Below are 57671 nucleotides of genomic sequence, written 5' to 3' on the forward strand. Positions count from 1 at the left end.
AAATGAAGCAAAGGTGCAGTGCTTATCCGAGATTTTTGAGCGGGCGGTTAAAAAGCAAATTATTGAAGAAGAAATCGTTCTGCCTGATGTACCGTCTTCTGTACTGGCCAAGTACCCTCATATCCTTGAAGGGATTAAAGGATTAGAAGACAACGGCTTCCCGGTCGTTGTCAAAGATGCCTCGTTGGGCGGTCAGTTTCCGGTGATGTGCGTGACGCTGATGAATCCGCGAACGGGCGGAGTATTTGCGTCATTTGGTGCGCACCCTAGCTTTGAGGTCGCGCTAGAGCGCAGTTTAACCGAGTTGCTACAAGGGCGTAGTTTTGAAGGCTTAAATGATGTGCCAGCCCCGACATTCAATAGTTTGGAAGTCAGCGAACCCAATAACTTCGTTGAACACTTTATCGACTCAACAGGGGTTATCTCGTGGAAGTTCTTTAGCGCTAAACATGATTATGAGTTTTGCGAGTGGGATTTCTCAGGAACCACAGAAGAGGAAAACGCTCGGTTGATGAGCATACTCCATGATATGGGCAAAGAAGTGTACATCGCTGTGTTTGATGAGCTAGGCGCTGCGGCGTGCCGTATCTTGGTACCTGGTTATTCTGAGGTGTATCCTGTTGAGGACCTGATTTGGGATAACACCAATAAATCGCTGTATTTCCGTGAAGATATACTCAACATCCACACTTTAGATGACGAGGCTTTGCAAGATCTAGTCGAGCGTTTAGAAGAAAGTGAGCTGGATAATTATTCAGATATTCGCACACTGATCGGCATCGAATTTGACGAAAATACCCCGTGGGGCCAATTAGATATTGGCGAGCTAAAGTTGCTGATTTATCTAGCGCTGCAAAACTACGAAGAAGCGAAAGAGCGGGTATCGGCTTTTCTTAGCTATAACAACAACACCGTAGAACGGGGCTTGTTTTATCAGGCAGTGAATGCGGTTTTGGATATTATGCTGGACGATGAGCTTGTACTGGAAGACTACCTCCCTAACATGACGCGTATGTTTGGCGCTGAGCGCATGGAGAATGTGGTCGGTACGGTGAACGGCGATGTGAAGTTCTATGGGTTAACTCCTACCAACATGCAGTTGGAAGGGCTAGATCGCCACTTGCGGTTAATTGAAAGCTATAAAAAGCTGCATGCTTTTAGAGCGGCAAAAGCGAGTGCTTAAGCGATCGTAGGTTAATGGGATGCTAAATACATTATCAATACGCTCGTATACTCGCCAACGCGCAGGGCACGCTCATAATTACCATCAATTGGTTTTGCCTTTATACGGTGTCATTTATATTGAATTAGATACCGTTAGCACGAGAGTGGGGCCTGGCGAGTGTGTTGTGATTAGATCGGGCGATACGCATTATTTCACGGCACAAGAAGAGTCGCGCTTCGTGGTCGCTGATATGAGCGAATTGCCTGAAAACCTGTGTGATATGTCCAGCTCGGTGTTCTCGGTATCGGAGCCTCTGCGGTGCTATCTAAGTTTTATTGAGTCGCAGCTTGAACACCAAGTGAATACGCATCTCGAAGCGTCGATGTATCATCTGTTTTGTAAACTTTTAGCTGAACAAAACACGCTCAGGCATATCGATACTCGCGTATTATCTGCGCAGACGTATATAGCTGATCATCTATCATCGAGGTTGTCGATAGACCACTTAGCTTCAATTGCCTGCCTAAGCCAGACACAATTTAAAAAAGTCTTTAAAGAACACGTAGGCTTCAGTGTTATGCAATACATCACACACGTGCGTATGGAAAAGGCTAAGGCATTGTTAGCTCACACGGATTACCCCGTTCAACTAGTCGCTGAAAAGGTAGGCTATACAGATGTGTCTTCGTTTAGTCGACGGTTCACCGCTCATTTTGGTTTGACCCCCCGTGAAATAACCCACTGATGCAGAAACGGCTTACAAGCCTATAAAAGCGTCCGATCTGCACAATAGTTATAGCGCAAAGCATTACACTAATGCTTTCTAATAACCGCTAAACGTGTTGATCTTATGAACGAACTCAAAGGCCGCTTTGCCATATTGCTTTCATGTTTTTTGTGGGGAACGACAGGTGTAGCAGCAAGCTTTGCGCCGAACGTCAGCTCCTTAGCAATAGGGGCTTTTTCGATGGGTGTTGGTGGCTTATTGCTGATGCTAACGTCAATGCGGTCGCTCCAACAAGATTGGCATTTATTATGGCGTTGTCGCGTGCTGGTCGTGGTAGGTGCTTTGGCTGTTGTCGTGTACCCACTCGCTTTTTATTCATCCATGCGCTTAGCCGGTGTTGCCGTTGGTAATGTGGTTTCGTTAGCCAGCGCCCCGTTTTTCGCTATTGGGTTTGAGTGTCTGATCAGCAAAAAAAGACCGAGTTTCGCTTTGTTGCTTTCACTCGCTATCGGCTCAGCAGGCATCGTGTTGTTAGCGTTACAAAAAGGGGAGGTCTATGCGGATGCAGCCACCAATCATTTGCAAGGTATTGTGTTAGGTTTGTTCGCCGGTTTGAGCTACGGGCTTTATTCTTGGACAGCCAAACGAATGATTATGCAGGGGGTTAAATCACAGTCGGCTATGGGCAGTATGTTTGGGCTTGCTTCTATCGTATTAATTACCACGCTTTTTTTCACAGGCGAACAGATATTCGCTAGCCAAATGAGTACGGGAGTCGTGCTTTATATCGCACTAGTCCCTATGTTTATAGGCTACCTCGCGTTCGGATATGGTTTAGGCTTTGTACCTGTTAGCAGTGCAACACTCATGACGTTGTTTGAGCCAGTGGTCGCTACCGTATTAGCCATAGTCGTATTAGGGGAAGTGGTTACTGCGCTTGGTTGGTTAGGCATGGTGTTCATTTTAATATGCTTAGTCTTGCAATTAGCATTTAAAAGTAAATAACCCAACACAATTAGATGGTGTTGGATTGCTCCGCTGTTGTGCTGGGCTGCTCTTTTTTGGCGCGCTGCCGCAAAGGTTAACGCCACATTTACCGTTTTATAAGTTGAATTTCTAGTTAATAATAAAATTTTCACTCTTGGCGCTGTTTTTGCTTATTTCGTTAAGTAAGTACTTAATGAAAATAATTTGTGCATTAAATATCAGTGTTTTGAGGCTTTATTTTGTCTGATCAATTGATTGAATTAACGGTGAATGGCGAGCGCGTGAAAGTGTCCGCTGACCCTTCTACCCCTTTGCTGTATGTATTGCGCAATGATCGTCAACTTAATGGTCCTAAGTATGGGTGCGGCCTAGGTGAATGCGGTGCTTGCACGATTCATATAGATGGTAAAGCTGCTCGTTCGTGTATTGTGCCATTACGAGCAGGTGTTGGGCGTGAAATAACAACATTAGAAGGGCTTGGGGGAATTGGCACGTTGCATGTGGTCCAGCAAGCCTTTGTTGATGAACAGGCCGCACAATGTGGTTATTGTTTAAACGGCATGATTATGACCACAGCAGCTTTCTTATCTCATTGCACTGAGATACCCGATCAAGCCGCCATCAAAGACGCGTTAAAAGCTAACTTGTGCCGTTGCGGTACGCACGTCGAAATTATTAAAGCCGTTGAAACTGCGGCGGCGGTTCTCTTCTCTTCTACTTCTCATTTTCCTGATAAGGAAGTGTAAAATGTCTGACTCTTCCTCGCTAACGTCCCCGAGTGATGTATTTCTGGCTAAGCCTGAGGGCTTGTTTTTAATTCGGCCTAGTGCGCCACCATTAAGTCCTGCACAAAAGCCTGATGAACAAGCTAACGCCGTCGAAATGGAGCTGTTTTTAGTGATAGAGCCCAATGGTGCAATTACCGCATTAAATGGGCATGTTGATCTTGGAACCGGTATTCGTACCTCCTTGGCCCAAATTGTAGCTGAAGAGCTCGACGTCGACGTTCATAACGTTAAGATGGAACTAGGGGATACGCGCAAAGTGCCAAATCAGGGCGCCACCATTGCTAGTGCCACTATTCAAATTACAGCTGTACCGCTTAGACAGGCCGCCGCAACAGCTCGTCATCATTTGTTGTTAGCAGCGGCAGGCCATTTGAATTACCCGCCCGATACGCTCATGTTTAATAATGGTGTTATTTGCCTTAAAACAGACATGACGCAATGTGTTAGCTACGCAGAGCTTGTTGCGGGTAAGAAAACCGTGATTCAGGTTGATGAACACGCGACGCTAAAGCCAGTAAATGACTATAAGATTGTCGGGAAGTCGGCAAAAAGAACGGATATACCTGCTAAAGCAACGGGGGAGCTTACCTACGTCCACGATGTGAGAATTCCAGGCATGCTGCATGGCAGAGTTATTCGTCCGCCCTATGCGGGGCGCGATGGGGGGGAGTTTATCGGCCAAAGTTTACTGGAAGTCGAGCGAGATTCGATATCGCATATTCCGGGCGTTGTGGCTATCGAAGTCATTGGTGATTTTATTGGGGTGGTGGCAGAGCGCGAAGAGAATGCGATTCGTGCCATGAAAGAGCTAAAGGTCCATTGGAAACCTAACCCCGACCTCCCTGATCTAACAGATTTAGCGCATGCGGTACGGGCTAACCCGTCAACGCAGCGTACTTTATTAGATGAAGGAGATGTTGAAACGGCCATCGAAAACGCTGAGCAGCGGATGCAGCGCACTTATGTATGGCCTTATCAAATGCATGCTTCTATCGGTCCTTCTTGTGGTGTTGCCGATGTCAGTACCAATAAAGTAACTGTGTGGTCAGGGACGCAAAACCCTCATTTGCTGCGCGCAGACTTGGCTTTTTTGCTGAATATTGATGAGCGTATGATCGAAATCCTGCGCTATGAGGCTTCGGGATGCTACGGAAGGAACTGTGCCGATGATGTGTGTGGTGATGCAGTGTTATTATCCCGAGCGGTTGGGCGCCCTGTACGTGTTCAGTTAACACGTGAGCAGGAGCATCTTTGGGAGCCGAAAGGTGCGACTCAACTGATGGAAGTTGACGGGGGCATTAACACGGATGGAAGCCCTGCAGCCTATGATTTTACGACGTCGTACCCGTCCAATGGTGCGCCTATGATCGGCTTGCTACTGACGGGTGTTGTTGACCCCGTGCCTGCGGCACTGGAAATGGGGGACCGGACCAGCATCCCGCCTTACCATTTTGATCATATTCGAGTCCGTGTGAATGATATGGCGCCTATGGTCCGTGCGGCTTGGCTGCGTGGAGTGTCCGCTATGCCAAACACCTTTGCTCACGAGTCGTATATTGATGAATTGGCCGAGGCGGCAGGTGTCGATCCTATCGAGTACCGCTTACGTTATTTAAAAGATCCGCGTGCAGTTGAGTTGGTCGAGTCTGTTGTTAAACGTGCAAACTGGTCCCCACGAGAAGGGCATTGGTCACCACCTGCTCCTGTAGGCTCAATCGTAAAGGGGCGAGGTTTTGCCTACGCGCGTTACATACACAGTAAGTTTCCAGGTTTCGGTGCAGCGTGGGCGGCATGGGTGGCTGATGTCGAGGTAGATACGCAGTCGGGAGAAGTCAGTGTGACGCGTGTCGTCGTCGGTCACGATGCGGGATTAATGATTAATCCGGATGGTGTGCGGCATCAAATTCAAGGAAACGTGCTGCAATCAACGAGTCGCGTCATGAAAGAACAGGTGACGTTCAATGAAACGGCTGTTGATGCGAAAGAATGGGGCGCTTACCCGATACTCACTTTTGCGGAGATGCCGGATATTGAAGTGTGGATGGCGGATAAGCCAGAAGAGCCGCCTCAAGGCGCGGGAGAGTCGGCGTCCGTGCCCAGCGCCGCGGCGATTGCTAATGCCATTTTTGATGCGACGGGTGTACGTATGCGTCAGCCGCCTTTCACCGCAGATAAAGTAAAAGCGGCTTTGGCGGCACACGCTCAAGACAGCATGCCAAAGGCAAGTAAACCAAAAAAAGGGTTGGGTAAGTGGTTTGCTGGCGCTGCATCGGTGGTAGGCGCGTTGGCCGTGTTATCACCATGGCGTCCCGCCATCCCTCAGATTACTGCGCCGGCTACGTCCTTATATTCCCAAGCAACGATTGCGCAAGGCGAGAAGCTATTTGCGGCAGGGGACTGTGCTGTTTGTCATACAGCGCAAGGCGGGGTTCGCAACGCGGGAGGGCGACCTTTAGATACTCCCTTTGGTACCGTATATAGTACGAACTTAACGCCGGACCCTGAGACTGGGTTGGGGCGTTGGTCTTTTACCGCCTTTGATCGGGCTATGCGTCAAGGGATTAGTCAAGATGGGCGACACCTGTATCCTGTTTTTCCTTATACGGCTTATCAGAATATATCTGACAGCGATATGCAGGCGCTTTATGCCTACATTATGTCGCAGCCTGCGGTGAGTTATGAGCCTCCTAAGACATCATTAGGCTTTCCGTTTGGCGTACGTGCATTAATGGCGGGTTGGAATACGCTGTTTCTTGGCCGCGCTCAATTTCAAGAAAGACAAGATCAAAGCGAGTTATGGAATCGAGGGGCTTATTTGGTTAATGGATTAGGCCATTGCAGTGCTTGTCATTCGCCTCGTAATTTTATGGGTGCAGAGAAAACGGGCGCCGCGTTTTTAAGCGGAGGGGATGTCGATGGTTGGGAGGCTCCTGCATTGACGACATTGAGCAAGTCACCAACGCCGTGGACTCAAGAAGCGCTTTACGATTACTTGCGTACAGGCTATTCGGCTGAACACGGCCCAGCAGCTGGGCCGATGGGGCCTGTTGTAGAAGAGATGGGTAAGTTACCGGACTCTGATATACAAGCGATAGCGCACTATTTGTCCAATATCGAAGGAGCGGTGGTAACACCCCGCACAGAGCCAGCTATTCAGCCTAAAACGGCTCCTCAGGAGCAATTGGCAATTGTTGCATCTAACGAAGGGTTGAATTTGGCTGGTTCCGAAGGCGAGCGTCTATTTCAAGGAGCGTGTGCCGGGTGTCATACAGCGCGCAGTGCAAATGATTGGTTTGGCGTTAGCCCTCTGATGGCGACAAATACCAATGTTTTTAGCGACCGGCCTGATAACCTCATTCGGACTATCTTAAACGGCATTGAGCAACCAGCTAATGACAATTTAGGGTTTATGCCCGGTTTTTCGGAGACCTTCAGCGACGATCAAGTGGTAAAGCTGGTACAGTACATACGATTAAAGTACGCTGAAAATAAGCCTATGTGGGTAAACTTGTTAGATACAGTCGCGCGTATACGGGCAAACCCAGGTAATCACTGAAAATAAGCCGTGGCTTAGGCGTTTCTGGTTTTACTCACAATGGATTTTGTTATGGCATCAGATAATATCAGTGACTCTCCTCAAGTAGTGCGCACAGGCAAGCGTGCACAACAAGCACGAGAGACGCGAGAAAAAATTTTAAAAGCGGCCGTGAAGGTGTTCGCTGAAGACGGCTTTTCTGGGGGGCGTATTGATCGGATTTCGAAAGAGGCCGATTCGAACGACCGCATGATTTATTATTATTTTGGCAATAAAGAGAAACTCTTTCTTGAGGTATTAGAGTCTATTTATTTGGCTTTTAATGAAGCGGAAAGGCGTCTTGATTTAGATTTATCCGACCCCGTTGAAGCATTAAAAGGTATTGTACGTTTTACTTTTGCTTATTATTTAGCACACCCTGAGTTTGTCGCCATTCTGAATGACGAGAATTTGCACCGAGGCCGTCATTCTCGTCAGTCGAACAACATACAGAACATCTCAGGCGATATACAAAGTAATTTAAAGCCTGTGTTTGAAGAAGGTCAAAAAAGAGGGCTGTTTCGCCCAGATGTGTCCGTTCGTAATTTATACCTGACTATATCAGCCTTAACTTACTTCTATTGTTCTAACCAACATACCTTAACCATTTTTATGAATCAGGATTTCAAGAGTCCGGAATTTCAATCCCAATGGCTCAATCATATCATCGATGTAACCTTGAACTCGGTTATGATTAGAGGTGAGAGTTAAATGGAATTTGTGGTGTGTACGTTAATAAAAAATGATTTAGGTCTATATTTAGTGCTTTATTAGTGTGCGGTTTTTTGATGTATGCACTGTTTTGATTAGTTATTGGAAATAATCCTGGCAAAGTTAGAGGTTGATGTGAGAATCAGTGAATTACCGTTTGAAAAATGTGAGTCGTTAGATGAGCAGACTGATTATGTTTTTTCAGAGCAGGTTGGTCATTTGCTTCGTAAAGCTTACCAATGGCATATGTCTATTTTCCAAGACTTAAGCTGTGAGCCTAACTTAACAGCCCCTCAATTTGTTGCTTTGTGCACGATTCAAGAGATGGGAAGCTGTTCTATCACCGACATTGTTAAAGCTACAGCAGTAGACCAAGCAACCATGCGGGGTGTCGTGGAGCGTTTAAAATCAAAGGAATGGATCAATTTATCGGAAGATCCTAATGATCGGCGTAAAGTGGTTATTCAACTAAGTGAAAGTGGAGCCGATTTAGTCGCTCGCATGGTGCCTTGCGCGAAAGAGGTTACCGAAGCTACGCTTGGAAATCTGAACCCCGCCGAGCGGGTAGCGCTTATTTATCTGCTTAAGAAAATGGTACAAAGCTGATTTGGGAGTGGTTAAAAGAAGAGGCTATATGCCTCTTTTTTTATGGCGTACACGCTCAAATAATAGAAAAATCACTTTTTAGTGTGTTCTTCAACATCTTGGTCTAATCATTGCATTATTTCATGAAGTGCTTACTACATGAATATTTGATACGCACTCTGGTTGTTAATTTAACAAGCGGCAACCGGAATGCATAAATAGCAAGGTGAGGGTCATAATGAAAAAGGTCATTCAGAGCGTAATCAAAAGTGGTTTGGTCATCGGCTCCTTAATAGTGATGCCCACCTGGGCTGCTGACACTATCAAGTTGGGTGAAATTAATAGTTATAAGGCAATGCCTGCTTTTCTGGAGCCGTACAAAAAAGGTTGGGAAATGGCAGTAGAAGAAGTGAATGCCGCCGGTGGTGTATTAGGCAAGTCGTTGGAGGTAATCAGCCGCGATGATAATGCTAACCCTGGTGATGCTGTGCGTGTTGCCGAAGAACTGCGCTCTCGTGAGCGGGTTGATATGCTATTTGGCGGTTTTCTATCGCATACGGGTTTAGCGCTAACGGACTATGCTCGCCAACGAAAGATTGTGTATCTTGCTGCTGAGCCGCTAACCGACAAAATGGTATGGGAAGATGGCAATAAGTATACCTATCGTTTACGTCCATCGACTTATATGCAAGTGGCTATGCTGGTTCCTGAGGCGGCCAAGCTTAATAAAAAGCGCTGGGCTTTGGTTTATCCTAATTATGAGTTTGGGCAGTCAGCGGCTGCTACTTTCAAAAAGTTACTGTCTGAAGCGCAGCCTGGTGTTGAGTTTGTTGAAGAGCAAGCCTCTCCATTAGGAAAGATTGATGCAGGGTCGGTTACTCAAGCGTTAGCAGATTCAAAGGCAGATGGTGTCTTTAATGCACTGTTTGGTGCTGATTTAGGTAAGTTTGTTCGTGAAGGTAATACGCGTGGTTTGTTTAAAGATACTCAAGTCGTTTCATTGCTAACAGGTGAGCCAGAATACCTAGATCCTCTTGGATCAGAAACACCTGAAGGCTGGATAGTGACAGGCTACCCATGGAGCAGTATTACAACGCCAGATCACAATGCCTTTAAAAAAGCCTATGAAGATAAGTTCGGTGAGTATCCTCGTGCAGGCTCAGTCGTCGGTTATGCCGCAATCAAAAGTATCGCGGCTGCTATAGAGAAAGCAGGCTCAACCAACACGGACGACCTAGTTGCTGCATTTAGCGGTTTACAAGTTGGTACACCTCTAGGCGAAATTACTTATCGTACACAAGACAACCAATCTACGTTTGGTACGTTTGTTGGCACTACGGCGCTAGTCAACGGTAAAGGTGCTTTGCTGGATGCTTACTATGTGGATGGTGCGGATGTTCAACCCTCTGACGAAGAAGTAGCTAAGCTGCGTCCTGCTCAGTAATTATCGCATTAGGCGCGCTTCACACTGCTTTCTATGAAGTGCGCTGTTCTTTTCTTTTAGACTGTAAAGGATCACGCTCATGACTTTTTCAGGTTTGTTAGTACAACTACTGAATGGGTTAGCGGACGCGTCATCATTGTTTTTGGTGGCCGCGGGCTTATCACTCATTTTTGGAGTGACACGGATTGTTAACTTCGCACATGGCTCTTTCTATATGTTGGGCGTGTATCTCTCATATACCTTAGTGAGCCATATGGGCGGGACAGTGCCCGGTTTTTGGCTGGCCGTTATTGTGTCTGCAGCGGTTGTTGCGCTGGTGGGGGCATTAATAGAAGTCACTATTCTCCGTCGTATCTATCATGCTCCTGAGTTATTCCAGCTGCTAGCTACTTTCTCTTTAGCCTTGATTATTCAAGACGCTACATTATTTATCTGGGGGCCGGAGGATTTATTTGGTCCGCGTGCACCAGGGCTTGATGGCTCTATTGAAATTTTGGGACGACAGTTTCCCGAATATAACTTGTTATTAATTGCTATTGGCCCTGTGGTATTGGGTCTCTTGTGGCTGCTGTTAACGCGCACACGTTGGGGGACTTTAATCCGAGCAGCTACGCAAGATCGTGAGATGGTATCAGCTTTGGGTGTGAACCAAGCATGGTTGTTCACAGGTGTTTTTGCCTTAGGTTGTTTCTTGGCAGGGCTAGGCGGTGCGCTGCAAGAGCCTCGTTTACCGGCCAACTTAGCGCTGGATATGGAAGCGATTGGTACGGCCTTTGTGATTGTGGTTGTCGGTGGAATGGGGTCGATTCCTGGCGCATTCTTAGCCGCGTTGCTTATCTCCGAACTTAAAGCTTTGTGTATCGCTATTGGTACATTGCAATTGTTTGGTATCGACTTTTCATTCTCAAAGTTGACCTTAGTGGTCGAGTTTTTAGTGATGGCTATCATCTTGGTGATTCGACCATGGGGTTTGTTAGGGAAGCCACAAGCGCCTTCACGTAATAGTCATGCCGCTGAAGCCCCTCTTCGTGGAGCACAACCAAAGATGAAATGGGCTGCTGGCGTATTAGTGCTCGCTTTAGTTGCTGTTCCTTTCCTACGCGATAGCTTTCCTTACGCTGAGATAATTCTGGTTGAGATTTTTATTGCAGTTCTCTTTGCCGCAAGTCTCCATTTCATCATGGGACCAGGTGGTATGCACTCATTCGGACATGCTGCTTACTTTGGGTTAGGTGCTTATGGTGCTGCCATATTAGTAACCGCTTGGCATTTGCCCATGGAGTTAGCGTTAATATTTGGTCCGTTGTTGGCTGTGCTGGGGGCCCTACTTTTTGGTTGGTTCTCGGTTCGTTTAAGTGGTGTTTATTTAGCGATGCTGACTCTAGCTTTTGCACAAATCGTGTGGTCGATTGTTTATCAATGGGATGACGTCACTGGGGGTAGTAACGGCATATTTGGTGTGTGGCCTGCTGATTGGTTGTCATCGAGCAGTGCTTTCTATTACCTCGTATTGGGTATCACTTTAGTCGGTGTTTTAGTGTTGCGTCGTATCTTGTTTGCGCCCTTTGGTATGGCATTAAGAGCTGGCCGGGATTCTGACCTGCGAGCAGATGCGATTGGTATTGATGTTAAGCGTATTCAGTGGGCGGCGTTTGTTGTTGCAGGTTTATTTGGGGGGATTGCCGGAGCCGTATTTGCCTTTTCTAAAGGGGGGATCTCGCCGGAGGCTATTGGTGTGGGCCGCTCTATTGATGGTTTAGTGATGGTGTTGTTAGGGGGTGTTCAAACGTTAGTGGGGCCTATTGTAGGGGCATCTATCTTTACTTGGCTACATGACTCTATCGCCCGTGAGACCGAATATTGGAAGGCGGTGCTCGGCATGGTGATTTTGTTTTTAGTGCTTTTATTTCCGGCCGGAGTGGTTGGTTCATTAACGCATTTTTGGCATTGGATTGTTGCACGAAAGAAAGAGGGGCTTAACCCCGTTTCTATTAAAGCTAAGGAGGCATCATGAGCTTACTTAAAGTCGAGCATATAGCGAAATCATTCGGTGGTGTTAAAGCCATTAACGATGTGTCTTTCGAGCTGCCAAAAGGACAGTTATTAGCCCTGTTAGGCCCCAATGGCGCAGGGAAGTCGACATGCTTTAATATGCTGAATGGGCAGTTAAGGCCTGATAGTGGCTCTATTAAGTTAGAGGGTGTGGAATTGGTAGGCAAGCATCCTCGTCAAATCTGGCGGGCAGGTGTGGGGCGTACTTTTCAAATATCAGCAACCTTCGGCTCGCTAACGGTTTTAGAAAACTTACAGATGGTGCTGTTATCGCGTTACAAAAAACTGAACCGCTGGTGGAAACCTGTCACGCATTATTTTCAAGAAGAGGCGATGGTATTGCTAGATCAGGTAGGCATGGCTGATCAAGCTGATCGAGCGTGCAGTGTTTTAGCTTACGGTGATGTTAAGCGAGTAGAGCTTGCTATGGCGCTAGCACATGAGCCTACACTGTTGTTGATGGATGAGCCGACAGCCGGTATGGCACCGAGAGAGCGTAATCAACTGATCGCCTTGGTAAAGAAAATGGTCGTTGACCGTAACTTATCAGTGCTCTTCACAGAGCACAGCATGGATGTGGTTTTTGAACATGCAGACAGGATGATGGTGTTTGCACGGGGTGAGCTAATTGCGGATGGTGATAGCGATATGATTCGAAATGATGCCCGTGTTCGGGAAGTATATTTCGGTAGTGGTAAATCGTTTGAGGCAGCATAGGAGAGCGTTATGCAAGATACTATTTTAGATGTTAGTGGCTTAAATGCCTTTTATGGTCGGGCGCATATCCTCTTTGATGTAAACCTAAAGGTGGGACGTGGTGAGGTGGTTGCATTGATGGGGCGTAATGGCGCTGGTAAATCAACCACCATGAAAGCGGTTATGGGGCTGTTAAATCGTACTCAAGGCGAAATTGATTTTATGGGCGAGTCAATTAAAGCAGCGAAACCCCATGCAATCTCTCGTATGGGCATGGGCTTTGTTCCTGAAGATCGTCGTGTGTTTGCTGATTTAACTGTTATGGAAAATCTTGAGGTGGGAACTCAGCCCCAAAGAGATTTAGCACCCCATTGGACACCGGAAAAGCTCTTTCGCTTATTTCCTAACTTGGGTGAAATGCCTGATCGTCCTGGAGGGCAAATGAGTGGCGGCGAGCAACAGATGCTAACCGTATCGCGGACCCTGATGGGAAATCCGTACTTGGTTTTGTTGGATGAGCCGTCTGAAGGTGTAGCCCCTGTGATTGTTGAGCAAATGGCGAACATGATAATGGCGCTCAAGAGGGAAGGTTTATCAATTTTACTGTCAGAACAAAATCTGCAGTTTGCGAACCTTGTTTGTGATCGTGCATATGTGTTGGAAAATGGACATATTCGTTACCAAGGTAGCATGGACGATCTTGCGGCTAACGAAGAAGTGCGTCGAAACTATTTGTCGGTATAACAAGTCGCTTTTCTGATGTAAGTCGGCGTTACAAAAAAGCCCCAGTGTTATATGCATTGGGGCTTTTTTAGTGGGTGACTGTTAACCAATCGAGTCTGTGGGAGCGACCACTTTCCCTTCATTCACCACGGTAAGCTCGTCAACAATAACAGTGCAGTTGCGAAGTGGGATATCCATATGGCACGGCGTTTTGCGTGTTCCGCCTACTTCGGTATTAGGGCCTGTAGAGAATAGAAAATTGCCATCGAATGCGCGAGCATCCATGCACATACCATCATTTTTATCGTGTAATCCCATGGCTGTCCATTGTGCTCTTGGTTGCAGACCCCAGCCGACATGTGAAATACCGTACACTTCTGGATCATCAAAGTATTTCATATAGTCGCGCAGATATTCCGCCTCAAACCCGCCCTTAATTCCAGTAATAAAGCCGTTTTCGACCTCAAGCGTAATCGACTCACGGCAGTACATTTTAAATGGCAGCAAGATATCGCCCTTATCAATGACGAGTGTACCGTTTGCGCTCCCTTCATTTGGCCAGCTAAATAAGAAGCCGCTTGGCCAATGATCCCAGCGGCCGGGTTCATCGGCAAACCCGTACTCGGTAACGGTAGGAAATTGGCCTAAGTCCATTCTAAAGTCGCTTCCTGCGGCTGATGTGATATGCATGGATTTAGCGGTTTGTAATACTTTTTCGGCGGCTTGAACGCGGGCTTTGTCTTCGAGTGAGGGCAGCATTCTTGCTAGCACTTCAGGCGGCTCGACGGCTAGTAAAATACGCGTGCCTGTTTTGAGGATTTGTTCCTGCTCAGGAGAGTGCAACAACATCATTGTGTCAATGATAAGGTCAGCGGCCTCTAGTGCTCGCTGAGCAGCGGGATTACCTGTTAATGGGGTATCTCCGCAGTAAGCCGTTAAATCATTTCCCATTGCTTTAGGCGCATTAAACGCAGGCAGTTCTACTCCGTACACTTTGGCACCTAAGCGTTGTGCGGCATCAAAAGCGGCAGCGACGGTACGCTGATCTGAATAATGGCTTTTTAAAATAGCAACGCTTTCGTTGGGTGTCACTTTCGAGAGCGTTAAAACATGTTCAAACATTTGAGAGAGTTGGCTATTGCTAACTGGCATGGTTGTCTCCTAATTATTCAGTTGGCACAGACTGGGTGCGTTGACTAGGAAAAGCGAATCATTATAGTGCATACGCTTTAATTTTTTGTCGTTTAAAATAATCGCATTAATAAGGTATTGGTACTATTGATAGCCTAAATACGCCTATAATTCTTAATTATTAGGATTGATATAGCAATGTGTACGCCATTTTATGAGAATTTAAAAAATAAATTAAAAATTGGCATATATAGTGTATACATCATAAATATATAATTTTTTTATTATGAAATATGGTCAATGTTTGAGGTTTGTCATGAAGAGTGAAAAGCGTTTTGCAGTTATAGGGGCAGGTTTGGGAGGAGCAGCCGTTGCTGTTTTGTTAAAGCAGGCCGGTTATCAGGTGACTGTTTATGAGCAAGCTCCAGAATTTAGTCGCTTAGGGGCTGGAATTCATATTGGACCCAATGTGATGAAAATTTTTCGTCGAATGGGGATTGAGGAAAAAGTCAGCTTAATGTCTTCCCATCCGGATTTCTGGTTTAGCCGTGATGGTGAAACGGGTGAATACATGTCACGTATTCCTCTAGGTCAATATGCGTTAGACAACTATGGTGCAGCTTACGTTACTGTGCATCGCGGTGATCTACATGATGTCATGCTTTCACCATTGGATAGCCAGGACGTTATCTTCAATAAAAGTTTAGTGACGGTCGAAGATACGGGTGATGAAGTCATCATGACATTTGCTGATGGTACAGAAGCGAAAGCAGACTTCGTGATCGGTGCAGACGGGATTAACTCTAAAGTCCGTGAAACCTTACTTGGCAAGGAGGAGCCAACCTATAGCGGGTGGGTCGCTCATCGAGCCTTGATTACAGGCGAGCAGTTAGCGAAGTACGATCTTAATTTCGAGGACTGCATTAAATGGTGGTCGGAAGATCGTCACATGATGGTTTATTTCACAACCGGCCGACGCGATGAATATTATTACGTGACAGGTGTGCCAGAAGCAGAGTGGAACAGCCCCAAAGCGTTTGTTGACAGTAGTAAAGACGAAATGCGTGAAGCTTTTTCTGGTTATCACGAGACGGTGCAAGCGCTCATTAATGCGTCAGATACGATTACAAAGTGGCCGCTCAAGAACCGTAATCCCCTACCTTTATGGAGCCAAAATCGTATGGTGCTTTTAGGTGACGCATGTCATCCCATGAAGCCACACATGGCACAAGGTGCTTGTATGGCCATAGAAGATGCCGCGATGCTAGTACGTTGTGTTGACGAGGCGGGCGTAACGGATTACGAGACGGCATTCGCTTTATATGAAGCCAATCGTATTGAACGTGCTAGCCGAGTGCAGCGGACGTCTAATGCCAATACATGGTTGCGTACACAAGAAGATCCAGCATGGTGCTTTGGTTATGATTTGTATGATGCACCGCTTAAAGACCCGATTAAAGGGGAGGTGGCATGAGTACGTTACTATACGGAGCTAATGTCAATGCAAATGGTATCAGGCAGCATTACCTGCGCTATGGCCGCAAGGGTGTTGATCAGCCGGTTATGGTGCTGATTCCGGGTATTACCAGCCCTGCAATTACATGGGGCTTTGTCGCTGAACGACTAGGTGAGCACTATGATACCTATGTCTTAGATGTGCGAGGCCGGGGGTTATCGTCATCTGGGCCTGACTTAGACTACGACCCAACGACCTGTGCCGATGATGTTCGCGCGTTTATTGCAGCGTTGGGGCTGACTGGCGTTACTTTAATGGGGCACTCCATGGGAGCGCGCTTCGCCGTGCGAGCGATAGCTCGTGGTTTAGCAGAGGTAAAGTCAGTTGTACTCGTCGATCCTCCCGTTTCAGGACCTAATCGCCGTGCTTATCCAAGCAAATTGCCCTGGTATGTTGATTCTATACAACAATCACAGTTAGGAATGTCTGCCGAAGACATGCGCGCGTTCTGCCCAACGTGGACCCTTGAACAGCGGCAACTGCGCGCGCAATGGCTGCATACATGTTATGAGCCAGCCATTGTTCGTGCCTTTAATGATTTTCATGATGACGACTTCCATGCCGACCTTCCTCGTTTGCAGGTTCCAGTGGTCTTAATAGTTGCGGGTAAGGGAGGGGTTATTGAGCCAGCTGATGAATCTGAAATGTCGGAGTTAACCCCTGAGCTGAGTATTCATCACGTGCCCGATGCTGGACACATGATTCCGTGGGATGACTTCGATGGATTTTTTAATGCGCTTGCAGCGGCTGGTTTACTAAAAGGAGAGTAGTCATGTCACGTTTATACCGAATAGGTCAGATAGTACCCAGTTCAAATACCACAATGGAAACTGAAATCCCCGCTATGTTAATGGCGCGGCAGTCTCGCTTCCCTGAAGATCGCTTTACGTTTCATTCCAGCCGTATGCGTATGAAAAAAGTCGTGAAAGAAGAGCTTGCAGCAATGGATGCCGAATCTGATCGCTGTGCTTTGGAATTGAGTGACGCCCGTGTGGATGTGTTGGGGTATGCCTGTTTAGTTGCGATCATGGCAATGGGGGTAGGCTATCATCGTCAGTCTGAGCAGCGGTTAACACAGCATACGCAAGCAAACGGTGCGGATGCGCCCGTAATTACCAGTGCGGGTGCTCTAGTTGATGCGCTACATATTATGAAGGCTAAGCGTATAGCGCTCGTTGCGCCTTACATGAAGCCACTCACAGAGCTGGTGGTGAACTACATTGCTGAAGAGGGCTTTGAAGTACTCGATCATATTGCACTTGAAATACCGGATAACCTAGATGTGGCGCGCCATAACCCGGATCACTTGCCCGAAATCGTCCAAGGCCTAAACCTTGATAATGTCGATGTCATCGTTTTGTCCGCTTGTGTACAAATGCCTTCTTTGTCTGCCATCGCTACAGTGGAAGCAATAACTGGGAAGCCGGTAGTTACCGCAGCGGTGGCGACGACGTACGCCATGCTAAAAGCCCTCGGTTTAACGCCGGTTGTTCCAGGAGCGGGTGCTCTTTTATCTGGTGCTTACTAAGACCGTGTTAATGGAATTTTCATGAGGATAGAAAGATGAGTGCAGATCTTCAGCAAAATTATGAAGGTGTTTGGGATACCCGCATAGGGTTTGGTCAAAAGCCGGCACTGGTTGTGATTGATTTCATGAAGGGCTATACCGATCCAGAATCACCGTTGTTTGCACCGGATGTGGTGAAGGCGGTATCGGCATCTGCACCGCTGATTGAGCAAGCCCGATCGCAAGGCATCCCTGTTATCCATACAAATATCTTGTATCACTCAGGGTTTATGGATGGTGGCGTTTGGTTAAAAAAAGCGCCTGTAATGAAAGCGATGGTAAAGGGGAACCCCTATGCCGAATTTTGCGATGCAGTTGCTCCGCTGGAGTCTGAGCTGATTTTTACTAAGCAATACGCCAGTGCGTTTTTTGGTACCAGCTTGTCATCTACCCTAACGGCCTTAGGGGTTGATACGGTTGTTTTGCTGGGCTGCTCGACAAGCGGCTGCATACGTGCTTCGGCAGTTGATGCTATGCAATATGGTTTTAGACCTATTGTGGTTCGAGAGTGTGTTGGAGATCGTCATTCTGCACCTCACGAAGCTAACTTGTTTGATATAGACAGTAAGTACGGGGACGTTGTCTTGCGCGAAGAGGTAATGGAGTACCTCAGTCATTTGAACGCTTGATGTGAGTGTGGCTATAAAATTGGATAAATTTCAGGAGATCTACTCACCGTAGACTTTTAGCCCCTTTATGGGGCTTTTTTTTACGCTGTAATACTCGATGATTGAATTCGTATGACGCCGGCTTTTGTCATAGCATCCCATGCTTTAGCCAGTGATCCATTGAGGTCGATACCACGACATGCGTCTTCTATTACATAGACAGTAAAGCCGGATTCAGCTGCATCGATGGCCGTCCAAGCAACACAAAAATCGGTTGCCAGTCCCGCCAAATAAACCGAGGTGATTCCGCGCTCTTTTAAATATCCCTGTAAACCGGTTGGCGTTTTACGGTCGGCTTCAAAAAAAGCAGAGTAGCTGTCGATATGCTGATGATAACCTTTACGAACAATAAGCTCGGCGGTGGGCAGATCTAGCTCATCTACTAATGCCGCATCATCTGTCCCTTGTACACAGTGATCGGGCCACAGCACTTGTGTACCATAGTCTAACTCAGTGGTTTCGAACGGTTTTTTTGTGTCGTAGCTTGATGCAAATGAAGCATGTTCGGGCGTATGCCAATCTTGAGTAATCACAATGTTATCGAACGCAGGCGCTAGATGATTGATTACTGGGACCACCGCTTTTCCATCGGCCACAGGCAAGGTGCCACCAGGGACGAAACAATTCTGAACATCGATAACAATCAGTGCACTGTTAGTGTCCGGGCTGAGTGTATCGGCCAGCAATTGGCGGGGTGTTAGAGCAGCACCAGCAACAATGGCGGTTGTTCCAGATAGTAATAATTTCAATGTGTTACGGCGTGATAGACGGGTCATGCGTCGCTCCTTACGATATAGTGCTAAGGGGTCAAGCAGGGAGCATGCCATTTATGAGAAAAGGAAAGCTGAATATAAGGGCGGGCTGTTTAGGAATCCAGCGGCTCAAAAGAGCAGCTGGATATATTGCACAATAAAGGCTGTGTTGCTGTGTAGGATTTGAGGGAGGAGGTTAGCCTGTAAACGCATCCATATCAGCTTTGGTTGGCAGCGTATTGATCGCTCCTTGCTTAGTCACTGTAAACGCCCCACAACGGCTGGCGAACTGCAGTGCAGGTAACAAGGCAGCAGGTGTTTTGCATAAGTTTTCTAGTGCTGCACGATCAATGTTCTGCTCTGACAGTGAATAGAGCAAGCCACCTACAAATGAATCTCCGGCAGCAGTGCTATCCACCATTTTGACTTTGGGCGGAACCACTTCACCGTTACCTGCTAATGTGTAATAGCGTAAAGGTTTGCCACCATCGGTGACTAAAACCACAGAGGTGCCGTTGGTAAGGATGCGTTGTATGACGTCATCATGTGATTCGCCGCGGCATAAATAGTCTAGCTCTTCGATGCAGACTTTGAGCATGTCAACATGCGGCATGCAGCGCCATACAGCGGTGTAGGCATCTTCATCTTCGGGCCATAAATTATGGCGCAAGTTCACGTCAAAGCTGATTAAAAAACCGGCTTCATGTGCTTTGCGTATGCCGGCGATGGTGACATCGCGAATACCTTCTTCAGTCAGTGTGTTTGAGCAAAAGTGAAAAATCCCTGGCTCATCAAACCATTCTGATTTGAACTCTTCGGCGCGGAACAAAAGATCAGCCGATGGGCTACGGTAAAATTGAAAGCTGCGGTCGCCATCTTTGTCTAATGATACAAAAGCTAGTGCTGTTTTAGCTTCTGTCGTTTGTAGCATGTAACGGGTGTCGACACCGCAATTGTTCAGTGTTTCGATAAGAAAGTCACCAAACATATCTTGGCCTACTTTGCCGGCAAAGTAACTTGGCGCGCCGAGCTTTCCGACGGCAGCAGCAACGTTAGCAGGCGCCCCGCCAGGGAACTTAATAAATGCTTCGTGTGTATTGTTTAAATCGTCGGTATAACTAATCGAGAGCATATCAATTAGTGCTTCACCAAAGGCGATGACCTTTTTCATGTTGTCTCCGTAAAAAAACGACTTAGTCGTTTTATTGTTATTCTAGTTAACGCGTGAATTCTAGAACCGCTCAGATAAAATAAGCAAATACTCTATTGAGCATGAGTTAAATAAATAATCAATGAATCATAAATTAGATTTTTGTAACAATTGAAATAATCTATATTCAGGACTGTGCTATTAACACAGCAAAAACTAATGCCGAACAACAATAAGGAGAGAGGCATGAGCGAATCAGTACGACAACGTATACTTGTCGTGGATGATGAAGCCGACATGCGGGAGCTGCTCCAAGACCTTTTTGAAGACAGTGGGTACGATGTATTGACTGTTTCTAATGGTCAAGGGATGCGCGATGCATTACAAGAGGGTGCCTACTCTTTGGTGATCCTCGATCTTCGCTTAAAAGGTGAAGATGGTATGTTGTTGGCACGCGAGCTCCGCGAAAGCTCCAGTATCCCTATCATGATGCTCACAGGCAAAGGCGATGAAACCGATCGAATATTAGGCCTTGAGTTAGCGGCTGATGATTTTTTGATGAAGCCTTTCAATAACCGAGAGCTGTTAGCCCGCGTACGAGCCATGTTGCGGCGTACAACGCAATTGAGTAAGCCTGTTGCCCGTAAGGATGATAGCTACAGTCATGAGCGTTTGAGCTTTGATGGATGGGTCTTAGACTTAACCGGGCGAGAGCTGATTCGTCCTGATGGTGAAACTGAGCCATTAACCTATGGTGAGTTCGCGCTGCTTGAAGCGCTGGTTCGTTCACCGAATCGCGCGTTTAGTCGAGATCAGTTGTTAGAGGCGACTCGGGGTATGAATACAGATGTTTTTGATCGTACCATTGACGTCTTAATTTTACGCCTGCGACGTAAGATAGAACCTAATCCTCGGCAGCCTACGTATATTCGAACAGAGCGCGGCGTCGGGTATATCTTTAATGGAAACGTTATCCAGTGTTAACGCTCCTTAAGCGATTGCGGCATTACCATCCTTTGCGAGGGATGCAAGCCCGAACACGTTTGATGTTAGCGTTTACTATTTTAGCAGGCTCGACCATGGCGCTGGCGATGGTCGGATGGATTGGCCTTAACAATACCGCAACGGCTTTAAATGAGTTTGAACGACAAGCTCTGCCTGATATTTCGCGCTCTCTTGCTTTGGCTGAGCGGACCGCTAACTTAGCCGCCGTGGCTCCTTATGTGGCTAATACAAGCAGCCCTTCGATGTTACAGTCCTTAAGTAATACGCTCGAAGAAAAGATACACATTGTTTTAACCATGGCGAAAGATATTCCCGAGCTGGATAATGCCGCTCCTCAACTACCTGCTTTGCTAGAGCGCCTTGAAAAGACGGTTACCGAGCTTATTTCATTAACACGCCAGCACCTGCTGCTACGTGAAGATATTCGCCAAGTGGAATATCGTTTAACCTTATTGAAGGAACGTATAAAAGAGAAAAGCTTAGCCTCAAACCCCAATAACAGACAGGTGTTGAGTTTGTTATTTATGCTGGATCAATTGAATTCTGCGACTCAACAATCTGATATGGATCGCCTATCGTTAATACAGCAATCATTTAGTGACGCCCTCGATGCCTTTGGAGCCCAGGACACGCTTAATGCATCGCCTTTGCCTTCCCAAATGGCGCCTATTCTTAGCGAGTTTCAAGCGTTAGGGTTGGGGGCTCGCAATGTCTATTCTGTGCGTCGTGATCAGTTAATACTGCAGCAGCGTCGGGCTTTTTTATTGGCTTCTACCCGGGCTGTTTCCGACCAGTTGAGCGGCGAAGTTAAACTTTTCGTTGATAATGTTCAACAGCAAATCACCGCGCAAAGTGACCAAGTTGGCAACGCCGTTAACTCGGGAAAAACCAGTATTCTACTTTTTGCCTTGCTATGCTTTACGGCCACTTTAGGGGGTATCTGGGTAGTAAGGGAGTTGACGGGGCATCTTGGCCGAGTCACTAAGGTGATGACTCGTTTAGCGGCGGGCGAAAAGCAGCTGCCTACACCGGCTGTTGAGCGTCGTGATGAAATAGGGGAGTTGGCTCGTGCGTTTGAGGTCTTTAGAGAAAACGCAGTAGAAATCGATCGTATTAGTCAAAACCTTAAAGAACAGTCGCGCTTACTAGAGACTATTTTTGAAAATATTAATGATGGTTTAAGCGTTTTTGATGAAAATAATAGGCTGATTGCTTGGAATCCTCAGTATGTCTCCATTCTAGAGCTACCCGCCAATCAGCTAAAACCGGGTATGCCTATTGAATCCATACACCCTTTGCTCTCACAAGAAGCCCAAGACAGCTGGGCTCTGGATGGTATGGCTTTGGATAGGGATGAGGTTAATCAGCTTCGTAAACAACGGACTCAGCGGTTTGAACGGCATTTTCCAGGCGGGCGCGTTGTCGAATTTCGTAGTAACCCAATGCCTGACGGTGGGTTCGTTACCTTGTATAGCGACTTAACTGAGCGTAAAACGATAGAAGCGCAGTTACGTCAATCACAAAAGATGGAAGTGTTAGGCCAACTCACAGGTGGTGTCGCCCATGACTTTAACAACTTATTGGCTGCGATCTTTGGAAATTTACAATTATTAGAAGACTCGCTCCCTGCTGGGGGTAAACAATTGCGCTATGCGCAACGGGCTTTATCGGCCGCCGAGCGAGGCAAAAACCTCACCCAGCGTTTGTTAGCGTTCTCGCGTAAACAACTGTTGCAACCTGAAACCACCGAAGTGGACGGGTTGATCGAAGGCATGTTGGATTTAATGGAATACAGTGTGGGCGAACAGACTGAAATCCAGTTAGATCTGCAGGCGGCTGATTGGTGGGTATCGGTTGACCCTAGCCAGCTAGAAAATGCGTTGTTGAATTTAGCGATCAATAGTAGCGCTGCAATGCCCAATGGCGGCTCTGTATCTTTTAAAACCCGACAGCTCACAGATCAGTTATTAAATGGTCGGCGGTGTGATTTGTTAGCCATCACTGTGAGCGATACGGGTTGCGGAATACCTCAATCGATATTACGCCGGGTTTTTGAGCCCTTCTTTACCACCAAAGAAATTGGCGAAGGCAGCGGTTTAGGGCTCAGTATGGTGTATGGCTTTGTGAAGCAGTCTAACGGCGATATTCATATAACCAGCGCCGAGGGCAAAGGCACGCAGATTGAAATTTGGCTGCCAAGAGTGATTAAAACAACGACACAAGCAAACAGCACACTATCGACACAAGAAAATACGAAGGGCAGCGGCCAGCATGTATTGTTGGTTGAAGACGATGCTCAGGTAGCACAAACTGCTGAAGCGTTATTGGAAAGTTTAGGGTATCAGGCAACGGTAGTTAACCATGCTGCGGGGGCAATGGACGCGTTAGATAAAGCAAACGATGTGGCGCTTGTACTGACGGATATTAACCTTGGAAGTGCTGTTAATGGCGTTCAGTTGAGTGACATGATTAACGCGCGTTGGTCAGCGTTGCCTGTACTTTTGACATCCGGATTACATAAACAGCAGTTAAAACAACGCTATGGCTTACTCGACAGCCATGCGTTGCTCGCAAAGCCATATACGCGTGATGAATTAGCCGTAGCCGTTCATCGACGTTTAAATCATCCTACGGCCTCCCTTGGAGGGCAAGGCAATGATGCATCAGGATAGGCGGAATGAGTATCATGATTTATAAAAAATATGCGCCATTACTTTTAGCATGCGCGGTGAGCGTGGGAACTTGTTTTCATGCACTAGCGGAGCCGCCGGCTCGTCTAAAAATTGGCGTTTCGGTGTCGGACTTAGGAAATCCGTTTTTTGCACGCATCGCTCAAGGTGCGAAAGCAAAGGCGCAAGAGTTAGTGGGCGACAATGCAGAGGTAATCCTTGTATCCAGTGCGTACGATGTAGAGCGCCAGCGTCGCCAAATAGATCAGTTTGTATCACAGCGGGTCGATATGATCTTATTATCCGCCGCTGTCTACGACGCCTTTGAAGAAGCAATCGCCCGAGCTCAACAAGCCGGCGTAAAGGTGCTCGCTGTGGATGTGAACGCCGCGGGAGCCGATGCCACTGTTACTACCAACAACCCTCAGGCTGGCGAAATAGCGTGCCGGTATATAGCCGAGCAGATCAATGGCGCAGGTAACGTGGTTATTCTAAATGGCCCGCAAGTATCGTCTATTATTGAGCGTGTTCAAGGTTGTGAAACCGTGTTAGCTGACTACCCAGATATCACTATTTTATCAGATGATCGTAACAGTGGTGGCAGCCGCGAGGGCGGTTTGGAAATGATGACGCACTTGTTAATGATCTATCCGCATATCGATGCGGTTTTTACTATTAATGATCCGGCTGCGCTGGGTGCGGAAGTGGCTGCCCAACAATCAGGCCGTGATGAGTTTATTATCGTAAGCGTGGATGGTGCGCCTTCAGTGATCGAAGCTATGTCGCAACCCAATACGCTGATTCGTGGAACGGCGACACAATCTCCAACACAGATGGCTAAAAAGGCTGTCGAAATGGGGTATGAATTGATGCAAGGTCATACGCTAGAAACAAACGAAGTGCTCATCCCTGCGGTGCTGATTACACCAGAAAATAATAAGTCCGCTAAAACTTGGTAAGTGTTACGCAGATGTGTGCAGTGAGTTAGTGAGAGTGTTAAGAAAGGCGGTTTGAATGGGGTGGGGAGAAAAGAATCCGGCTCTGCCCAGTATGACCAAACCTACAGAGCCGGATAAAGGATGCTCGTTATTCCGCGAAAGCACCTGCCTGGTGATCTTCAGGGTTCATTGCACCCGTCATAATCGCCACCGCATCGTTCATGGTGTGTGTGCTGGGTTTTATGACCGCAACACGTTTACCTAAACGGTGGATGTGGATTCGATCGGCTACTTCAAAAACGTGGGGCATGTTATGGCTGATAAGTACCACGGACAAACCACGGTCACGTACGTCCTTAATCAAATTCAACACGCGACGGGATTCTTTTACCCCCAGTGCGGCGGTCGGCTCATCCATAATAACAACGTGCTTCGCAAACGCAGCTGCACGCGCTACGGCAACCCCTTGACGCTGACCACCTGAAAGCGTTTCTACCGCTTGGTTAATGTTTTGGATGGTTAACAAGCCAAGATCGCTTAGTTTTTGTTTGGCCTCATCTTCCATCGCCTTGCGGTCTAGCATTCTGAAAACAGAGCCTAAAATACCTGGGCGACGGCGTTCGCGTCCTAGGTATAGGTTGTTAGCAATACCGAGTGATGGAGATACCGCTAAGTTCTGATATACAGTTTCGATGCCTGAATTACGCGCATCCATTGGGCTTTTGAAGCTAATAGGATTGCCATCCAGTTTGATCTCACCTGAATCTGGAATCATAGCGCCTGACAACGCTTTGATCAGGGAGGATTTACCAGCACCGTTATCACCGATAACCGCTAGGATTTCACCACGACGCAAGTCAAAATCTGCACCGTCCATGGCCGTTACGTGGCCATAGCGTTTAACGAGGTTACGACCTTCTAAAACGTTAGTAATGCTCATATCACACCTTCCTGATCCACTGGTCCATACCTACTGCAACAATAATCAGTAAGCCGACGGTAAATTCTTGCCAGAGTACATCAACACCCGCCAGTGCAAGACCATTACGGAATACACCAACCACAAGGGCGCCAATCAAGGTTCCGAAGATGGCTCCACGGCCACCAAAGAGACTGCAGCCACCGATAACCACGGCGGTGATACTGTCTAGGTTAGCCATCATGCCTGCTTGTGGGCTGACTGAGCCGATGCGACCAATTAACGCCCAAGCACCGATGGCACACACGATACCGGCAACGACATAGACAGACATGAGGATACGATCAGTACGGATACCTGCTAAGCGTGCTGCGGCAGGGTCATCACCTGTGGCATACACATGACGGCCCCAAGCGGTCCAATTCAGTGCGTACCAAACTAATAAAAACAGTGCCAGCATCAGCAGTGAGCCATAGCTAAGTTTGGCACCAAAAAACTCTATGGTTTGCCCGGTCCAGTGTAGTAGTGGCGCGACATTGTCGATGGCTTGTGAGCGGATCGTTTCGCTTTTTGAATACCACAAGTTCAAGGCAAAAAAGATATTCCATGTACCTAATGTCACAATGAAAGGCGGTAAACGGAAAAAAGTAACGAGTAAGCCATTAATATAACCGCAGACTGCACCAGCAAATAAGCCGATACCTAATGCGGCAAAAGGAGGCAAGCCAATATCAATGGCCATTCGGCCCATGATGACAGAGGTAAGTACCATGATGGCACCGACAGAGAGGTCGATACCCGCAGTTAATATAATGAGGGTTTGGGCAATACCCAAAATGCCGATGATCGTTACCTGTTGGAGGATCAAGGACATGTTATACGGGTGTAAGAAACGATCCCCGATAATAAAACTAAAAGCAGCTACCGCTAGCAGTAATACGATGGCCGGTGCCGCTGTTGGGTGCTGGTGGAAGAAGCGGTGTGCTCGTTCCATAAAAGAGAGTTTTTCAGCTTCAAACTTAGCGAAATCGCCTTTGGCTGATGAAGCAACTAGCTCGTGTTGAGCGGCTTCTTGTTTGGGGGCTGATGCAGGATTGGCCATGAGGATCTCCCGGTGTTACGCAGTAAAAGCAGGGCAGCTCTGCCCTGCTGGACTTATATCAAACGCGGAGTTATTAGCCCCAGCACATACCTAGGCCATCTTTAGATGACGTAGATTTAACACCGTCTTGAGGTGCGTCGGTAATGAGTTCTACACCTGTGTTAACAAAGTCTAAGCCTTCAGTTGCTGAAGGTTTAGCACCTGTTTTAGCGTACTCAAGTACAGCTTCTACACCCATAGATGCCATGCGTAGAGGGAATTGCATAGACGTTGCGCCGATCACGCCATCTCTAACGTTTTCAACACCAGGGCAGCCGCCATCTACCGATACGATTAATACATCGTCTTGGCGGCCAGCCGCTTTAAGTGCCTCGTAGGCGCCGGCAGCCGCAGGCTCGTTAATGGTGTAAACCACGTTGATGCCCGGATCTTTTTGCAGCAAGTTTTCCATGGCACGACGACCACCTTCTTCGGCACCGCTTGTTACGTCATGACCGACGATACGGGCATCAGATTCGTCACCGATTTTGTTTGGATCTTTTACATCGATGCCAAAGCCTTCTAAGAAGCCTTGGTCACGTGCAACGTCAACTGTGATCATGCTGCTGTTTAAGTCGAGCATGGCAATTTTCGCGTTTGCAGCGTCATCGCCTAATGTTTTAGCGGCCCATTGACCGATCAAAACGCCTGCTTTGTAGTTATCAGTGGCGAACGTAGCATCAGCCGCATCAGCAGGGCTTAATGGAGTGTCGAGAGCGATGACTAACAAACCTTCTTTACGTGCACGATCAATGGCTGGAACGATAGCTACTGGGTCGCTTGGGGCAATCAAGATACCTTTAGCGCCTGACGCGATAAGGTTTTCAATAGCTTGCACTTGAGATTGGTTGTCACCGTCAAACTTACCGGAAAATGTACGTAGATCAACGCCCATCGCGTCAGCTTTTTCCTGAGCACCTTCGCGCATTTTAACGAAGAATGGGTTGGTATTCGTTTTTGTGATCAAACCTACTACTGGCTTGTCAGCGGCTGTGGCGAAAGGTGTCGCAATGGCTGCTGACATAGCTAGTGCTAAAAGACCGGATTTCATTTTCATGGAAACACTCCCGTTATTCTTGTTTTGGATGTTTTGTATTCGTTGTCTTTATCGTTGGAATATCTAAATCTGGAAGCACACCAGCCCGTCGTTCAGCGGTTTATACAGATAGCTGTTAAATCACTGCGGCAGGCGGGGCTCACTTTCAATTAGAAAGGCGGCGAGTTAATGACGAATTTCCAATCGACATATTTCTGTTAACAATTGAAATATTTGCCGACTGTAGATGTATAACGGCTATGGGAGCCAAGTAAGTGGGGTGCTATAGTCGCACCAACAAGAGCGAGTAAAAAAAGCAACAATACAAAAGCAGGGAGACAACAGGTGAACGAAACGGTTACTTCATTTGCAGTAAACTTTATTGCCACGATTGGCATTTTATTTTTGGTAATCTTTGTTGTGCTGGTTATAGCGGGCGTTGTTATGTACCGCCATGATCGTAAACAAACTTCACAAACGATTTTGCGTAATTATCCGTTGATTGGCCGGTTTCGATACCTTTTTGAGCATCTGGGTGAGTTTTTCCGCCAATATTTCTTTGCGATGGATCGAGAGGAGCTACCCTTTAACCGCGCCCAGCGTAGTTGGGCTTATCGCGCAGCAAAGAATGTTGATAACACGGTCGCATTTGGTTCTACGCGTGACTTACGTCGAGCGGGTACTTACTACTTTTTAAACTGCCCATTTCCAACCTTGTCGGAAGATTCAGCAGCATCGCAGCCTATGCGTATCGGGCCATATTGTCGCGAGCCTTATGATGCACCTTCTTTCTTCAACATTTCGGGGATGAGCTACGGGGCTTTATCTAAGCCGGCGGTTCAAGCGCTATCGCGTGGGGCAGCCAAAGCAGGGTGCTGGATGAATACCGGAGAAGGCGGGCTGTCGCCTTACCATTTAGAAGGAGGCTGCGATATTGTCTTTCAAATTGGTACGGCTAAATATGGCGTGCGTAACAGTGAAGGCCTCTTATCTGATGAAAAACTGCGTGAGAAAGCGGCGCACCCCCAGGTGAAAATGTTTGAACTTAAGCTCAGCCAAGGGGCTAAGCCTGGGAAAGGGGGGATTTTACCGGCAGAAAAGGTTAACCAAGAAATCGCAGATATTCGCGGTATACCCGTAGGGCATGCATCGATTAGCCCTAATCGACATCCTGATATCGCCTCAATGGATGATTTGCTTGACCGTCTGATTCATATTCGCGAAGTGACAGGGAAACCCGTGGGCTTTAAGTTGGTGCTAGGGACGACCGATTGGTTGGATCAGTTCTGCGAGGCAGTATTGAAGCGCGGTATAGAGGCTGCACCAGACTTTATCACACTGGATAGCGCTGACGGCGGCACGGGAGCGGCACCGATGCCTTTGATGGATAGCGTTGGCTTACCGGTCAGTGAGAGCTTACCCATATTGGTCAACAAGCTGATTCAGTATGAACTACGTGATCGTATTCGCATTATTGTTTCTGGGAAAATGATTAACCCGACCGATGTGGCGGCCGCCATTTGTGTAGGGGCTGACTTTGTTGTGAGTGCGCGCGGGTTTATGTTTGCGCTAGGGTGTATTCAGGCATTGCAGTGTAATAAAAATACGTGTCCTACGGGTGTGACAACTCACAATCCTGATTTGAACCAAGGGCTAGTTCCTATTGATAAAGCGGAGCGGGTAGCGCACTACCATCATAATCTAGTGCATGAAGTGGAAACGATTGCACATTCGTGTGGTGCTCCAGAGCCTAGACAGCTCAAGCGCCATCATGCTGCGGTAGTCTTGGATGGAGGGCGTTCTGTGCCGTTGAATATTATCTACCCAGAGCACTAAGCGTAATCGGGTGTTGGAGCCTTTAAACTATTAAAGACAGTACCCTCGGGTGACAGGCTACCTTTGTAATTAGGCACAGGTAGCCTTATGTATCAAAGTCTGTTTTATTTTGTCGACTAAATGTCGTCAAACCATGTGTCTAGGGCTTCTTTTTCTAGGCGCTTCTGTTCGCGATGCGCTTCAATTGCGCGCCTTGCTGCTAGTAAACGCTTAGAGGCGACTTGCTTGCTGCGTTGCTTTTCCTCGTCTTCGTAACCAATCAGAGTATCAATAATTTCGATTTGTACGTCGCTTAGATTACCGCTTTTTTGATTAAGCATCTTTTGTAACCTCACTCATTATTATCGAGTCCGTGAACCGAGTAGGTTCATCAGTTTTTAACTGATGTCCCTTTTTTTACCCAATTACTGATCGTTTTTCAACCAAGTATTGCGTTGTTCAGGCAGATTAATCATTGAGGATTACAATTTTATGACGAAGATAGACGACTTTAGTGCTAATTAAATGGCTTTAGACGCTCGCAGGATGCTATGGAGATCTTTTTGCTCGAAGAACCGTCGTAAATAGTGAGCAGCGCCTAGTCGTCAGCGTTATCGTTTCGTCGAGTTATTAAGCGTTTATCATTTTGGCGTAGCGAGCGTAAGCTTCGTTTGATTGTTTTGAGGTGATCGATTAATGCCGGGCCAAGTCGCATAGCAACGCCTACGGCTAGGATATCAATGACGACCAAATGCATCACGCGGGACGACATGAGCGTGCTGAGGTCTTTGTCTTCTTCAATATCGATATGAATAGGGATTGTGGCAATTTCAGCCAACGGCGTATGACTAGGGCACAGCGTAATTAACGTCGCACCAGCTTCCTTAACCAGTTTGGCCGTGTGCAACAAGTCTTTGGTGCGTCCTGTTTGTGATATGGCGACCACGACATCGCTTTTACTCATTGATACAGCGGAAATGGTTTGCATGTGCGGGTCGGAGTAAGCGGCAGCCGAGATTTGTAACCGGTAAAACTTATGCTGCGCATCGCTACAGACGGCTGCAGAGGCGCCAAAGCCGTAAAATTCGATACGTTTTGCTTTAACCAGGGCGTCAATGGCACTTTCTAGTGTAGCGGCATCTAACTGATCACGGATGTTAACCATATTACCAATCATGGAATCAAAGATTTTTTGCTTAAATTCGGCAACGGTATCTTTGGAATCCAGCGCAAACTGCTCAAAATTCGTGCTACTGGCTAATCCCTGTGCGAGGGTCAGCTTGAAGTCTTGAAAACCGTCGTAGTGAAGAGCTCGGCAGAAGCGCACAACGGTTGGCTCACTGACTTGTGCTTGAGCAGCCAAATCAACAATACGCATGTGAATTACGTCATTGGGATTGAGCAGCACAAAGTCGGCCACCTTTTGCTCAGATTTTCTCAGCTTAGGGCGTGCATCGGTAATGGACTTAAGTAAATTAGCTGAGTTCAAAGCAAGCTGTTTCCTAAACAGTCATGAAGAACCTCAAGTATATCAATGAAAAAGGAAACAACCTAACCAGATTGCCATGCGATATTAATGCAAGAATACTGAGGGATGCTTGCGTATGATGTGAGCTTAATAGCCTCTGCAGCGCGACGTTATTCGAAAAGGAGAAAGGGATGAACAGACACTGGTGGCGATTAAAACGGATGGCCGAGCGGTTATGGGTGAGAGCCGCTTTATTCTGTGCCGCGGCTATTATTAGCGCTCTGATCGCGATTTGGATCGGGCCATATATTCCCGAACAGTTAACGGAGCTTGTTGGCCCTGAAACCGTCACCGCAATTTTAACGATACTTGCTTCCAGTATGCTGACGGTGACGACTTTCTCATTGAGCACCTTGGTCTCGGCGACGAGCGCCGCAGCTAATACGGCGACACCGCGTGCAACACGCTTGTTACTGCAAGACACTACCGCACAAAATGCATTGTCCACTTTTTTGGGTGCCTTTCTGTTTAGTTTAGTGGGGTTGATTGCGCTAAACACGGGGTTATACGGGGGCGGAGGGCGATTAGTCTTATTTGCCGCCACGTTGATATTAGTGGCGCTAATAGTAATTACGCTGCTTCGCTGGATTGATCATTTGGGGGACTTAGGCCGTGTTAGTGAAACTATTTCACGGGTTGAGCGGGTCGCTAAAGAGGCCATGGAAGTGCATTGTAATAACCCCTATATGGGAGGCTTTGAAAGAACAGAAAAGCCTGATCGCCCCACCGTTATAGATCATCACCAGATTGGCTATATTCAGAATATCGATGTTCCAAAGTTACAAAAAATCGCTGAAGAGATTGATGCTGACTTCTATCTTGAGCGCCGTCCAGGGGCTTATTGCACACCTAATTTGCCGATTCTTTATGTCACATTGAGAAACGATGAAGCGGGGTTGTCGTACGAGTTGGTGGATGATATCCGCTCGGCTTTTGTGATTGGCGATCGCCGCTCTTTTGAGCAAGACCCGTGCTTTGGGCTCATCGCATTATCAGAGATTGGCTCGCGTGCTCTGTCCCCGGGGATCAATGATCCAGGTACCGCCATTGATGTCATTGAAACGTTAGTGCGTGTCATGGCTATCCGTGTGCAAGGCTGTGAGCCTAAGGAGCCTCAACATGACCGTTTGCATGTGCCAGCACTGCCCGAATTTTCGTTATTTGATGCGGCGTTTATGCCACTGTCCCGCGACGGTGCTGCGATGGTAGAAGTGGGGGTGCGTTTGCAAAAAGCGTTACGCTCGTTGGAGCTGATGTCTGACGACGGTTGTAAAGCAACGGCTAAAGAATTTTTGGCTGAAGCACGTCAACGGTCACTAGATAGCTTACCCTACGAAACGGATAAAGCGCGCTTAAAGACGTGTTTAGATAAACAGTTTACGATGTAATATCCGTAACAAGAGAAAAATAAGCTAACATATTGTTTAACAACCTCCAGTCGAGGTAGTAACCATGCCCTCGACACTTAGTCGAACAGCTGAGTCCGTATTACCACGTACGTATTCAGACGACTGTACCCCAGCGTTGCAGGGGTCTAAAGTGCATGGTATTTTCAGATTGCTATACTCAAATAAAACAATAAAGGGGTAGACCAGTGAAGCGTCGTCAATTTCTCAAAGGTGCCGGTGCCGCGTCAGTTGCTGCAGGTGCAATGGTATCTAGCACGGCACAAGCCGCGCCAGAATATAAATGGAAAATGGTTACTACGTGGCCAAAAAACTTTCCTGGATTAGGAACAGGCGCTAATTACTTAGCCAAGTTAATCGGTGAAATGACCGGTGGCCGTATCCAAGTGAAAGTCTATGGCGCTAAAGAGCTAGTTGGCGCATTGGAAATCTTCGATGCGGTGTCTCGCGGTACAGCAGAGCTCGGTCATGGGGCTGCTTATTACTGGAAAGGCAAGAGTCGTGCGGCACAGTTTTTTACATCTGTCCCATTTGGCTTGACTGCGCAAGAGATGAACAGCTGGTTGTATCACGGCGGTGGTATGGAGTTGTGGGAAGAAGTGTACGAACCGTTTGGTCTTGTACCTGGCGCCGCTGGTAACACAGGCGTACAAATGGGCGGTTGGTTCAATAAAGAGATTAACACGGTATCTGACCTAGAAGGCCTAAAAATGCGTATGCCTGGGCTAGGCGGTGAGGTACTTAAACGTGCGGGCGGTACCCCGGTACTATTACCCGGCGGCGAGATTTTCCCATCACTGCAATCAGGTGCTATCGATGCAACTGAATGGGTTGGTCCATACAATGATTTGGCGTTTGGCTTGTATAAAGCAGCGAAGTATTACTACTACCCAGGCTGGCATGAGCCGGGTTCTACAATGGAATGCTTTATCAACAAAGAAGCATTAGAGGCGCTGCCAGAAGACTTGCAAGTGCTTGTGCGCACGGCGATTCGTGTTGCGAACCAAGATATGCTGGCTGACTTCACGGCGAAGAACAACCGTGCTCTTGAGCAATTAGTGAATGACCACGGTGTTGAGCTGCGTAAATTCCCAGATGATGTATTAAATAAAATTAAAGCGTTATCTGATGAAGTGGTAGCAGAAGAAGCGTCCAAGGACGAGATTACGAAGAAAGTATTTGATTCGTTCGTTAAGTTCCGTGATCAAGCGACTAAGTGGCACCAAGTTTCTGAGCAAGCTTACTTAAATGCTCGGAACCCCCTCGCTTAACCCTCAATGCATTAATTGAGTGCACAACTTCAAAAGCCGGCTATTGAGTCGGCTTTTTTGTGCGCCTTTATAGGGCGTGACGCTGCACTAATGTATTTGAATGTCCCGTTTAGTATCGTCGGCCGATGTGTACGCTAGAGAGTTGTTGAGCATTTACGCGTAAAGCCCTCACATCGTCTATTAATTTAGGCTCTGCGTTACGTGTATACCCTAATTTAAGCGAATTAACTCTAGTGGCTGGTGCTATCTTGCTGGTGCAGAACTTGCTTGTCATACCATATGAGCATTGAATCCTACGGTTGTGTTATGTGGCAAAGGTCTTTCTGTAAAACAATGAGCAGTCCAATCACCGTTTGGGGTGTTGGCCTATTTTCAAGTGCATCGGTTGCTATCGCTATTGGGTTAGCGGATCTGTATCTAGCCGTTTTTCTGCAAAGTGTGGCGTTGCTATTAATGATGGCATATTTGTGGAGCTTAAAAGGGGATAGGGAGCGCTTTTCCACGTTGCTTGTGGAACAAACGGCTAATCACTCCTCTTTGGGCTCAGCGATGCCACGAGAGCGGCGTATGGTCGATCAGCATGTGCTTACCTCTACTAAGGAGGCTAATCGGACAGCGAAAGAGGCGCAGGACATTATTGCCGAAATAGCGCACTCGGCGGCTGAGCTTTCAGCGCATGCTGAACATATGGCCGCTAATACGCATGGCCAAACAGAAGCAACTGAGTCTATGGCCGTTGCTGTTACCCAAATTAGGCAAAATGTCACCAGTATGGTCGAGCGTTTAGACGAGGTGTTGGTGCTGGCTACCCAAGCGGGAGAGTTAGCTCAGCAGGGTAGCGTGAGTATTAATTTGGTCAAAAGCGATGTTGAGCATGTCGAATCATTAGCAAGCCAAACGGAGCAACAGCTGACGACACTCGAAGCCGAGTCGACCAAGGTGGCTAAAATGTCGGCGTTGGTGAGTAACATCGCTGAGCAAACTAACTTATTGGCTTTAAATGCGGCGATTGAGGCATCACGAGCCGGTCAACATGGCCGAGGGTTTTCTGTAGTCGCTGATGAGGTAAGAAACCTAGCCGAGTTATCGCAAAACAGTGCGCGTGATATCTCTAAAACGATTGATTCTGTGACGCATCAAATGGGGCGTGTACGCGAGTCTATGTCGCAAGTGACATTAGTTGCACAGCAATCGGTGGAGCGAACTCAGCAAACCGATCAGCAGTTGCTGCAAATTGTACATAGCTCTGCCGACGTCGCGAGTAATATCGCGGAAATTTCTAATGCTGCGAGTCAGCAGCGGTGTGCATCAGAAGAAATCTCGGAACAGGTAGGGCATGTGGTTGAAAAGTCTAATGAAAATAATTATATGGCGGACCAAGTATCATTTGTAGCTAAGCATCTTCTTCATTTAACAGACAGTAGCTCTCAGGAGACATAATGCTTATATCAACTGGTGTGTTTGTGGTTGTCATTTTAAGTCTTGTGATTGTCGCGGGCGTTTTTTTACGGGTGCGATGGCTAAAAAAATACGCCGCCCATCAAAAGGTAGAGGGCATTAGTTACATCAAGCGGTTAGTAGAGGTGCTGATTAAAGCGCAGCAGCATCGAGGTTTAACCACCGGTTATCTTGGCGGTGATCATTCTCAAATTGGTCAAATAGAAACGCTTGAGCGCGACATTTCCCGCTTATTGGCGGATATAGCCATGCTTGATGGCTTTATGAATAACAGCCGTTTTCGTGGAATCACCGATCATTGGTCGCGTCTTAATGGGCAGTATGAGACATTGGGTTTGGCGAGTAATTTAACGCAACATAATAAGCTGATTACTAACTTCCTTTATTTAATTGAAGACGTAGCTGATGCGCATTCGTTAGAGTCAGCAGCGAATACATCTTCAACCAATGTACGCCTAATGCAAGTCTTACAAGCGGCAGAATACGTGGGTCAAGCAAGAGCGATCGGTACGGGTGTGTCTGCGGCGGGACACTGTGATAGTGTGGCTCGCATTCGTTTGCTGTATTTGCACGGGCAAATTGTGAGTGCCATGTTATCACCAAGCCAATCAACGAACTCTGGCCACGAAGCTGGGGAGCCAATTAGTCACTTTCTATCGGTACTTGAAAGCATGACACAAGTAGATGGCGAATTACTCGATGCTCAAAACTACTTTGCGTTAGCCACGCGCGCCTTAGACAGTATCTTTGCACAAGTAGACCAAGAAATTAGCCAGCTAAAGTGCCCCAACTAGCCTTAGGCCGGTTGGAACGTCAATGAGATGCCATTCAAGCAGTGGCGCAAGCCGGTAGGGGCTGGACCATCTTCAAATATATGTCCGAGATGACTACCACAACGTCGGCAATGAGCCTCGGTACGGACGCTAAATAGCTTCCTGTCTTCCTTGGTTGCTACTGCGTTTGGTAGCTCTTGATAAAAGCTCGGCCAGCCAGTACCACTTTCATATTTTGTGCTTGCATCATAGAGGGCTAAATCGCAGCCTTTGCAATGGAAGATCCCCGCACGCTTTTCGTGTAGTAAAGGACTGCTGTTGGGGCGTTCTGTCGCTTCTTCCCTCATCACTGCGTATTCAGCGTCAGTCAGTAGAGCGCGCCATTCTTTTTCTGAGCGCATGATCTCGAAGGTTTGTTTGTCATTCGCCAATGAATATGGGGCGACTGTGGCTAAGGTACCTGCCGCGATCAAGTAACTCGTTTGGGTTAAAAAACGGCGTCTGTTCATGTTCTTATCTCCAGTTTATCTCTACATTCTTTGTCACTATTTAACCCGTAGGGTTCCTTTTAAACATAAAGTTATAAAAGGCTTGGGTTATATAGTGCTGTCGTAGTCCTCAGTCTGCGCGGTTCTTGCCGGCATAAAAAAGCCGTCAGATGACGGCTTTTGTAAAAAACGTAGATGAAGAGCTATTAACCGTAAACTATCTCGGGTAACCATGTGGCTAAAGAAGGCCATACAGCCAGCAGTGCGAGCATCATTAATTGAATAATGATGAACGGAATGACACCGCGATAAATTTGCCCAGTGGTTACTGAGTCTGGCGCTACGCCGCGTAAATAGAATAACGCAAAGCCAAACGGCGGTGTTAAGAAAGAGGTTTGTAGGTTAAGGGCAATCATGATGCCTAACCAAATAGGATCTAACCCCATGGCTAACAAAATTGGAGCGACGATAGGTACCACGACAAAGGTGATTTCGATAAAGTCGAGGAAGAACCCTAAGATAAACATCACCAGCATTACCATTGCCAATGCGCCCCAAACACCGCCCGGTAAATCGGTTAAAAAGTCCCGGACCATGTCGTCGCCGCCGTAGCCACGGAAAACGAGTGAGAATATGGATGCGCCTACCAAGATGATAAAGACCATAGAGCTGACTTGGGTGGTTGAGCGCATGACTTCTTTCATAATGTTAAGAGAGAAGCTGCCATTAAATATGGATAGGGCTATCGCACCAACGGCGCCGACTGCTGCTGCTTCCGTAGGGGTCGCGAAGCCGCCTAAGATAGAGCCTAAAACCAACCCAATTAACAGAATGGGTGGTACCAGTGCTTTTAGAATGCGTGCGCCTAAGTTAGTGACACCGTCACGTTCTTCTTTAGGAATAGCTGGAACCGTGTGCGGTGAGAAAATAGCTTTGCCAATGAGGTAAGCAATATAAGCAGCAACGAGTAGTAGCCCAGGTACTAAGGCCCCTAGGAATAAATCGCCTACTGTAACCGTTTCGGGTGAGAAGATGCCTTGATCCAATTGTGCTTGCTGGTACGCCGAACTAATCACGTCGCCTAAGAGAACGAGTACAATTGAAGGAGGGATGATCTGGCCTAGCGTGCCTGACGCGCATATAACACCGGTAGCCACTTGTGGGTCATAACCACGGCGAAGCATTGTCGGCAATGACAACAAGCCCATGGTAACAACCGTTGCGCCCACAATACCTGTGCTCGCGGCCAGCAACATACCTACTACAGTTACAGAAATACCTAAACCGCCACGCATCGGCCCGAACATAACGGACATTGTATCTAATAGCTCTTCAGCTATTTTTGACTTTTCGAGCATAACGCCCATGAATACGAATAGCGGCACTGCAATGAGTACCTCGTTATTCATTACACCAAATAAACGGTTGGGGATAGCTTCAAGAAAAACGGTATCAAAATGGCCAGTAACAGCACCTATACCGGCGAATAATAACCCGGTGCCTGCCAACGAAAACGCAACGGAATAGCCCATTAATAGGACACCGACTGCCGCCACAAACAATAAAAGCGATAAATACTCGGTCATAGTGGGTGCTCCGTTACATTTTCCTCAATGAGATGGCTTTCGCCGCGCAAGACTAAAGCACTGCGGCCTAGCTCTGCGATTCCTTGTAATACAATGAGTGCAGGCATCACAATTAATGTAGTTTTGAGGAGGTAACGATAGGGAATGCCGCCCGCTTCTTGAGAGCCCTCTTTGAGTGCCCACGAGGTAGAGACATATTCCCAAGAGATATAACCGATAAAGATTGAAACGGGGAACAGCAAAAACAAGGTGCCAATAATATTGATAACGGCTTTAGTGCGTTCGCTGGCCGGGCGATAAAAAATGTCAACACGGACATGACCATCATGCTTGAGGGTATAAGCGGCCCCAAGTAAGAAAACAAAGCTGTGCATATAAATCACAGATTCTTGCAGGGCGATATTACCCATGTCGAACGCATAGCGCATGACAACAATTATAAACGTCACGACGACCATCAGTAGGGTAAGCCAAGAAATGACTCGTCCTGTCCACTCGCTGAGGCCGTCAAGCAGCTTCACGAGCTGACTTAAGCGGTTGCTTTGCATTATTTTTCTCTTACTAGCAAGTTACGTGTTTTGAGGTTGTTATTCGGGCTCTGCTTTTAAGCGCGATCTTGCGCGTTATCGGCGAAACATACTCGTTTTAATGAATATAAGTAGTATAACAGTAAAAAATCATGAGATTTATCCGTAATTCCACCGGCTTTACTGAGTGTTTTGGCTGCAAATTCCGCTAAAACCCTTACAATAGACACGTCACCATCTAACGCCGAGATCTGTATATGACTGATAGACTGCCTGTTGAGCCACAACTTCGCTCTCTGGATCATAGTAAACTAGCGGCTTATTGCGCAGCGCTAACTGAACGACAATTTCCCAATTTCATTCTGTTTAGCAAATTAGTTGAGTTTGGTAATACCACTCAGCTAGAAACCATTCTGGATGGTGTATGGCAGTCCTTGGTTCCAGGTGGGGCTAAAATGAATTTTGAAGTACAGCTCGACAAAGTTGAGGCTAATATGCCCGACTTAGATGAGTACGAGATGTACGGTGCCTCTCCAGCGTTAGATGCGGTTGTGTCACTTTATTCAACGTTGGTTTGTATCTTAGAAGCCGATGTCGATGAAGCCATTGCGGTGGGTAATGTATCGCGTGAATGCGTGGCTATGTTTATCGAACTGAGTGAGGGCGATGATCAAATGTCGGATGAGCAAATAATCCGGCTGATTTCTAATCATGACCTTATGGTTCAGGAAGATGAGTTCCACGAAGAAGTCATTGAGCGTCTTATGTCGACTAAAACCATGACCAAAGCTTTTGTTTCAGACTTACGTGAACTTGCCCGTAATCAAGGCTTTAGTAACATTGGAATCAGTGATGATGACCATTAATGCTTAAGTTGGGGTTGTTGCTCTTAATTGTGCCTTGTGTGCTGCTAATGGGGGGGTATATTTATGAATATAGCCTCGTCGATAGTTGTCGTGCGCAAGGAGGCTCCTTTGATTACCTGCGTCAGCTATGTGATGACTCTCAAACTCATCCCTTTATTCCTTTTATGATGCGGCATCCCTTGCAGGTAAATGGCGGAATGCTGTTAGCCGTTGTAGGTCTGTGCTGTTGCGTTGTTGGTTTGTATAAACGAGGCTAATATCTCCATGTTTGCAAAGCTATTTGTAGGGTTTCTCGTGGTTGTCGCAGTACTCGCGGGCTACTTGTGGAGCAACCAAGCGGAGATAGTGGCTAACTTTAACGAGCAGCGTTCGTTAGAAAGAGAGCAGAGCCAACAAGCAGGACGCTTATTTGGCGAAAAGAATGATCAAAATGCGTGTCTAACTCGTACCCTTGCTGATTTTGATGGTTGCCAAGAGTTTGGATGTTCTGTGAGCTCAGGGTTATTTCTTAAAAATTGTTTGGCCGTAGCGGCGCCCAATAGTGCTTTGTGCGAAGGCGTGCCCGCGTTTCAAGAAGTGCCCAGCGAAGACGACAAGCATTGGGCTAAGTATGAGTGCATTGATCGGAATATTCGCGGTGAAGCTTGCCGCATGTTGATGCGCCAAGTCTCCCAGTTTTGCAGCCAATAAGCATATCCTGACTACATTCTGTTCATTATTCCGCATAATCGCTCGTCATTTACTTCAAAAATACTGCTTTATAGGCTATTTTCCATACACCTATCGCAAAGCATTTAACTGTCCGCTACTAAAGACAGGCTTTTGTAGGTCATTAATAAGAATAAGAAAAACACATCGCATAAGAGTGTTAGTCAGCATGGACCTAGTTTAATGCAACACCATAAACTGTTATTTATTGGCCCGGTTGGGGCGGGTAAAACATCCGCTATTCGATCGTTAAGTGAGCATGATCAGAATATAGAAACAGAGGCGACGGCAAGTGATTTAACCGGATTACGAAAAGCCACAACAACGGTCGCTATGGACTATGCTTGTATGAACCTTAGTGCAGACGAGTCCATCTTGTTGTACGGAACACCGGGTCAGTCGCGATTTCGCTTCATGTGGGATTTATTAGCGAATAACTTAGCCGCCGATTGTGCGGGTATTATTTTTCTCGTAGATAACACCCGTAACTACCCTATGCAGGACCTAAAATATTACGCGGCAGAGTTTGCTGAACTGATCGCCCGTAAACCTGTAATTGTTGGGGTAACACGTTCCGATTTGCGGGCCGAACCTGGATTAGAAGAGTACCAAGCGACACTTGAAACCTTGGGGATTGATGCCACGGTTGAGTTTATTGACGCGCGTAAAGGTAGTTCTGTATTACCGCTCGTACAGCGCATGCTGGCCGATAAAATGTCGTTTGATGGTTGGTCGCAATTATTGGAAGACGCGACTATTCGAGATGAAAATAGAGTACTGGAAGAGACGGATGTTCAACCGGAAGAGCCGCACTATGAAGTGGACACTTACCAAGGGGCTGAGATCGTCGTGAAAGACTCAATTGTTGATGATGTAATGAATTTCCAAGGGGTACGTGGTGCCGCACTGACGGACAGCATGGGCGAGGTAATTACGTCGTCAATTGAATCGTCTGAAATGAATGATTTTGTAGGCTTCGTTTCCGGAGTGATTACTGTTTTTGAAGAAGCCTCGGATTTAGGGCAGGTAAGAAGTGTATCGCTGAAAAGCAGTACAGAGGATAACGTATCCGTGTTTTTCAAGGGAGATCAAACATTGGGAGTTCAAACCTCAAACCGTGTTTCAATCAGGACGTTGAAACAGCAGGTTGATGATCTGTTGCAGTGGGGTTGAGTATCGCTATGTCTATGATCGAATTATTAAAAGAGTTAGAGCAATTAGGTAGCATTCAACACAGTTGTGTTGCGACACCAGATTCTATACTGGCATCCACCTTCCCCGAAATATTGGATACCAATATGGGAAGCGCCTCGCGTGTAGCGCATCAAATCTTCAATGCGATTCATTCCATTGGATCAGACCACAAAGAGATTATTTTTGAGCTTGATGAATGCTTGTTGATGGGGCATGTAGTTGACGATAAAACGGTCCTTATTATGCTGACAGAAAAAGAAGTCAACATGGCGCTGATTAACACCAGTGTGCGGTCCGTAATGCCGACTATTATTGAAGCAATAGCACCGGTAACAGAACCAGAGCCTAGCGTCGCTCCCGATACATCAACGGCTAGTCGACCTGCTGTGAAAAATAACCCTGCAATTGAGGCGCAACTGAGGGCATTGATGAACCAATTGCGTGATTTGATGGCTGATTATATAGGCCCGGCGGTGAGTATCGTTTTTGACGATGCTTATGACACATGGCGGGCCAAACATGGTGTTAGGTTGGGAACTATAGCTGAGTTGCTTAAGCAACTAGCTCGTGAAATTGATGATAAAGATGACCGTTCTGCGTTTCTGAAAAAATCAGTAACCACAGTTAAAGCGTTCTCTGCAAACCGTTAACCGCTGCCAAATAAACTAGCGGCGCTTACTTTTATAGTGAGTAAGCACCGCTGCGTAACAGCCGGTTAATTGTCTAGTGTTAGTACCACTTTCCCGCGAGTGTGTCCTGTTGCTATTTGCGTAAAAGCACGTGCTACTTCGGCCAACGGATATGTTTCGGCAACCGTGACTGTTAGTTCTTGTTGCTCGATACGCGCCAGTAGTTCTGCCAACTGCTGACCATTGGGTTCAACTCGAATGGGTAGCGCTTTTTTACCTTCTTTTTCCGCAGCGGCTATGACCTGATCTTTTGTCACAGAGGGCAACGTGATTAATGTGCCTGTGGCGGCGAGCAACGCAATGGCGTTAATACCCGTTTCACCTCCAACCCCGTCAATAATGAGATCGAACGGTGCCTGCGCTTCAAGGGCTGATTCGTCACGGTAATCAATGGCCTGATCACACCCTAAAGCCAGTAAATGGTCATGGTTAGCCGGTGACGCAGTACCTACAACATGCGCGCCTTTCCATTTGGCTAATTGAACGGCTAGGTGACCTACACCGCCTGCAGCGGCCATCACCAGTACGCGCTGTTGTGGTTGTAAGTTAGCCTTATCAAAGAGCGCCTGCCACGCTGTTAAGCCTGCTAACGCAGCTCCTGCTGCGGTGATTGGTGCTACGCCTTTGGGTAAACGGGCTATTTGGTCGGCAGGTGCCGCTATGCGCTCGGCATAACACCCTGCGCGTTCAGGAAAGCGAATAAAGCCGACAACAGCATCGCCAGAATCAAACCCGGTTACATCGCTGCCGCATGCGATAACTTCACCGGCAAACTCCCATCCGGGAATGAAGGGCAAGTCACCGATAAAGGCAGAAGCTCCGCCCCCAATGCAGGTTTTGTAGTCGATAGGGTTAACGCCTGCGGCCAGTGTTCGGATCAGCACTTCACCGGCTTCTAGAGCGGGCTCTGGAACCTCTTGTACAGTGAGATGTGTCGCAAATGTGTCGACTTCGCTGAACTGGTCAAGGCGGATAGCTTTCATGAGTAACCTCTTATTATTTAACGTAATGACAGACGATAAAAGGATCGTATGCGGCCAAAGTGGCATGTAAGATGAGCCTAGCTGTGCAGCCTCAACAAATCAATTCTGATAGGCTAGCTGGCGCGCATTACAGTGTTGCCATCTTATTATCTGTGCTTAATGTAAGGAGCCATGATGTATTTCTTAGCTGTTCTTGAACCGATTCTATTCTGGGGTGGTCTGATCGTTTTTCTTATATCGCTTGGTATGTATGCTGGGCGAACCAAAGATGTAAAATCGATTTTGCAATTTTGGCAACCTACAATCGTTTTTAATCCACTTGAAAATAAAGTTAACCGTATTGGGTTAGCCATGATGATAGTGGCGGTTGTGATTCGTGTAACATTGTTTGTGATGCTGTAATGGGTTAACTAAGGAGAGTAAATGAAGGGTAATCCAGTTAAAGGGGTTGGGTACTTATTTAGAGGCTTTAGCATGCTGCCTGAGCCCGGTATCCGGCAATACGTATTAATACCACTGATTATTAACATATTGTTGTTTACAGGCGCTATTTGGCTGCTGATGGATCAGTTTGATGTATGGGTCGACTACTGGCTTTCGTATCTGCCTGAGTGGCTTTCATTTTTGGATTGGTTGCTTTGGCCGCTCTTCGCATTGCTGGTGCTTGTCGTGGTGTATTATGGCTTTTCGATAGTCGCCAATCTTATTGCTGCGCCATTTAACGGTTTTCTATCCGAAAAGATTGAGCAACTGCGTCGAGGGCGCGAAGTCACGGATGAGGGCTGGGGCGAGTTTGTAAAAATGATCCCACGTGCATTAGGGCGTGAGTTAGCCAAGATGATGTACTATTTGCCGCGCTTGTTCTTGCTCATCGTGTTTAGTTTCATCCCTGTTTTAAACATTATTGCTCCATTTTTATGGTTTTTGTTTGGGGCATGGATGATGTCGATCCAGTATTGCGATTACCCGATGGATAATAATAAGGTGACTTTTAAAAAAATGACTCAGCTCTTAGCCGAGCGGCGTCTCACCTCTATCAGTTTTGGTGCCGTCGTGCAGTTTGGCACTATGATTCCTATTTTAAACCTGATTGTTATGCCTGCCGCTGTGATAGGGGCGACTTTATATTGGGTTGAGGAACACGTCGAACGAGCGGTGGCTGGTGTGTGAATAGACCCGCTCAGGTCGCACTTTTTTGCTGGGCTATACGAGATTGAGTTGAATACAGCATGTCAGGGGGGAAGTGGCAGATAAAAGTACTGCCTTTCCCTAGCTGACTCTCAATAGTTAATTGAGCTCCGTGACGGTATAACGCATGCTTCACGATAGCTAATCCTAGCCCCGTGCCGCCGGTGGCGGTAGAACGGCCTTCATCGACGCGATAAAACCGTTCCGTTAAACGTGGTAGGTGGATGGAGTCGATACCAATACCATTATCTGTAACCGAAAAATGCCCGCCTTGCTCATCGACAAACCATTTAATACTAATCAAGCCTTTTTCCGGTGTGTACCGCACTGCGTTGAAGACGAGGTTCGAGAATACACTATGGAGTTCTTGGGGCTGACCCAACAGGTCAAACTCAGAGTCGACATCTAACGTTATCTGATGTTGCTTATCGAGTGAAATCACTTCTGCATCATGATGGATAGTGATAAGCATCTGATGAATGTTGATAGGGACTTCATCGTTAATATGCTGGCTAGACTCAAGACGAGAAAGTAATAATAAATCAGAGACTAAGCCTTCCATGCGGCTTGATTGGGCCTGCATTTGTGTCAGAGCTCGCTGCATAGGTTTGGGGAGGTCCTGGTCTAAAAAAGTCTCCAGATAACCTCGAATGACTGTTAATGGCGTGCGTAGCTCGTGAGAAGCGTTGGCCACAAAGTCTTGTCGGGTATGTTCCAAACGCACCAAGCGAGTGATATCACGGGCTACTAACAGTCGATCGCTAGCACCAAACTCTTTTATTTGGAACTGTAAGGTGGTGTCGTTGAGGACAGGGCTAGGTAGCTGCAGAGGGTCGTCATATTTACGTTTGTGGTAATAACGTATAAAGCGAGGATCACGCAACAAGTTCATAACCGGCATTCCACGGTCAGACACATGTTTAAAGCCTAACAAGCGTTCTGCTGCGCGGTTCCACCACTCTAAATTATTATGCTTATCAATAATAACAACGGCATCGGGTAGTGCTGCCGAAGAGCGTTGAAAGCGTTTGATGATCTCTTTTAGATCACTACGTTGCTTATGGTGACGCTTTTTAATTCGTGCTAAGTCATCAAAGATGTCGCCCCATATGCCCTCGGCTTCGGGAACCTCAGAATCATATTTATGCAACCAGGTTTGCAGCCTTCCTATTTGACGTAGTTGTAGAAAAATCCAAAGTCCTAACCCAGCAACCATTCCCCAGCTAACAGAGCCTATGAATAAGCCTACCGTTGCAGATACAGCGACAAATAAAAATAAACTGCCTACGGCGGCTTGGGGGACTCTCTGCATAGGGGATACAACTCGTGTTTAGGCTACTTGTGTTGAAAAACGATACCCAGTTCCTCGCACCGTTTGTACTAGGTGGTCATGTTCATTGCCTAATGCTTTGCGTAAGCGACGAATGTGGACATCTACTGTCCGTTCCTCAACATACACATTGCCGCCCCAAACCATATCCAATAATTGGCCGCGGGAGTAGGCCCGATCTTGATGGGTCATAAAGAATTGCAATAATCGGAATTCAGTCGGCCCTAAATCGATGGCTTTGCCTTCGGCGGTTACACGGTGCGAGATAGGGTCAAGCGTTAAGCCTTCAACCGTCACTGGCTCTTCAATGCCTTTAGGCGTAGCACGGCGTAAAACAGCTTTTAATCGAGCTACCAGTTCGCGAGGAGAAAAAGGCTTGGTGATATAGTCATCTACACCCGCTTCTAAGCCCTGTACTTTGTTTTCTTCTTCGCCTTTGGCCGTCAGCATGATAATGGGGATATCGGCAGTTGTTTCATCTTTGCGTAAGCGGCGGGCTAATTCAATGCCGCTGATGTTGGGCATCATCCAATCCAACAAAATCATATCAGGTTGTCGATCAATCACGATCGCGTGAGCATCGTTAGCATTTTCTGCTTCAATACACTCATAACCTGCCATTTCGAGTGCAACCGCGATCATTTCGCGGATGGGCGCCTCATCATCGACGATTAGCACTTGTTTGCTTGTAGACATGTCTAAGCCTCTACGCTTGTAATAAGTCGCGAGTATTACAGTATTTTATTATGACAAAAATGTTACAGCCAGCCACTAATTTGTCATAAAGTGTACGACAATCCCAACAAAGACCGCTAACTCGGCGTAATGGTTGTTCAGAAAGGCGTTAAAGCACCGAGTGCGATCCCTATCCTTAATAAGATTTTGCTGATAAACAAAAAACACGCCGGCTATAACGATCCCTACATAGTAAGGCCACGTCATGCTTTCTAATGTGCCTACTAATAGTAAAACTAACAATGTGGTTATCTGTAATAGCCCAATGATCCGCTTGTCCTGTTTGCCGAATAGGATAGCGGTCGATTTTACGCCGATTTTTATATCATCATCCCGATCTACCATGGCGTACATGGTGTCGTAAGCAACGGTCCAGAGCAGCTTAGCTAAGAAAATCAGCCAAGCAACCAATGGTAAAGTCTCGTCAACGGCAGTAAAGGCCATAGGGATAGCCCACCCAAAAGCCGCGCCAAGTACCACTTGGGGCAGGTGGGTATGGCGCTTCATAAAGGGATAAAGCGATGCTAACGCTAATGCGCCAAAAGACATCCAAATCGTCATGCGGTTAGTGAATAAAACTAGTACAAAAGCGAGCAGCATCAGCCCAGCAAACAGCATGAGCGCTTCTTTACTGCTAATTAGCCCGAGAGCTAAGGGGCGTTCAGCTGTTCTCTTTACATGTCCGTCGATATGCCGGTCGGCATAATCATTAATCACGCAGCCAGCTGAGCGCGTTATAAAGACCCCCGCAATAAAAATAATGAGCAAGCTAAGCGGAGGAACTCCGTCGGCCGCAATCCATAACGCCCAAAGCGTTGGCCAGAGTAGTAAGTAGCTCCCAATAGGCTTATTGAAGCGCGTAAGCTGGGTATAGATGGCTAAACGCTCACGTAAGGTTAGTGCAGGGCGAGGTGCGACATGAGACATGACAAAGGCCTTAAACTAATAACGAGAAGGACTGTAGTGTACTTGCTCAAGCGCCGGAAGAAAAACCTCAGCTACAAGCAAAGGCTTGTTCGATAAACGAAAGACAGAGCGTCTAGCCCACAATGTATGAGAATCTACCTGGATCGAAGTCGTTTGTAAGGGGCCACGCCGCATAGTTGGATCACTGAATAGCACAGATCCTAGTGAGCGTTGGCCAATTAAGTGTAGTTGTCGCTCTCTGCCTGTCAGGGTACTGGCAGGGATCACCGAGCGAGCAAAAACCCAGGCCTCATTCCGACCTTTAAGTATCACCTCGCGTACTAATGCTTTGTGGCGCAGGGGGATTCCCAAAGCTTGCGCTTCGCTAATGCTCGGATACTGCCAGGCAAGGCTCAGTAATTGTACCGAAAACTGCTGATGGCTGGCTTTCACCAAATGTTGTGTCAGAGACCCTCTGTCCATTAGCCACGGCTTCCATACGGCGGGGGCATCGATGGTTGATAATCGAATACGTTCCTTCCATACGGGTGCCGGGAAGGCGGTATAGGGCGTTTGAAGTAATTTGGCGCGGATATCCACAAATCAGGTCCTTTATCTGAGGACGGTATTCTACGCTTAAGCGTCGGCTATCCCAAGCCTTGAGCGTTTGTTGCTGGAGGCGCGTCACATAATCGATTAGCATGCGCGGTATGAGTACAGACAAAGCACACAAAAATACAGCTGCCAGCGTTGAAGCGTTAACCCGTCGTTGGGTAAATACTATGGTCGTTGGACTTAACTTATGCCCTTTTGCAGCGCCGGTTGTGAGACAAGAGACCTTGCGTTATGCCGTAGTTGAAAGCGAAGACACCCGTTTAGCGTGTGAAGCGTTTGTTGACGAGTTGTTAGTTATTAATCAAGCCAATGAACGTGATATCGCTACTACGTTAGTCATCTTTCCCAATGCAGTAGCCGACTTTTATGAATACCTAGGGTTGCTTGATGAATGCCAACGTCTATTGACCCAAGCAAACCTTGAAGGCGTTTTTCAGCTGGCTAGTTTTCATCCTGGTTATTTATTTGCAGGGCCGCCAGAGGATGATCTCAGCCATTGGACCAACCGTTCTCCATATCCCATGATTCATATTATTCGTGAGGGTCAGATGGAGCAGGTGCTCAAACACATAGAGGATCCCGAAGCTATACCAGAACGCAATATTGCACATTTGGAAGCGTTAGGACGGGATAAGCTGATTGAGCTATTCCCGCCGTTTAAGGACTACTGTTGATTGATAAGACGCGATTGTAGCGTGAAGCTAGCCCTAAGTTTTAGTCGCTTCCAATGGTCAATCGTTTTCTGAAATAGAAAGCTAATGCATTGATGCTATTTGCGGGCTTACGCGGCTACTACAATGCAGTTGCGTGCCGTGTCCTTTGCGTTATAAAGCGCGCTATCGGCGCGTTCGACAAGCTCATGTGGGCTGTACGTTGTTGAGGGTGTTAAGGTACAAATACCTTGGCTAACGGTAACAACCAGCCCGGTACTTGAGCGCTCGTGTTTAATGCTCAATGCCTGTACTTGTTTACGAATGCGTTGCGCTACGAGCTCTGCTCCGGCTTTGTCTGTTTCGGGTAATAAAACAGCAAATTCTTCCCCACCGTAACGGCAGACAGAGTCATGTGAGCGGTTGACCGCATTTTCCATAGCACCGGCAATACGTCGTAAGCCACTATCGCCCGCTAAATGGCCATAGAGGTCATTAAACGCTTTAAAATGATCCACGTCGACCATAATGAGTGACAAAGGCAGATTGCTGCGACTAGCACGTCGCCATTCCATTTCTAATAGTTTTTCAAACTCACGTCGGTTATTTACTCCCGTTAGCCCGTCGATACGAGCCGAACGTTCTAAGAAATCACGAGAGCGCTTTAATTCGAGCATCATGCCTACGCGTGCGCGGATAATACCTTCTGCTCGGCCTCTAACAATAAAGTCAGATGCGCCATGCGTGTATGCCTGCAACTCTTGCTGATCATCATTATCGGCATTGATGAGGGCGGTTGGTATAAAGCCGTGGTGGATCTTCTGAACGAGGTTTTGGCAGTTTAATAAAGTAGGGAGCCACTCGTCAGAGCCATCAATTAACAATAAATCGGGCGTTTGTTCTTGGCTTAGAAGCTGCTTTCTTAAATCGCTTAAGGTTGCGGGTAATAAAATATTGTAGCGTGCTCTTAACGCGTCGATAGTTTTCCAGACCGTTTCGATACCATTTGGGGCAAATACAGCGATGGTATGATGGTCGGTATATTTACAGAACTCGCGAGAGTCATACTCAATTTCGGTCGCCGCGCCCTCAAAAAACGCTTGTAGATCTTCGGGGGCAGCTAAGCCTATTAACGTGCGCTTATCTTCTGCCACGATTGATGGAACGCGAGAGCTTACCCCACTGGCGGCCCACTGATCTTGCCAGGTATCGAGTTGTTCTTCACAGTCGATATCAATAGATAACTCGGTGGGTAACCCCGCTTTTTGTAAGGCGTCAAAAATAATAGTGGGGCTAGCAATATCTTGTCCGTCAACCCAAAGGGCTTTATAAAAAAGATCTATAAAATTAAGCGCTTTTTCACGATCGATTTGCATTGCGGCTAATACGCATAAATTGGCAAAACGACTGTCTGGTCGCTCTGGAGGTAACGAAATAGGTACTTCTGGCGCATGGCCGCGCACAGCAAATACATCACTCGCCAGCTCTGAGAGGATATCGGCTGTATTGCCATATAGGCCTATATCTTGAGCGTGCTCTACCAAGCGAAACTCGACCTGATCCAGCAAATCCATTGCTTTTAATCGTTCGAATAACGCATAGCTGTACGGGCAATTTAAGTCGCCATATACGATGTAGCCGCTCATGAATATCTCCAGACTGTGTCGCTTATTGATAACGCGTGTTCTGGAATTAGCGGCAGAAAGGGAAAAAGGTTGAGTCGGTTAAGTGGGTTTGTGCAGACTTCAGGTATTTATAAGAATAGGGCTGCCGTTGGCAGCCCTATTGGAATTGCAAAGTTACGCTGGTTCTTCGTCGTCTTTATCCGTTGCACCAGCAACTTCGCGCATCTCGGCGAGCGGCGCATGGCGGACGTCTGTGCCGCTAACTAGGTAGATGAGCTGTTCGGCGATGTTGCGCGAGTGGTCACCGATTCTCTCTAAGCTACGCAGTACCCAGATGACGTTCAGGCAGCTGGAGATTGCGCGCGAGTCTTCCATCATGTAAGTGACGATTGATCGCATAGCCGTGCGGTATTCCAAGTCGACGGCTTTGTCTTGTTTGGCGACGTGATAAGCCAGTTCTGTATCGTTGCGGGCAAAGGCGGTGAGCACATCTTTTACCATGCTGCTAACGAGTGAACCAATGTGACGGACTTCTTGGTAGCCGCGCTGTGAGTCGCCTTCTTCTACTAGCTCGATGGCGTGTCGGCAGATGCGGCTGGCTTCATCACCCATGCGCTCAAGGTCGTTGACCGCTTTAGAGATGGCAACGATCAAGCGTAGGTCGCTGGCAGCGGGTTGGCGGCGCGCGATGATCATGGTGCAACGCTCGTCGATCATTAATTCCATGTCGTTGGTTTGACGATCGACGCGGCGTGATTTTTCAGCTAATTCGGCATCACCTGTTAACAAGGCTTTTACGGCATCATGCACTTGTCGTTCTACAATGCCGCCCATGGTTAGCAGTTCAGTACGGATGAGTTCTAGCTCGTCATTAAACTGCTGTGAAATGTGTGTTGAGTAGCTATCTTTATTGAGTTCCACAATGGTACTCCTCAATTAGTGTCAATATCTGCATGGTGTTAGTAGGCGGTAGGTTTTATCCGTATCGGCCTGTGATGTAATCTTCCGTTTGCTTCTTCTCGGGGTTCGTGAAGAGGGTATCGGTAACACCAAACTCGATTAAATCACCCATATACATGAATGCAGTATAGTCAGAAACACGCGCAGCCTGTTGCATATTGTGCGTTACAATGACGATGGTAAAGTCATTCTTAAGCTCGTGAATGAGTTCTTCAATTTTAAGCGTTGAAATAGGGTCAAGAGCAGAAGCGGGTTCGTCTAGTAGTAACACTTCTGGTTTTACCGCGATGGTACGCGCGATAACCAAACGTTGCTGCTGACCACCTGACATGCCCAATGCGCTTTCGTGTAGGCGGTCCTTTACCTCATCCCACAAGGCGGCTGAGCGCAGCGCCCATTCGACGGTTTCGTCGATATCACGCTTCTTTTTAATCCCTTGAATACGTAAACCATAGGCTACGTTTTCGTAGATAGACTTTGGAAACGGGTTTGGCTTCTGAAACACCATGCCCACGCGGCGGCGCAGATCAGCTACTTCAACTGTGCGGTCGTAGATATTTTGGTTATCTAACACTATCTCACCGGTGATGTTGCAGCTATCCACCAGGTCGTTCATGCGGTTAAAGCAGCGTAACAGGGTTGATTTACCGCAACCGGATGGTCCGATGAAGGCTGTTACGCGCTTTTTCGGAATGGTCATGTTGATGCCGTGCAGGGCTTCTTTTTCGCCGTAGCTAAGACGTAGGTCGTTAACATGGAGGGCAATCGTTTCACTTTCCAAAGAAAGCTGGCGGTCGTCACGCTGCAACGATGAAATATCCATACGGTGAGTTTTCGCGTTTGTAGTCATAATCAATAAACCTTTAATTCAGTCGTTCTACAGCGTTACATTTCTAACGATTTATATTTTTCACGTAGGTGGTTTCGGATCTGCACAGCACTGATGTTCAGTAGGGCGATCACGACCACCAGCAAGAAGGCTGTGGCATATACCAGCGGACGAGCCGCTTCTACGTTTGGACTTTGGAAACCGACATCATAAATGTGGAAGCCTAAGTGCATAAACTTTTGGTCTAAATGTAGGAAAGGATAGTTCATATCCAAGGGTAAGCTCGGTGCTAGTTTGACCACACCTACCAACATCAAAGGTGCTACTTCCCCAGCAGCTCGTGCTATGGCAAGGATTACACCGGTCATCATCGCTGGGCTGGCCATAGGTAAGACGACTTTCCATAGTGTCTCTGCTTTGGTAGCTCCCAATGCAAGCGATCCTTCACGTAAGGCGTGAGGAATGCGTGATAGGCCTTCTTCTGTTGCCACAATAACTACTGGAACCGTGAGTAGAGCGAGTGTGATCGATGACCACATGAGGCCGCCCGTACCAAATGTAGGCGAAGGTAGGGCTTCTGGGTAAAACAAGCGATCAATGTTACCGCCCAAGAAGTACACGAAGAACCCTAAGCCGAACACACCATATACAATGGATGGTACGCCCGCTAGGTTGTTAACTGCAATACGAATAAGACGAGTGGTAAAGCCTTGTTTTGCGTATTCGCGTAGATATACAGCCGCGACTACACCAAAAGGTGTCACCATGATCGACATGATAATAACCATCATGACAGTACCAAATATCGCTGGGAATATGCCGCCTTCTGTGTTCGCTTCGCGAGGCTCTGCTGAAACAAATTCCCACAGTTTAGCGCCATAATGGCCTAACTTAGCGATGATACCCATATCATTAGGGCGATAAGCGCGTACGATTTTTGCCACTGAAATGGTTAGCATTTGGCCGCTTGCTGTTTCTGCTTGGATGCTATCGCGGTTAACCTGAGCATAAAGATCGATTAATGTTTGTTGTAAATTTTCGTATTCGGCGTTGAGTTCATCACGGCGAGTGTTAATCTCAGCAAAAGCATCGGTATCGGTAGAGCCTTTGAGCTCCAGTGAGCGCTGTTTAAGACGTAAACGCTCTAGCTCGTAGTTGATCGCACCGATTTCGCCTTTTTGGATTTCGAGAATGGTTTCGTTAATCTCAATAGCCCGCTCGATGCTTTGCTCAAACTGGCCCCATAGCGTTAAGTAGGCTTCGCTTGGGTCATAGCCATCGTAGCTACCGACCACTTCATCGCCTTGTTTTAGGCTGCGCAGGTAACCGTAAAAGTTGCCCCATTCGTGACGCTCTGCCGCGAATAACATGGCCGGCTTTTGACGATCCGACAGGTTAGCGTCTAATACCCAAGTAAAGTCGATACCGCCAATATCACGGTTACCGATTTTTAATAAATCGCGACGCATTGTTTCAAGGCCTTCTGGCACATCGACACCCGCACCACGTAGCTGCTCGGCCAGTACGTCTTCTACCTCGACGACTTCGCCAGCGAGTGTGATTTTTTGATCACCTTGTTGGTAAGTGGCTTGCAGAATATCCGCTGGCCAAAAGTGGCTTAAACCACGTACGGCAATTAAACCTAATAGCCCAACAACCATAATGATACAGATGGCCACGGCACCGGCGTTTAACCAAACCCATGGTGACCCAGTTTTTGTCCAATTTGATAAAGAGACTTTCATTGTTCGTTATCCTCTAAGCTCGCAGTTATCAGGGGCTACAGCGAGCCGTATTTCTTACGCAAACGCTGGCGAACCAACTCTGCCAAGGTGTTAACCATGAAGGTAAACAGGAAGAGTACAAACGCAGCTAAGAAAAGAATGCGGAAATGTGTGCTTCCTACTTCGGATTCAGGCATCTCAACCGCGATGTTGGCGGCTAGCGTACGCATACCCTCAAATATGTTCATATCCATAATGGGGGTATTACCTGTTGCCATTAATACGATCATGGTTTCACCAACAGCGCGGCCCATACCAATCATTAATGCAGAGAAGATACCCGGGCTTGCCGTTGGCAAAATTACTCGAGTTAGCGTTTGCCAAGGTGTAGCGCCTAAGGCAAGTGAGCCATAGCTCAGGTGCTTAGGTACGGCAAAGATCGCATCTTCTGTGATCGAGAAGATTGTTGGAATAACCGCAAAGCCCATGGCGATACCAACCACCAGTGCGTTACGTTGGTCAAACGGTATACCGGCTTCGTTACTGATCCATAAGCGAAGGTCACCGCCAAACAACAGTTCTTCAACAGGTACGGAGATCGATAAACTCAGCATAACGGTCAAAATGATAACGGGTACCAGCAGTGCTGCATCCCAACCCTCTGGTATTAGGAAGCGAATGCGGTCGGGAACCTGCGCCCATATAAAGCCAAAGAGAACTATGGAGATAGGTACGAGTATCAGAATGACGAAGATGCCCGCCAAATGCAGTTCCATGAATGGCGCTAACCATAGACCAGCCAAGAAGCCTAAAATAACAGTAGGTAAAGCTTCCATTAGCTCTATGAAAGGTTTTACTTTACGGCGCATGGCCGGAACCATGAAGTACGCTGTGTATATCGCTCCGCAGATGGCCAGTGGCGTACCTAAAAGCATGGCATAGAAGGCCGCCTTTAGTGTACCGAATGCGAGTGGCATTAAGCTGTATTTAGGTTCAAAGTCGTTGTTAGCCGCAGAAGACTGCCATACATAGTCTGGCTCTTCGTAGCCTTCGTACCACACTTTTTCCCATAGAGCAGACCATGAAATATCAGGATGCTCGTTTTCAATAGCCCAGAAAGCCAATGTGCTGTTCTGTTCTATTAACATCGCGTTTGAACGTGGGGCATAAGCGATATAATCCACTCGCCCATCCGCTACTTTATCGGTTAACGCATTTCGATGTGCCGTCGTATTATAAAGACGCAATGTGCCGTCGTTATTAATCGCAGCAAAGCCTTTACGGCGCTGCTCGATAGCAATGTCATCAATGGCTGCTGAACCACTTTCAAACGAGCGGATCTTCGTGAGAACCCAGTCAGTCGCTTCATCACGAACCAGGAACCATTGTGAAATGTGACCTTGGTTATCACCTACCAGCAAAGCGTTACCACCGAGTAACATTTTGAATGTGGTAATTTCTCCTTTGGTTGCCTCGGCCACTTGTACCGTTTGTGGCCCGCCGTCTGCTTGCAGATCGACGACGGCAATTTTGTTTTTACCGGCAATCATCAACCAGCGGTTGTCTGGCAGTAATAGAAGTTTGCGTGCACCAATGTTAAACGCCGGTAGTGTTGAGCTTTCAGACTCTAGCTCAACCTCACCGGTCATCATATTTTCTTCTACGGCTACGCTGACTTGCGATAAGCCCTTGTCATCACCACCAATAATGTTCCAGCTATCACCTGAATAGGCAATCCCTAGTAGCGCTAGTGGGCGATCAGATACGCTTAGCGGTTCTTCGCCTAATGGGTACTCTAGGCTAGGTGTAATCACACGTACGCCATCTGGGTAAGTAGAACGATAGTCGTGCTTGATGATCAGCGCAGAACCATTACTTAAGCCTAACGCAAACAGGCGCTGGGGCTCAGAAATAACAGCGGTACTGACAACTTCAACACCTTCAGGCACTGGCAGGGCAGACTCATTAATGATGTCGCCGTTGAGAGTGTTAAAAAAGTACGCATGTGTTGCGGTAATGCGCAGGCCAATTTCGGCTTGCTCTTCCATAGCAAGGTATAAGGTTTTTCCTTCGCCTGGAGAGGCGTAGTTCTCAACCGTTTGTCCATTGTGCTGCCACTTTTCCATATGCGCCGACTGAAACAGCGGTGCAACTTCGTACAGCAGATAAAAGAAGATCAGCAAAATAGCGAGAATGACGCTAATACCGCCAAAGGCGATACCTACACCGGCCATTTTATCTTTTAGTTTACGTAATTTGCGTAAACGAAGCTGGGCGGGTGTATCAAAGCTAATCTGTGGTGGCGACGTGGTATTTTCTATACTCATGAGAAGAGACCTAATGGTTCTACGATAACAGTGGCGCAAGAATACGTGAGTTATGTGACACTTATGTTACAGCGCTTTAGTAACGAGAAAAGGGAGTGCCTTACGGCACTCCCTGAACGCTGTCCTTAGCGAAGCGTAGGCTAAATTATAGGCCTAGCTCTTTCATTTGCTTCTCAACTACTTTAGCAGGTAGTGGGATGTAGCCATCTTTAACTACAACTTCTTGACCCACTTTTGCCATAACCATTTTCAAGAACTCTGCATCCATAGGAGTTAGGTCTTGGCCAGGCTTTTTGTTTACATAAACCCACAAGAAACGAGATAGAGGGTACGTACCGTTTACTGCATTTTCAGGTGTTGCTTCTACGAAAGCTTCACCGTCTTTCTTAGCCAATGGCAATGCACGAACAGATGATGTTTTGTAACCGATACCTGAGTAGCCAAGACCATTCAAAGAAGTAGATACAGACTGAACAACAGATGCAGAACCTGGTTGCTCGTTTACGTTGTTACGGAAGTCACCTTTGCACAAAGCAACAGACTTGAAGTAACCGTAAGTGCCTGATACAGAGTTACGACCGAACAATTGAATAGTTTTGTCAGCTAGAGAGCCTTCAACACCAGCTTGACCCCAAGTAGTGATATCTTCAGCGCCGCCACACTTGCGTGTAGAAGAGAAGATAGCGTCAACTTGTGGAATAGATAAACCTTTGATTGGGTTGTCTTTGTTAGCAAAAACAGCCAAAGCATCGATAGCTACAGCAACGGCCGTTGGCTTGTAACCATATTTTTTCTCGAAAGCTTCGATTTCTTTGTCTTTCATTTTACGAGACATTGGACCGAAGTTAGATGTGCCTTCAGTCAATGCTGGAGGTGCAGTAGAAGATCCAGCGGCTTGAATTTGTACGTTAACGTTAGGGTACATGCGCTTGAATTCTTCAGCCCACAACGTCATCAAGTTAGCCAAAGTATCTGAACCTACGCTAGATAGGTTACCAGAAACACCAGAAGCCTTAGTGTAAGTTGGTAAGTTCGGATCTAACAGATCCGCTGCAGAAGCAGACATGCAGGTTGCTGTCATGGCGATTGCGGCGAATAACTTCTTCATAGGTTTCATTACTTGCTCCAAAGAAACAGTTGTTTATTGATAAACAGTTTATTGAATTAGACGATCAATTTTTTATGTTGAGCGAACTATAGGCTGTCTTTGTGACAAGAATGTGACAGTGTGAAAACTATTCCTTAAAACGCATATTGATAAAAAAACACAATAACCCTGTAATCTGCCCGTATTCAGTCTTAGACTGAATGCTTTATAATCAGATGATACTTTTGTCTATCAAAGATTGATGGGGTTCACACAAGAACAATAATGGAAAGTCACACAGATATTGATTCGGAAAATGTCTCCGATGAGTTAACGCCCACAGGTGAGTTAACATTAAAGCTTCCGGCCAGTCATGCTGCTACCAATATGTTTGGTGATGTGTATGGAGGGTGGGTTACCTCTCAAGCGGTACTTGCCGCAGAAATGCGTGCGGCCGTT

At 47.1% G+C, this 57671-nt stretch carries 54 protein-coding genes (2 of these 54 running past the window's edge); 32 read left to right on the forward strand and 22 right to left on the reverse strand.

Going from position 1 to position 57671, the window contains the following annotated elements:
• From OW491_RS10390 to OW491_RS10440, 11 genes are all read left to right on the forward strand, one after another.
• Positions 1-1183, forward strand: partial view of an OsmC domain/YcaO domain-containing protein gene (locus tag OW491_RS10390; RefSeq protein ID WP_290035893.1) — the 3' portion only. 1004 nt of this gene lie to the left of the window's left edge; the window shows 1183 of its 2187 coding nt (coding positions 1005-2187); its start codon lies off the left edge, out of view; it ends in the stop codon at positions 1181-1183.
• Positions 1184-1202: 19 nt separating this feature from the next.
• Entirely contained in the window at positions 1203-1910 is a 708-nt protein-coding gene (locus tag OW491_RS10395; RefSeq protein WP_290035894.1) for an AraC family transcriptional regulator, read from the forward strand.
• 105 nt (positions 1911-2015) lie between these two features.
• Positions 2016-2897, forward strand: a complete 882-nt coding sequence (locus OW491_RS10400; RefSeq protein WP_290035897.1) for an EamA family transporter — start codon at positions 2016-2018, stop codon at positions 2895-2897.
• 221 nt (positions 2898-3118) lie between these two features.
• Positions 3119-3625 carry a (2Fe-2S)-binding protein gene (locus OW491_RS10405; RefSeq protein WP_215151577.1) on the forward strand — a complete coding sequence of 169 codons (507 nt, stop codon included), beginning with the start codon at positions 3119-3121 and terminating at the stop codon, positions 3623-3625.
• Between the two features lies 1 nt (position 3626).
• On the forward strand, positions 3627-7223 hold the full coding sequence (locus OW491_RS10410; RefSeq protein WP_290035898.1) for a molybdopterin cofactor-binding domain-containing protein: 3597 nt from the start codon (positions 3627-3629) through the stop codon (positions 7221-7223).
• A 51-nt stretch (positions 7224-7274) separates the two neighbouring features.
• Positions 7275-7952 (forward strand): TetR/AcrR family transcriptional regulator, encoded by a 678-nt coding sequence (locus tag OW491_RS10415; protein WP_215151579.1) that lies wholly within the window; start codon positions 7275-7277, stop codon positions 7950-7952.
• Positions 7953-8087: 135 nt separating this feature from the next.
• Positions 8088-8558, forward strand: a complete 471-nt coding sequence (locus OW491_RS10420; RefSeq protein ID WP_290035899.1) for a MarR family transcriptional regulator — start codon at positions 8088-8090, stop codon at positions 8556-8558.
• Positions 8559-8775: 217 nt separating this feature from the next.
• Positions 8776-9981, forward strand: a complete 1206-nt coding sequence (locus OW491_RS10425; RefSeq protein WP_290035901.1) for an ABC transporter substrate-binding protein — start codon at positions 8776-8778, stop codon at positions 9979-9981.
• A gap of 79 nt (positions 9982-10060) precedes the next feature.
• Complete coding sequence (locus OW491_RS10430; protein WP_290035902.1) at positions 10061-11995, forward strand: ABC transporter permease; 1935 nt, start codon at positions 10061-10063, stop codon at positions 11993-11995.
• A complete protein-coding gene (locus OW491_RS10435; protein ID WP_215151623.1) occupies positions 11992-12750 on the forward strand; it encodes an ABC transporter ATP-binding protein in 759 nt (252 codons plus the stop codon). Before OW491_RS10430 ends, OW491_RS10435 begins: the two co-directional genes overlap by 4 nt.
• 9 nt (positions 12751-12759) lie before the next feature.
• Positions 12760-13473, forward strand: coding sequence for an ABC transporter ATP-binding protein (locus tag OW491_RS10440; RefSeq protein ID WP_215151582.1), 714 nt, complete (start codon positions 12760-12762; stop codon positions 13471-13473).
• Between the two features lie 81 nt (positions 13474-13554).
• Here OW491_RS10440 and OW491_RS10445 read toward each other — a convergent pair whose 3' ends face one another.
• Positions 13555-14604: a 2,5-dihydroxypyridine 5,6-dioxygenase gene (locus tag OW491_RS10445; RefSeq protein ID WP_290035904.1), complete on the reverse strand. Its 1050-nt coding sequence runs from the start codon at positions 14602-14604 to the stop codon at positions 13555-13557.
• 295 nt (positions 14605-14899) lie between these two features.
• On the opposite strand from OW491_RS10445, the gene OW491_RS10450 reads away from it, so the two are divergent.
• The 4 genes from OW491_RS10450 to OW491_RS10465 are packed head-to-tail and all read left to right on the forward strand — an operon-like array spanning position 14900 to position 18295.
• The gene (locus tag OW491_RS10450) at positions 14900-16057 is read left to right on the forward strand and encodes an FAD-dependent monooxygenase (RefSeq protein WP_290035905.1); all 1158 of its coding nucleotides are present in this window, start codon (positions 14900-14902) and stop codon (positions 16055-16057) included.
• Complete coding sequence (locus tag OW491_RS10455) at positions 16054-16869, forward strand: alpha/beta hydrolase (protein ID WP_290035906.1); 816 nt, start codon at positions 16054-16056, stop codon at positions 16867-16869. The genes OW491_RS10450 and OW491_RS10455 overlap by 4 nt, the downstream gene beginning before the upstream one ends.
• A 2-nt stretch (positions 16870-16871) precedes the next feature.
• Positions 16872-17627 (forward strand): Asp/Glu racemase, encoded by a 756-nt coding sequence (locus tag OW491_RS10460; RefSeq protein ID WP_281493934.1) that lies wholly within the window; start codon positions 16872-16874, stop codon positions 17625-17627.
• A 35-nt stretch (positions 17628-17662) separates the two neighbouring features.
• Positions 17663-18295 carry an N-carbamoylsarcosine amidohydrolase gene (locus OW491_RS10465; protein WP_215151586.1) on the forward strand — a complete coding sequence of 211 codons (633 nt, stop codon included), beginning with the start codon at positions 17663-17665 and terminating at the stop codon, positions 18293-18295.
• A gap of 80 nt (positions 18296-18375) precedes the next feature.
• Here OW491_RS10465 and pncA read toward each other — a convergent pair whose 3' ends face one another.
• Both pncA and OW491_RS10475 read right to left on the reverse strand, forming a co-directional pair.
• On the reverse strand, positions 18376-19110 hold the full coding sequence (gene pncA / locus OW491_RS10470; RefSeq protein ID WP_215151587.1) for a bifunctional nicotinamidase/pyrazinamidase: 735 nt from the start codon (positions 19108-19110) through the stop codon (positions 18376-18378).
• Between the two features lie 172 nt (positions 19111-19282).
• Positions 19283-20257: a carbohydrate kinase gene (locus OW491_RS10475; RefSeq protein WP_075179557.1), complete on the reverse strand. Its 975-nt coding sequence runs from the start codon at positions 20255-20257 to the stop codon at positions 19283-19285.
• A 225-nt stretch (positions 20258-20482) separates the two neighbouring features.
• On the opposite strand from OW491_RS10475, the gene OW491_RS10480 reads away from it, so the two are divergent.
• From OW491_RS10480 to OW491_RS10490, 3 genes are read left to right on the forward strand one after another with little or no spacing between them, the layout of a single operon-like run.
• On the forward strand, positions 20483-21220 hold the full coding sequence (locus OW491_RS10480; protein ID WP_215151588.1) for a response regulator: 738 nt from the start codon (positions 20483-20485) through the stop codon (positions 21218-21220).
• Positions 21214-23913 carry a PAS-domain containing protein gene (locus OW491_RS10485; protein ID WP_290035910.1) on the forward strand — a complete coding sequence of 900 codons (2700 nt, stop codon included), beginning with the start codon at positions 21214-21216 and terminating at the stop codon, positions 23911-23913. Before OW491_RS10480 ends, OW491_RS10485 begins: the two co-directional genes overlap by 7 nt.
• A 5-nt stretch (positions 23914-23918) precedes the next feature.
• Positions 23919-24869, forward strand: a complete 951-nt coding sequence (locus OW491_RS10490; RefSeq protein ID WP_290035911.1) for an ABC transporter substrate-binding protein — start codon at positions 23919-23921, stop codon at positions 24867-24869.
• Between the two features lie 127 nt (positions 24870-24996).
• On the opposite strand, the gene OW491_RS10495 is transcribed toward OW491_RS10490, so the two are convergent.
• The 3 genes from OW491_RS10495 to OW491_RS10505 all read right to left on the reverse strand — a co-directional run bounded on the left by OW491_RS10495 (position 24997) and on the right by OW491_RS10505 (position 27965).
• Positions 24997-25788 carry an ATP-binding cassette domain-containing protein gene (locus OW491_RS10495; protein WP_075174058.1) on the reverse strand — a complete coding sequence of 264 codons (792 nt, stop codon included), beginning with the start codon at positions 25786-25788 and terminating at the stop codon, positions 24997-24999.
• Between the two features lies 1 nt (position 25789).
• On the reverse strand, positions 25790-26869 hold the full coding sequence (locus OW491_RS10500; RefSeq protein WP_075174059.1) for an ABC transporter permease: 1080 nt from the start codon (positions 26867-26869) through the stop codon (positions 25790-25792).
• A gap of 73 nt (positions 26870-26942) precedes the next feature.
• Positions 26943-27965 carry a sugar ABC transporter substrate-binding protein gene (locus OW491_RS10505; protein ID WP_290035912.1) on the reverse strand — a complete coding sequence of 341 codons (1023 nt, stop codon included), beginning with the start codon at positions 27963-27965 and terminating at the stop codon, positions 26943-26945.
• A 324-nt stretch (positions 27966-28289) separates the two neighbouring features.
• On the opposite strand from OW491_RS10505, the gene OW491_RS10510 reads away from it, so the two are divergent.
• On the forward strand, positions 28290-29780 hold the full coding sequence (locus OW491_RS10510; RefSeq protein WP_075174061.1) for an FMN-binding glutamate synthase family protein: 1491 nt from the start codon (positions 28290-28292) through the stop codon (positions 29778-29780).
• Between the two features lie 116 nt (positions 29781-29896).
• Here the strand turns inward: OW491_RS10510 and OW491_RS10515 are convergent, their stop codons facing one another.
• Positions 29897-30100: a PA3496 family putative envelope integrity protein gene (locus OW491_RS10515; protein WP_075174062.1), complete on the reverse strand. Its 204-nt coding sequence runs from the start codon at positions 30098-30100 to the stop codon at positions 29897-29899.
• 257 nt (positions 30101-30357) lie between these two features.
• Positions 30358-31248, reverse strand: a complete 891-nt coding sequence (gene hexR / locus OW491_RS10520; RefSeq protein WP_215151591.1) for a transcriptional regulator HexR — start codon at positions 31246-31248, stop codon at positions 30358-30360.
• 170 nt (positions 31249-31418) lie between these two features.
• Here hexR and OW491_RS10525 point away from each other — a divergent pair, with 170 nt between their 5' ends.
• The 4 genes from OW491_RS10525 to OW491_RS10540 all read left to right on the forward strand — a co-directional run bounded on the left by OW491_RS10525 (position 31419) and on the right by OW491_RS10540 (position 36216).
• The gene (locus tag OW491_RS10525) at positions 31419-32675 is read left to right on the forward strand and encodes a DUF2254 domain-containing protein (RefSeq protein ID WP_290035914.1); all 1257 of its coding nucleotides are present in this window, start codon (positions 31419-31421) and stop codon (positions 32673-32675) included.
• 206 nt (positions 32676-32881) lie between these two features.
• Positions 32882-33964, forward strand: coding sequence for a TRAP transporter substrate-binding protein (locus OW491_RS10530; RefSeq protein WP_215151593.1), 1083 nt, complete (start codon positions 32882-32884; stop codon positions 33962-33964).
• 333 nt (positions 33965-34297) lie between these two features.
• Positions 34298-35404 carry a methyl-accepting chemotaxis protein gene (locus OW491_RS10535; RefSeq protein WP_290035916.1) on the forward strand — a complete coding sequence of 369 codons (1107 nt, stop codon included), beginning with the start codon at positions 34298-34300 and terminating at the stop codon, positions 35402-35404.
• Positions 35404-36216: a nitrate- and nitrite sensing domain-containing protein gene (locus tag OW491_RS10540; RefSeq protein WP_290035917.1), complete on the forward strand. Its 813-nt coding sequence runs from the start codon at positions 35404-35406 to the stop codon at positions 36214-36216. The genes OW491_RS10535 and OW491_RS10540 overlap by 1 nt, the downstream gene beginning before the upstream one ends.
• 2 nt (positions 36217-36218) lie before the next feature.
• Here the strand turns inward: OW491_RS10540 and msrB are convergent, their stop codons facing one another.
• The 3 genes from msrB to OW491_RS10555 form a co-directional block, all read right to left on the reverse strand.
• Positions 36219-36704: a peptide-methionine (R)-S-oxide reductase MsrB gene (gene msrB, locus OW491_RS10545; protein ID WP_075174067.1), complete on the reverse strand. Its 486-nt coding sequence runs from the start codon at positions 36702-36704 to the stop codon at positions 36219-36221.
• 185 nt (positions 36705-36889) lie between these two features.
• Positions 36890-38269: a TRAP transporter large permease subunit gene (locus OW491_RS10550; RefSeq protein ID WP_075179552.1), complete on the reverse strand. Its 1380-nt coding sequence runs from the start codon at positions 38267-38269 to the stop codon at positions 36890-36892.
• Positions 38266-38817 carry a TRAP transporter small permease subunit gene (locus OW491_RS10555; protein WP_215151596.1) on the reverse strand — a complete coding sequence of 184 codons (552 nt, stop codon included), beginning with the start codon at positions 38815-38817 and terminating at the stop codon, positions 38266-38268. The genes OW491_RS10550 and OW491_RS10555 overlap by 4 nt, the downstream gene beginning before the upstream one ends.
• A gap of 236 nt (positions 38818-39053) precedes the next feature.
• Between OW491_RS10555 and OW491_RS10560 the strand changes: the two genes are divergently transcribed.
• From OW491_RS10560 to OW491_RS10580, 5 genes are all read left to right on the forward strand, one after another.
• A complete protein-coding gene (locus OW491_RS10560) occupies positions 39054-39662 on the forward strand; it encodes a YjaG family protein (protein WP_075174070.1) in 609 nt (202 codons plus the stop codon).
• The gene (locus tag OW491_RS10565; RefSeq protein ID WP_075174071.1) at positions 39662-39919 is read left to right on the forward strand and encodes a hypothetical protein; all 258 of its coding nucleotides are present in this window, start codon (positions 39662-39664) and stop codon (positions 39917-39919) included. Before OW491_RS10560 ends, OW491_RS10565 begins: the two co-directional genes overlap by 1 nt.
• Before the next feature lie 7 nt (positions 39920-39926).
• Positions 39927-40352, forward strand: coding sequence for a hypothetical protein (locus OW491_RS10570; RefSeq protein ID WP_075174072.1), 426 nt, complete (start codon positions 39927-39929; stop codon positions 40350-40352).
• A 201-nt stretch (positions 40353-40553) separates the two neighbouring features.
• Positions 40554-41543, forward strand: a complete 990-nt coding sequence (locus tag OW491_RS10575; protein ID WP_075174073.1) for an ATP/GTP-binding protein — start codon at positions 40554-40556, stop codon at positions 41541-41543.
• A gap of 8 nt (positions 41544-41551) precedes the next feature.
• The gene (locus OW491_RS10580; RefSeq protein WP_290035920.1) at positions 41552-42214 is read left to right on the forward strand and encodes a hypothetical protein; all 663 of its coding nucleotides are present in this window, start codon (positions 41552-41554) and stop codon (positions 42212-42214) included.
• 65 nt (positions 42215-42279) lie between these two features.
• Here the strand turns inward: OW491_RS10580 and OW491_RS10585 are convergent, their stop codons facing one another.
• Positions 42280-43236: an NADP-dependent oxidoreductase gene (locus OW491_RS10585; RefSeq protein ID WP_290035923.1), complete on the reverse strand. Its 957-nt coding sequence runs from the start codon at positions 43234-43236 to the stop codon at positions 42280-42282.
• Positions 43237-43410: 174 nt separating this feature from the next.
• Between OW491_RS10585 and OW491_RS10590 the strand changes: the two genes are divergently transcribed.
• Positions 43411-43638, forward strand: coding sequence for a hypothetical protein (locus OW491_RS10590; protein ID WP_075174076.1), 228 nt, complete (start codon positions 43411-43413; stop codon positions 43636-43638).
• Between the two features lie 21 nt (positions 43639-43659).
• A complete protein-coding gene (gene cysZ / locus OW491_RS10595) occupies positions 43660-44406 on the forward strand; it encodes a sulfate transporter CysZ (RefSeq protein WP_075174077.1) in 747 nt (248 codons plus the stop codon).
• Between the two features lie 10 nt (positions 44407-44416).
• Here cysZ and phoR read toward each other — a convergent pair whose 3' ends face one another.
• The 4 genes from phoR to OW491_RS10615 form a co-directional block, all read right to left on the reverse strand.
• The gene (phoR, locus tag OW491_RS10600; protein ID WP_290035925.1) at positions 44417-45736 is read right to left on the reverse strand and encodes a phosphate regulon sensor histidine kinase PhoR; all 1320 of its coding nucleotides are present in this window, start codon (positions 45734-45736) and stop codon (positions 44417-44419) included.
• An 18-nt stretch (positions 45737-45754) separates the two neighbouring features.
• Entirely contained in the window at positions 45755-46450 is a 696-nt protein-coding gene (phoB, locus tag OW491_RS10605; RefSeq protein ID WP_075174079.1) for a phosphate regulon transcriptional regulator PhoB, read from the reverse strand.
• A 75-nt stretch (positions 46451-46525) separates the two neighbouring features.
• Positions 46526-47416 carry a 4-hydroxybenzoate octaprenyltransferase gene (gene ubiA / locus OW491_RS10610; protein WP_290035926.1) on the reverse strand — a complete coding sequence of 297 codons (891 nt, stop codon included), beginning with the start codon at positions 47414-47416 and terminating at the stop codon, positions 46526-46528.
• 15 nt (positions 47417-47431) lie between these two features.
• Complete coding sequence (locus tag OW491_RS10615) at positions 47432-47995, reverse strand: chorismate lyase (protein ID WP_290035928.1); 564 nt, start codon at positions 47993-47995, stop codon at positions 47432-47434.
• A gap of 110 nt (positions 47996-48105) precedes the next feature.
• On the opposite strand from OW491_RS10615, the gene OW491_RS10620 reads away from it, so the two are divergent.
• Positions 48106-48684: a DUF1415 domain-containing protein gene (locus OW491_RS10620; RefSeq protein ID WP_290035929.1), complete on the forward strand. Its 579-nt coding sequence runs from the start codon at positions 48106-48108 to the stop codon at positions 48682-48684.
• A 107-nt stretch (positions 48685-48791) separates the two neighbouring features.
• Here the strand turns inward: OW491_RS10620 and OW491_RS10625 are convergent, their stop codons facing one another.
• From OW491_RS10625 to OW491_RS10650, 6 genes are all read right to left on the reverse strand, one after another.
• Positions 48792-50306: a diguanylate cyclase gene (locus tag OW491_RS10625; protein WP_075174081.1), complete on the reverse strand. Its 1515-nt coding sequence runs from the start codon at positions 50304-50306 to the stop codon at positions 48792-48794.
• A 153-nt stretch (positions 50307-50459) separates the two neighbouring features.
• On the reverse strand, positions 50460-51206 hold the full coding sequence (gene phoU / locus OW491_RS10630) for a phosphate signaling complex protein PhoU (protein WP_075174082.1): 747 nt from the start codon (positions 51204-51206) through the stop codon (positions 50460-50462).
• 55 nt (positions 51207-51261) lie between these two features.
• Complete coding sequence (pstB, locus tag OW491_RS10635) at positions 51262-52095, reverse strand: phosphate ABC transporter ATP-binding protein PstB (protein WP_075174083.1); 834 nt, start codon at positions 52093-52095, stop codon at positions 51262-51264.
• Positions 52096-52130: 35 nt separating this feature from the next.
• On the reverse strand, positions 52131-53819 hold the full coding sequence (pstA, locus tag OW491_RS10640) for a phosphate ABC transporter permease PstA (RefSeq protein ID WP_290035932.1): 1689 nt from the start codon (positions 53817-53819) through the stop codon (positions 52131-52133).
• Positions 53820-53854: 35 nt separating this feature from the next.
• A complete protein-coding gene (locus OW491_RS10645; protein ID WP_290035933.1) occupies positions 53855-56125 on the reverse strand; it encodes an ABC transporter permease subunit in 2271 nt (756 codons plus the stop codon).
• A gap of 145 nt (positions 56126-56270) precedes the next feature.
• Complete coding sequence (locus OW491_RS10650) at positions 56271-57242, reverse strand: phosphate ABC transporter substrate-binding protein PstS family protein (protein WP_215151603.1); 972 nt, start codon at positions 57240-57242, stop codon at positions 56271-56273.
• Positions 57243-57497: 255 nt separating this feature from the next.
• On the opposite strand from OW491_RS10650, the gene OW491_RS10655 reads away from it, so the two are divergent.
• Positions 57498-57671, forward strand: partial view of a hotdog domain-containing protein gene (locus tag OW491_RS10655; RefSeq protein WP_215151604.1) — the start only. It continues 252 nt past the right edge of the window; the window shows 174 of its 426 coding nt (coding positions 1-174); the start codon lies at positions 57498-57500; its stop codon lies off the right edge, out of view.

Origin of the sequence: Neptunomonas sp. CHC150 (assembly GCF_030397555.1) — a bacterium.
GTDB classification, from domain to species: domain Bacteria; phylum Pseudomonadota; class Gammaproteobacteria; order Pseudomonadales; family Balneatricaceae; genus Neptunomonas; species Neptunomonas phycophila.

Coding starts and splice junctions, on each gene's coding strand:
- pncA (WP_215151587.1), bottom strand. CDS start 19,110: ATGACCCGTCTATCACGCCGTAACACATTGAAATTATTACTATCTGGA.
- OW491_RS10395 (WP_290035894.1), top strand. CDS start 1,203: ATGCTAAATACATTATCAATACGCTCGTATACTCGCCAACGCGCAGGG.
- OW491_RS10550 (WP_075179552.1), bottom strand. CDS start 38,269: ATGACCGAGTATTTATCGCTTTTATTGTTTGTGGCGGCAGTCGGTGTC.
- OW491_RS10455 (WP_290035906.1), top strand. CDS start 16,054: ATGAGTACGTTACTATACGGAGCTAATGTCAATGCAAATGGTATCAGG.
- OW491_RS10535 (WP_290035916.1), top strand. CDS start 34,298: ATGAGCAGTCCAATCACCGTTTGGGGTGTTGGCCTATTTTCAAGTGCA.
- OW491_RS10560 (WP_075174070.1), top strand. CDS start 39,054: ATGACTGATAGACTGCCTGTTGAGCCACAACTTCGCTCTCTGGATCAT.
- OW491_RS10500 (WP_075174059.1), bottom strand. CDS start 26,869: ATGGCCAATCCTGCATCAGCCCCCAAACAAGAAGCCGCTCAACACGAG.
- OW491_RS10650 (WP_215151603.1), bottom strand. CDS start 57,242: ATGAAACCTATGAAGAAGTTATTCGCCGCAATCGCCATGACAGCAACC.
- OW491_RS10590 (WP_075174076.1), top strand. CDS start 43,411: ATGTATTTCTTAGCTGTTCTTGAACCGATTCTATTCTGGGGTGGTCTG.
- OW491_RS10580 (WP_290035920.1), top strand. CDS start 41,552: ATGTCTATGATCGAATTATTAAAAGAGTTAGAGCAATTAGGTAGCATT.
- OW491_RS10490 (WP_290035911.1), top strand. CDS start 23,919: ATGAGTATCATGATTTATAAAAAATATGCGCCATTACTTTTAGCATGC.
- OW491_RS10570 (WP_075174072.1), top strand. CDS start 39,927: ATGTTTGCAAAGCTATTTGTAGGGTTTCTCGTGGTTGTCGCAGTACTC.
- OW491_RS10465 (WP_215151586.1), top strand. CDS start 17,663: ATGAGTGCAGATCTTCAGCAAAATTATGAAGGTGTTTGGGATACCCGC.
- OW491_RS10430 (WP_290035902.1), top strand. CDS start 10,061: ATGACTTTTTCAGGTTTGTTAGTACAACTACTGAATGGGTTAGCGGAC.
- OW491_RS10575 (WP_075174073.1), top strand. CDS start 40,554: ATGCAACACCATAAACTGTTATTTATTGGCCCGGTTGGGGCGGGTAAA.
- OW491_RS10425 (WP_290035901.1), top strand. CDS start 8,776: ATGAAAAAGGTCATTCAGAGCGTAATCAAAAGTGGTTTGGTCATCGGC.
- OW491_RS10435 (WP_215151623.1), top strand. CDS start 11,992: ATGAGCTTACTTAAAGTCGAGCATATAGCGAAATCATTCGGTGGTGTT.
- cysZ (WP_075174077.1), top strand. CDS start 43,660: ATGAAGGGTAATCCAGTTAAAGGGGTTGGGTACTTATTTAGAGGCTTT.
- OW491_RS10625 (WP_075174081.1), bottom strand. CDS start 50,306: ATGAGCGGCTACATCGTATATGGCGACTTAAATTGCCCGTACAGCTAT.
- OW491_RS10460 (WP_281493934.1), top strand. CDS start 16,872: ATGTCACGTTTATACCGAATAGGTCAGATAGTACCCAGTTCAAATACC.
- OW491_RS10415 (WP_215151579.1), top strand. CDS start 7,275: ATGGCATCAGATAATATCAGTGACTCTCCTCAAGTAGTGCGCACAGGC.
- OW491_RS10505 (WP_290035912.1), bottom strand. CDS start 27,965: ATGAAAATGAAATCCGGTCTTTTAGCACTAGCTATGTCAGCAGCCATT.
- OW491_RS10555 (WP_215151596.1), bottom strand. CDS start 38,817: ATGCAAAGCAACCGCTTAAGTCAGCTCGTGAAGCTGCTTGACGGCCTC.
- pstB (WP_075174083.1), bottom strand. CDS start 52,095: ATGACTACAAACGCGAAAACTCACCGTATGGATATTTCATCGTTGCAG.
- phoR (WP_290035925.1), bottom strand. CDS start 45,736: ATGCAGAGAGTCCCCCAAGCCGCCGTAGGCAGTTTATTTTTATTTGTC.
- msrB (WP_075174067.1), bottom strand. CDS start 36,704: ATGAACAGACGCCGTTTTTTAACCCAAACGAGTTACTTGATCGCGGCA.
- OW491_RS10495 (WP_075174058.1), bottom strand. CDS start 25,788: ATGAGCATTACTAACGTTTTAGAAGGTCGTAACCTCGTTAAACGCTAT.
- OW491_RS10445 (WP_290035904.1), bottom strand. CDS start 14,604: ATGCCAGTTAGCAATAGCCAACTCTCTCAAATGTTTGAACATGTTTTA.
- OW491_RS10480 (WP_215151588.1), top strand. CDS start 20,483: ATGAGCGAATCAGTACGACAACGTATACTTGTCGTGGATGATGAAGCC.
- ubiA (WP_290035926.1), bottom strand. CDS start 47,416: ATGTCTCATGTCGCACCTCGCCCTGCACTAACCTTACGTGAGCGTTTA.
- OW491_RS10515 (WP_075174062.1), bottom strand. CDS start 30,100: ATGCTTAATCAAAAAAGCGGTAATCTAAGCGACGTACAAATCGAAATT.
- OW491_RS10525 (WP_290035914.1), top strand. CDS start 31,419: ATGAACAGACACTGGTGGCGATTAAAACGGATGGCCGAGCGGTTATGG.
- OW491_RS10400 (WP_290035897.1), top strand. CDS start 2,016: ATGAACGAACTCAAAGGCCGCTTTGCCATATTGCTTTCATGTTTTTTG.
- OW491_RS10645 (WP_290035933.1), bottom strand. CDS start 56,125: ATGAGTATAGAAAATACCACGTCGCCACCACAGATTAGCTTTGATACA.
- OW491_RS10540 (WP_290035917.1), top strand. CDS start 35,404: ATGCTTATATCAACTGGTGTGTTTGTGGTTGTCATTTTAAGTCTTGTG.
- OW491_RS10410 (WP_290035898.1), top strand. CDS start 3,627: ATGTCTGACTCTTCCTCGCTAACGTCCCCGAGTGATGTATTTCTGGCT.
- pstA (WP_290035932.1), bottom strand. CDS start 53,819: ATGAAAGTCTCTTTATCAAATTGGACAAAAACTGGGTCACCATGGGTT.
- OW491_RS10565 (WP_075174071.1), top strand. CDS start 39,662: ATGCTTAAGTTGGGGTTGTTGCTCTTAATTGTGCCTTGTGTGCTGCTA.
- phoB (WP_075174079.1), bottom strand. CDS start 46,450: ATGTCTACAAGCAAACAAGTGCTAATCGTCGATGATGAGGCGCCCATC.
- OW491_RS10475 (WP_075179557.1), bottom strand. CDS start 20,257: ATGAAAAAGGTCATCGCCTTTGGTGAAGCACTAATTGATATGCTCTCG.
- OW491_RS10450 (WP_290035905.1), top strand. CDS start 14,900: ATGAAGAGTGAAAAGCGTTTTGCAGTTATAGGGGCAGGTTTGGGAGGA.
- OW491_RS10440 (WP_215151582.1), top strand. CDS start 12,760: ATGCAAGATACTATTTTAGATGTTAGTGGCTTAAATGCCTTTTATGGT.
- OW491_RS10585 (WP_290035923.1), bottom strand. CDS start 43,236: ATGAAAGCTATCCGCCTTGACCAGTTCAGCGAAGTCGACACATTTGCG.
- OW491_RS10620 (WP_290035929.1), top strand. CDS start 48,106: ATGAGTACAGACAAAGCACACAAAAATACAGCTGCCAGCGTTGAAGCG.